49 protein-coding genes, 1 pseudogene, 1 riboswitch and 1 other annotated feature (2 of these 52 running past the window's edge) are annotated in these 57,671 nt (G+C 30.5%); of the genes and pseudogenes, 14 read left to right on the top strand and 36 right to left on the bottom strand.

Features of this window, described 5'->3' with window-relative positions; translation table 11 throughout:
* Positions 1-529, bottom strand: the 5' end (the start) of a protein-coding gene (locus ACFWTK_RS09710; RefSeq protein WP_415875816.1) for an ATP-binding protein. The gene continues 2,276 nt to the left of window position 1, outside the view; only the first 529 of its 2,805 coding nucleotides appear in the window; its start codon is at positions 527-529; the stop codon falls past the left edge of the window.
* Positions 530-531: 2 nt separating this feature from the next.
* Entirely contained in the window at positions 532-1,890 is a 1,359-nt protein-coding gene (locus ACFWTK_RS09715; protein WP_415875817.1) for a metallophosphoesterase family protein, read from the bottom strand.
* A gap of 136 nt (positions 1,891-2,026) precedes the next feature.
* Here ACFWTK_RS09715 and ACFWTK_RS09720 point away from each other — a divergent pair, with 136 nt between their 5' ends.
* Positions 2,027-2,668, top strand: coding sequence for a DUF4397 domain-containing protein (locus ACFWTK_RS09720; RefSeq protein ID WP_415875819.1), 642 nt, complete (start codon positions 2,027-2,029; stop codon positions 2,666-2,668).
* Positions 2,669-2,747: 79 nt separating this feature from the next.
* Here the strand turns inward: ACFWTK_RS09720 and ACFWTK_RS09725 are convergent, their stop codons facing one another.
* The 5 genes from ACFWTK_RS09725 to ACFWTK_RS09745 all read right to left on the bottom strand — a co-directional run bounded on the left by ACFWTK_RS09725 (position 2,748) and on the right by ACFWTK_RS09745 (position 9,451).
* Positions 2,748-3,935, bottom strand: a complete 1,188-nt coding sequence (locus ACFWTK_RS09725) for a YgeY family selenium metabolism-linked hydrolase (protein WP_415875820.1) — start codon at positions 3,933-3,935, stop codon at positions 2,748-2,750.
* A gap of 193 nt (positions 3,936-4,128) precedes the next feature.
* Entirely contained in the window at positions 4,129-4,689 is a 561-nt protein-coding gene (locus tag ACFWTK_RS09730; RefSeq protein WP_415875821.1) for a hypothetical protein, read from the bottom strand.
* A 123-nt stretch (positions 4,690-4,812) separates the two neighbouring features.
* The gene (locus ACFWTK_RS09735) at positions 4,813-5,499 is read right to left on the bottom strand and encodes a phosphatase PAP2 family protein (protein ID WP_415875822.1); all 687 of its coding nucleotides are present in this window, start codon (positions 5,497-5,499) and stop codon (positions 4,813-4,815) included.
* A gap of 52 nt (positions 5,500-5,551) precedes the next feature.
* Positions 5,552-7,798: a poly(ethylene terephthalate) hydrolase family protein gene (locus ACFWTK_RS09740; protein ID WP_415875823.1), complete on the bottom strand. Its 2,247-nt coding sequence runs from the start codon at positions 7,796-7,798 to the stop codon at positions 5,552-5,554.
* A gap of 369 nt (positions 7,799-8,167) precedes the next feature.
* Positions 8,168-9,451, bottom strand: a complete 1,284-nt coding sequence (locus ACFWTK_RS09745; RefSeq protein WP_415875824.1) for a M48 family metallopeptidase — start codon at positions 9,449-9,451, stop codon at positions 8,168-8,170.
* Positions 9,452-9,715: 264 nt separating this feature from the next.
* Here ACFWTK_RS09745 and ACFWTK_RS09750 point away from each other — a divergent pair, with 264 nt between their 5' ends.
* From ACFWTK_RS09750 to gltX, 5 genes are all read left to right on the top strand, one after another.
* On the top strand, positions 9,716-10,090 hold the full coding sequence (locus ACFWTK_RS09750; RefSeq protein WP_415875825.1) for a GntR family transcriptional regulator: 375 nt from the start codon (positions 9,716-9,718) through the stop codon (positions 10,088-10,090).
* An 11-nt stretch (positions 10,091-10,101) separates the two neighbouring features.
* Positions 10,102-10,962 carry an ABC transporter ATP-binding protein gene (locus tag ACFWTK_RS09755; protein ID WP_415875826.1) on the top strand — a complete coding sequence of 287 codons (861 nt, stop codon included), beginning with the start codon at positions 10,102-10,104 and terminating at the stop codon, positions 10,960-10,962.
* A 4-nt stretch (positions 10,963-10,966) separates the two neighbouring features.
* Complete coding sequence (locus ACFWTK_RS09760) at positions 10,967-11,617, top strand: ABC-2 transporter permease (protein WP_415875827.1); 651 nt, start codon at positions 10,967-10,969, stop codon at positions 11,615-11,617.
* A 14-nt stretch (positions 11,618-11,631) separates the two neighbouring features.
* Complete coding sequence (locus ACFWTK_RS09765; RefSeq protein ID WP_273092977.1) at positions 11,632-12,291, top strand: ABC-2 transporter permease; 660 nt, start codon at positions 11,632-11,634, stop codon at positions 12,289-12,291.
* A 117-nt stretch (positions 12,292-12,408) separates the two neighbouring features.
* Positions 12,409-13,881, top strand: coding sequence for a glutamate--tRNA ligase (gltX, locus tag ACFWTK_RS09770; RefSeq protein WP_415875828.1), 1,473 nt, complete (start codon positions 12,409-12,411; stop codon positions 13,879-13,881).
* Positions 13,882-13,891: 10 nt separating this feature from the next.
* Here gltX and ACFWTK_RS09775 read toward each other — a convergent pair whose 3' ends face one another.
* The 13 genes and pseudogenes from ACFWTK_RS09775 to ACFWTK_RS09835 form a co-directional block, all read right to left on the bottom strand.
* A complete protein-coding gene (locus ACFWTK_RS09775) occupies positions 13,892-15,763 on the bottom strand; it encodes an O-antigen ligase family protein (RefSeq protein WP_415875829.1) in 1,872 nt (623 codons plus the stop codon).
* Positions 15,764-15,877: 114 nt separating this feature from the next.
* A complete protein-coding gene (locus ACFWTK_RS09780) occupies positions 15,878-18,478 on the bottom strand; it encodes an Ig-like domain-containing protein (RefSeq protein ID WP_415875830.1) in 2,601 nt (866 codons plus the stop codon).
* A gap of 99 nt (positions 18,479-18,577) precedes the next feature.
* Positions 18,578-19,324: a nickel pincer cofactor biosynthesis protein LarB gene (gene larB, locus ACFWTK_RS09785; RefSeq protein ID WP_415875831.1), complete on the bottom strand. Its 747-nt coding sequence runs from the start codon at positions 19,322-19,324 to the stop codon at positions 18,578-18,580.
* 1 nt (position 19,325) lies between these two features.
* A complete protein-coding gene (gene larE / locus ACFWTK_RS09790) occupies positions 19,326-20,138 on the bottom strand; it encodes an ATP-dependent sacrificial sulfur transferase LarE (RefSeq protein ID WP_415875832.1) in 813 nt (270 codons plus the stop codon).
* Positions 20,131-21,476, bottom strand: a pseudogene (gene larC / locus ACFWTK_RS09795) (nickel pincer cofactor biosynthesis protein LarC). Before larC ends, larE begins: the two are co-directional and overlap by 8 nt.
* Positions 21,477-21,837: 361 nt before the next feature.
* On the bottom strand, positions 21,838-23,238 hold the full coding sequence (locus ACFWTK_RS09800; protein WP_415875833.1) for an FAD-binding oxidoreductase: 1,401 nt from the start codon (positions 23,236-23,238) through the stop codon (positions 21,838-21,840).
* A gap of 111 nt (positions 23,239-23,349) precedes the next feature.
* A complete protein-coding gene (locus tag ACFWTK_RS09805) occupies positions 23,350-24,570 on the bottom strand; it encodes an electron transfer flavoprotein subunit alpha/FixB family protein (protein ID WP_415875834.1) in 1,221 nt (406 codons plus the stop codon).
* A gap of 45 nt (positions 24,571-24,615) precedes the next feature.
* Positions 24,616-25,404 (bottom strand): electron transfer flavoprotein subunit beta/FixA family protein, encoded by a 789-nt coding sequence (locus ACFWTK_RS09810; RefSeq protein ID WP_415875835.1) that lies wholly within the window; start codon positions 25,402-25,404, stop codon positions 24,616-24,618.
* Between the two features lie 641 nt (positions 25,405-26,045).
* A complete protein-coding gene (locus tag ACFWTK_RS09815; protein ID WP_415875836.1) occupies positions 26,046-26,744 on the bottom strand; it encodes a FadR/GntR family transcriptional regulator in 699 nt (232 codons plus the stop codon).
* 212 nt (positions 26,745-26,956) lie between these two features.
* Complete coding sequence (locus ACFWTK_RS09820) at positions 26,957-27,712, bottom strand: prepilin peptidase (RefSeq protein ID WP_415875837.1); 756 nt, start codon at positions 27,710-27,712, stop codon at positions 26,957-26,959.
* A 58-nt stretch (positions 27,713-27,770) separates the two neighbouring features.
* Positions 27,771-28,109 (bottom strand): hypothetical protein, encoded by a 339-nt coding sequence (locus ACFWTK_RS09825; RefSeq protein ID WP_415875838.1) that lies wholly within the window; start codon positions 28,107-28,109, stop codon positions 27,771-27,773.
* A 77-nt stretch (positions 28,110-28,186) separates the two neighbouring features.
* Positions 28,187-28,972, bottom strand: a complete 786-nt coding sequence (locus ACFWTK_RS09830; RefSeq protein WP_415875839.1) for a GspE/PulE family protein — start codon at positions 28,970-28,972, stop codon at positions 28,187-28,189.
* A gap of 355 nt (positions 28,973-29,327) precedes the next feature.
* Complete coding sequence (locus tag ACFWTK_RS09835) at positions 29,328-29,996, bottom strand: ribonuclease H-like domain-containing protein (RefSeq protein ID WP_415875840.1); 669 nt, start codon at positions 29,994-29,996, stop codon at positions 29,328-29,330.
* Positions 29,997-30,224: 228 nt separating this feature from the next.
* Between ACFWTK_RS09835 and ACFWTK_RS09840 the strand changes: the two genes are divergently transcribed.
* From ACFWTK_RS09840 to ACFWTK_RS09850, 3 genes are read left to right on the top strand one after another with little or no spacing between them, the layout of a single operon-like run.
* Positions 30,225-30,449 carry a FeoA family protein gene (locus ACFWTK_RS09840; protein ID WP_415875841.1) on the top strand — a complete coding sequence of 75 codons (225 nt, stop codon included), beginning with the start codon at positions 30,225-30,227 and terminating at the stop codon, positions 30,447-30,449.
* A 1-nt stretch (position 30,450) separates the two neighbouring features.
* Positions 30,451-32,226 (top strand): ferrous iron transport protein B, encoded by a 1,776-nt coding sequence (feoB, locus tag ACFWTK_RS09845; RefSeq protein ID WP_415875842.1) that lies wholly within the window; start codon positions 30,451-30,453, stop codon positions 32,224-32,226.
* 47 nt (positions 32,227-32,273) lie between these two features.
* On the top strand, positions 32,274-32,426 hold the full coding sequence (locus ACFWTK_RS09850; RefSeq protein WP_415875843.1) for a FeoB-associated Cys-rich membrane protein: 153 nt from the start codon (positions 32,274-32,276) through the stop codon (positions 32,424-32,426).
* Positions 32,427-32,438: 12 nt separating this feature from the next.
* On the opposite strand, the gene ACFWTK_RS09855 is transcribed toward ACFWTK_RS09850, so the two are convergent.
* The 6 genes from ACFWTK_RS09855 to ACFWTK_RS09880 all read right to left on the bottom strand — a co-directional run bounded on the left by ACFWTK_RS09855 (position 32,439) and on the right by ACFWTK_RS09880 (position 39,912).
* On the bottom strand, positions 32,439-32,825 hold the full coding sequence (locus ACFWTK_RS09855; RefSeq protein WP_415875844.1) for a CBS domain-containing protein: 387 nt from the start codon (positions 32,823-32,825) through the stop codon (positions 32,439-32,441).
* A gap of 113 nt (positions 32,826-32,938) precedes the next feature.
* Positions 32,939-34,630 carry an arginine--tRNA ligase gene (gene argS / locus ACFWTK_RS09860; RefSeq protein ID WP_415875845.1) on the bottom strand — a complete coding sequence of 564 codons (1,692 nt, stop codon included), beginning with the start codon at positions 34,628-34,630 and terminating at the stop codon, positions 32,939-32,941.
* 146 nt (positions 34,631-34,776) lie between these two features.
* Positions 34,777-34,992 (bottom strand) — a binding site (T-box leader).
* Between the two features lie 206 nt (positions 34,993-35,198).
* Entirely contained in the window at positions 35,199-36,542 is a 1,344-nt protein-coding gene (locus tag ACFWTK_RS09865; protein ID WP_415875846.1) for a glycosyltransferase family 2 protein, read from the bottom strand.
* A 382-nt stretch (positions 36,543-36,924) separates the two neighbouring features.
* Positions 36,925-37,806, bottom strand: coding sequence for a metallophosphoesterase family protein (locus tag ACFWTK_RS09870; protein WP_415875847.1), 882 nt, complete (start codon positions 37,804-37,806; stop codon positions 36,925-36,927).
* A 115-nt stretch (positions 37,807-37,921) separates the two neighbouring features.
* Complete coding sequence (locus ACFWTK_RS09875) at positions 37,922-39,358, bottom strand: spore germination protein (protein WP_415875848.1); 1,437 nt, start codon at positions 39,356-39,358, stop codon at positions 37,922-37,924.
* Positions 39,359-39,558: 200 nt separating this feature from the next.
* The gene (locus ACFWTK_RS09880; RefSeq protein ID WP_415875849.1) at positions 39,559-39,912 is read right to left on the bottom strand and encodes a DUF2512 family protein; all 354 of its coding nucleotides are present in this window, start codon (positions 39,910-39,912) and stop codon (positions 39,559-39,561) included.
* Positions 39,913-40,183: 271 nt separating this feature from the next.
* Positions 40,184-40,310, top strand: a riboswitch (cyclic di-AMP (ydaO/yuaA leader).
* A 4-nt stretch (positions 40,311-40,314) separates the two neighbouring features.
* Here ACFWTK_RS09880 and ACFWTK_RS09885 point away from each other — a divergent pair.
* Positions 40,315-41,160 (top strand): hypothetical protein, encoded by an 846-nt coding sequence (locus ACFWTK_RS09885; RefSeq protein ID WP_415875850.1) that lies wholly within the window; start codon positions 40,315-40,317, stop codon positions 41,158-41,160.
* 177 nt (positions 41,161-41,337) lie between these two features.
* Here the strand turns inward: ACFWTK_RS09885 and ACFWTK_RS09890 are convergent, their stop codons facing one another.
* The 7 genes from ACFWTK_RS09890 to rsxC all read right to left on the bottom strand — a co-directional run bounded on the left by ACFWTK_RS09890 (position 41,338) and on the right by rsxC (position 49,460).
* Positions 41,338-44,181, bottom strand: a complete 2,844-nt coding sequence (locus ACFWTK_RS09890; RefSeq protein ID WP_415875851.1) for a bifunctional diguanylate cyclase/phosphodiesterase — start codon at positions 44,179-44,181, stop codon at positions 41,338-41,340.
* Positions 44,182-44,525: 344 nt separating this feature from the next.
* Complete coding sequence (gene rnfB, locus ACFWTK_RS09895; protein ID WP_415875852.1) at positions 44,526-45,362, bottom strand: RnfABCDGE type electron transport complex subunit B; 837 nt, start codon at positions 45,360-45,362, stop codon at positions 44,526-44,528.
* A 13-nt stretch (positions 45,363-45,375) separates the two neighbouring features.
* A complete protein-coding gene (locus tag ACFWTK_RS09900; protein WP_061857262.1) occupies positions 45,376-45,951 on the bottom strand; it encodes an electron transport complex protein RnfA in 576 nt (191 codons plus the stop codon).
* Positions 45,952-45,975: 24 nt separating this feature from the next.
* Complete coding sequence (locus ACFWTK_RS09905; protein ID WP_415875853.1) at positions 45,976-46,581, bottom strand: RnfABCDGE type electron transport complex subunit E; 606 nt, start codon at positions 46,579-46,581, stop codon at positions 45,976-45,978.
* Positions 46,581-47,171 (bottom strand): RnfABCDGE type electron transport complex subunit G, encoded by a 591-nt coding sequence (locus tag ACFWTK_RS09910; RefSeq protein WP_415875854.1) that lies wholly within the window; start codon positions 47,169-47,171, stop codon positions 46,581-46,583. Before ACFWTK_RS09910 ends, ACFWTK_RS09905 begins: the two co-directional genes overlap by 1 nt.
* Positions 47,172-48,116: an RnfABCDGE type electron transport complex subunit D gene (locus ACFWTK_RS09915; RefSeq protein ID WP_415875855.1), complete on the bottom strand. Its 945-nt coding sequence runs from the start codon at positions 48,114-48,116 to the stop codon at positions 47,172-47,174. It lies immediately after the preceding gene.
* Between the two features lie 24 nt (positions 48,117-48,140).
* Entirely contained in the window at positions 48,141-49,460 is a 1,320-nt protein-coding gene (rsxC, locus tag ACFWTK_RS09920) for an electron transport complex subunit RsxC (protein ID WP_415875856.1), read from the bottom strand.
* 1,109 nt (positions 49,461-50,569) lie between these two features.
* On the opposite strand from rsxC, the gene ACFWTK_RS09925 reads away from it, so the two are divergent.
* Positions 50,570-51,418 (top strand): YitT family protein, encoded by an 849-nt coding sequence (locus tag ACFWTK_RS09925; RefSeq protein ID WP_415875857.1) that lies wholly within the window; start codon positions 50,570-50,572, stop codon positions 51,416-51,418.
* A 183-nt stretch (positions 51,419-51,601) separates the two neighbouring features.
* Here ACFWTK_RS09925 and ACFWTK_RS09930 read toward each other — a convergent pair whose 3' ends face one another.
* Complete coding sequence (locus tag ACFWTK_RS09930; RefSeq protein ID WP_415875858.1) at positions 51,602-52,372, bottom strand: YdcF family protein; 771 nt, start codon at positions 52,370-52,372, stop codon at positions 51,602-51,604.
* Between the two features lie 88 nt (positions 52,373-52,460).
* Here ACFWTK_RS09930 and ACFWTK_RS09935 point away from each other — a divergent pair, with 88 nt between their 5' ends.
* Positions 52,461-53,393 carry a transposase gene (locus ACFWTK_RS09935; protein WP_415875859.1) on the top strand — a complete coding sequence of 311 codons (933 nt, stop codon included), beginning with the start codon at positions 52,461-52,463 and terminating at the stop codon, positions 53,391-53,393.
* A gap of 293 nt (positions 53,394-53,686) precedes the next feature.
* Here the strand turns inward: ACFWTK_RS09935 and ACFWTK_RS09940 are convergent, their stop codons facing one another.
* The gene (locus ACFWTK_RS09940) at positions 53,687-55,123 is read right to left on the bottom strand and encodes a tetratricopeptide repeat protein (RefSeq protein ID WP_415875860.1); all 1,437 of its coding nucleotides are present in this window, start codon (positions 55,121-55,123) and stop codon (positions 53,687-53,689) included.
* Positions 55,124-55,125: 2 nt separating this feature from the next.
* Positions 55,126-55,377, bottom strand: coding sequence for a hypothetical protein (locus ACFWTK_RS09945; RefSeq protein WP_415875861.1), 252 nt, complete (start codon positions 55,375-55,377; stop codon positions 55,126-55,128).
* Positions 55,378-55,584: 207 nt separating this feature from the next.
* On the opposite strand from ACFWTK_RS09945, the gene ACFWTK_RS09950 reads away from it, so the two are divergent.
* Together ACFWTK_RS09950 and ACFWTK_RS09955 are read left to right on the top strand one after the other, a co-directional pair.
* The gene (locus ACFWTK_RS09950; RefSeq protein ID WP_415875862.1) at positions 55,585-56,832 is read left to right on the top strand and encodes a CapA family protein; all 1,248 of its coding nucleotides are present in this window, start codon (positions 55,585-55,587) and stop codon (positions 56,830-56,832) included.
* A 332-nt stretch (positions 56,833-57,164) separates the two neighbouring features.
* Positions 57,165-57,671 carry the start of a MurT ligase domain-containing protein gene (locus ACFWTK_RS09955; protein ID WP_415875863.1) on the top strand. The gene runs 798 nt beyond the window's last position, so the window shows 507 of its 1,305 coding nt (coding positions 1-507); its start codon is at positions 57,165-57,167; the stop codon falls past the right edge of the window.

Here is a 57,671-nt window from a genome sequence, read left to right on the forward strand (position 1 = left end):
TAGATGGATTTCCTCTAACTCCACCTATTTTTTGAGCCTCATTCTGAATTTCTTTAATAAATTTGGGAATATGGATTATTTCTTTAAAACCGGCTCCTAGTAATATGCTTTGCATATTGCTTACTTCTTTGGAATCCTCAAGAGAAGTGTTTTGAAGCTCGTCTAGAGTTATAGTAAAAAGCTGCTTATATGTAAAATAATCAACATTTCCATACAACTCTTCAATGGATATGTTATTTTCTATGTTAATTCCTTTTACTGATGGAAGTCTATTTCCTATTATCTCTACATTGAACAGTTCACCATCATTACATTCAACATCATAATTTACACCATACTCTACATTAGGCTTTGGAAGATCTTTAGTATTTTGTCCAAATCCAAACCCTAAATGCCTAAATAATTTCATAAAAGTGGTTTTACCTGCTCTATTATGGCCGCCTATAACTATTATATCCCCATTAAGATCCTCCAATTTTTCATCTCTAAATATACCAAAATCCTTTATATATATTCTCTTTATTCTCAAGCTTACTCACCTTTTTCTAAGAATTTTTCTATAATGAGTTCTTTGGCAGAATTTATTATTTCCTCCACTAAATTATTATTGAGCTGTATTTTTTCTTCATCCATATCTTCTGCACTGCTTTTCTTCTCAAAAACATTTCCAAAGGTATTTATTATTTCTTTTTTTATAAACTCATCTTCTAAACACAATCTTGATATATCATCTATCTCTTTTATTATCTTATTGTTTTTAATTAAATAATCCATATCTGGTATTTCTTTAGATGTATTTATTGATACAGCATTAGTATATAAAAATAACCCTTCATTTAAAAAATGTCTATTCATCCTTTCTGCAAGATATTTTTCTATATTTTCTTCATCTTCTCTTAAGAGCCCGTCTATTTGTCCTCTTCCCTCTATACTCCAATGAACTATATATCCCTTTAACACCTTTTCTATTGGATAAACACTTTCTAAATTCTCTGGCATCTCTACATACGCATTTAATATTTCATCTCCCTTTTCTATTAAAAGCTCCTCTAAATCATTTAATCCCATAAGTTCTTTATTTAAATTATTTATATTTAATACAGCTCTCTTCCATATTACAGATGATGTTGGTATAAATTTAATTTGTTGAGATAAGTCCTCCATAACTTCTACAAGCAGACATCCACCTATTCCTTCTTCCCCTATATCTCTTCCTTGAAGAATCCCCGAATAAGCTATAACAGGCTTGCTGTATAATATTCTGCACTTGTGTATATGGCCTAATGCCCAATAATGTATATTTTCTTTTTTCTTCAAATCCTCTATACTGCAAGGGGCGTAGTTGCTGCTCATAGGCTCTAAAGACGTATGAAGGACTCCTATATTATATACAGAAGAATCCTGAGCTTCATAAGAGGAAACCATTCTCCTTCTTTCCCACCTGCTTTTATAGGATTGTCCCACAACCTTAGCTATAATTTTCCCATTTTTACTTACATCAAAGCTTTGTGGATTGTCACAATCGAATATATGTACATTACTAGGCAGAGTAAATAGCTCCCTTTCCTCTCCTCCTAGAGGATCATGATTGCCTCTAATTAAATATATGTGTATATTTTCTTCTTCCAATCTTATGCTTTCATCGTACAAAACTCTGCTTCCTTTAACAGTACTAAGTTCTCTGTCATAGATGTCCCCAGATAAAATTATAAAATCCGCATTAAATTCTACAGCCGAACTGCAAATCCTTCTAAAACTATTGTATACAGCTTCTTTTAACATCTCATCTATTTTATGATTTTCCTTAACACTTGCATGAACAATACTCCCTAGATGTATATCTGAAGCATGAATAAATCTAAACTTAATCCTTGATTGACCATCCACCATTTTACACGCCTCCGAAAAATGCTTTGCATTTTCATTTTATATCCTCTTCCATTTACTAGCAAGGTAATATTTATAAATTTTATGCACATATATTGATGCAGCTGCATATCCTATTATGTAGAAATAATTTTGAAAGGTGACTAATAGTATGTATTTTGATCCTTACTTTAGAAGGCCAGCTAAATCTTTTGTAAGACTATTTCATGCCTCTCCTGATGCACCAGCCGTAGATATATACTTAGGCAATCAATTAGTTGCTAGAAATTTAAATTTTAAAGACTTTACTCGATATCTTACAGTAGCTCCCGGTCCTTATAACATAAGAGTTTTTCCTGCTGGAAAGACTACTGATCCTATTATAAATTCTAATTACACATTTAAACCAAATGCTATATTAACAATAGCTGCTGCAGGAATGCTTAAAAATATTAAGCTTCTTCCTTTTGAAGAGCCAAAAATGCCTTCAATTCCTGGAAAATCTTATATTAGATTCATTCATTTATCTCCTAACACTCCTGCTGTAGATATAACTCTACCTAATGGAAATGTTTTATTTAAAAATATAAGCTTTGAAAAATCCTCCGATTACATTTCAATTTCTCAAGGAACATACACTCTCCAAGCTAGACCTACAGGTACAAACAAGATAATATTAAATGTCCCCAATGTAAGAATAAGACCTAATAGAATTTTATCAGTTTACGCTGTTGGACTATTAGATGGAAAACCTCCTCTACAGGTTGTCATACCACTTGATGGAAGCTCATACATTGGTTAACATATAAGAAAATTGTGATGCAATTTTATTGAACGGAAAGTGGAGAAGTGGAGGCGCTTTGGTGCCTCCACTTCTCCACTTAATTGAGTTTTGCTGGCAGCATGGCATAAAATTTGCACGCTTCCACTAACTGACCGATTTCTATCTGTTCTCTGGGTCCATGAGCAAAAATTTCATTTCCTGGGCCAAAGCCAATAGTTGGAATATTAAAAACTCCTGCAGTAACATTACCATTTGTACTTATGGTCCATTTGCCAAGCTTAGGTTCTTTGTTAAACATATCTCTATAAACATTTTTTGCTGCTTTTAAAAGTTCATGATCCTCATTTAGTGACCAAGCTGGAGTACAAGCTTTGCATGGATAAGTTACTCCCGTATAGCTCGGCTTATCAAACATTATTGGTTCAACTTTAGCATTTTGAGCTCCATTTAATTTCCTTATCTCTTCTAAGACACTGCTCATATCTTCCTCTATGCCTATCCTTCTATCTATATGAACAATGCATTCATCTGGAATTGAGCCAGAAGATGGAGTTTTAAAAAACAATTGAGTCACAGCTATAGAAGCTTGACCCAAGAAACCATTATTCTTATATTTTTTATTTAACTTTCTTAGTTCATCAATGATTGGTATAGCTTCATATATTGCATTCATCCCCCTTTGAGGAGCACTAGCATCACAAGGCAAGCCTTTTACTGTTACCTTAAGCTCAGCTTTTCCCCTGCTGCCTCTATATATGTTCAAGTTTGTAGGTTCTGTTACGATTACCAAATCTGGTCTTATATTATCTTCTTTTATTATGTATCGCCATGCTACTCCTTCTCCTTCTTCCTTCATAACTGTTCCTATGAAATAAATAGTATATTCATTGCAAAGTCCAATCTCTTTTATAATCCTTCCTGCATAAATCATAGAAGCTATGCCACCCTTTTGGTCTGCTGCTCCTCTTCCATAGATTACATTATCAATGATGATTCCTTCAAAGGGATTTATCCTCCATAACTCCTCATCTCCAACTTTTACAGTATCCATATGAGCATCTATAGCTATAATTTTGTTTCCATTTCCTATTCTTCCTATTACATTTCCTAGATTGTCTACAGTAACTTCATCAAATTCCAATTTCATCATCTCATTTTTGATTGTTAAAGCTAATTTTTTTTCTTCTCCGCTAAAGCTTGGTATTCTTATCATTTCTATTAAGAAACTAATCATATCTTCCTTATATTTTTCTGACAGCTTAATTATTCTGCTCTTTATGTCCATTATTTCTGCCCCTTTTTAAAATATTATTCTATATATGTTATTTTTATCTTTCTTTATTTATAACTGCCTTAAACAAATTATAAATTAGATTTATCTCTTATCTTTAAAATCAGCTATAAACCTAGACAAAGTATTTTTAATTCATCAAATTTTGCTGAGTACTTTAAATAATAGATCAAAGGGGCATTATATTTTAGTTACAATTCATTTTTCTTGTTCTTAATATCCCAAAAATTGCTCCTGCTCCACCCCAAATCAGAAGCACAGGTACAAAAGAAGGTATTAACCCATCAATAAAAGAACATACCAAATTAACTGGTACATAAATGAAAGATATTATAGGAAGAAATATATTTCCAATTAGATAGGGTGATATTATGGTGAATATAAAGCTTATTAAAATTCCCATGGGTGATTTTATAGCTATTACTAGAATAAAGCTCAATATTATAAAGCTAATAATCATATACTTGATTAAATAATCACTGCCCTGCAGTACTGTTGAGAAAGCGTATTTAAAATTCCCCCATATCTCATCATAGCTTATACTTGAAAAAGAATACTTTTTTGTATAGAACTCTAAAAAATTTAGATTTTCATTAGAAATAATAAATACTGGGAGTATAAAAATTATTCTCAAAACAAGAAATACAATAGAAAATCTAACTCCCTCAATTATGTAATTATATTTATGCTTATTTATGTTTGGTTTTACATTAGATAAATCGTCTATTATTAATAACTTATCAGACACTTGACTCATCTCCTTTTACCATATTTTTACATAAATATATATTACCATATTTTTCCTCAATTTGCATTAGCTTAATTCTCAAAAAATAAAAAAGCCCTGCCGCAAATACAGAGCTTTTTCTAATTATCTTATATATTTAGTTATATTTTTCATACTTCTTCTTCTGAATATAGATAAAGCTATGAACACCCATGCAGAAGCTAATGCCCAACCTCCAATAACATCACTTATATAGTGAACACCTACATATACTCTACTTAATCCAATTAATGAAGCATATATAAAAATTACAATGCTTATTATAAATGCAAGAATTCTATTATTTAAGGCGCTTAATATGAAATAAATTAGTATTAAGGCACCTGCCATTGAAATTATAGCGTGGCCACTTGGAAAACTATATCCTCCAATATCAACTAGCCAATCTCCTTCAGGTCTTTCTCTTCCACATAAAAATTTCACGCTTTGACTTACAATAGCAATACCCAAAATATTCACTGCGTAAAACACTGCTTCTCTTTGTTTATTTCTCATGTAAAGATATAGTATTATAAGAATAGTAAATATTATTGCAACTATTGTATCTCCACTTTTACTTATAAAAACCATAATGCTGCTTAAACTATCGTTTCTAATGGTTTTAATATAATTAATTACTAGCTTATCAATTTTTCCTCCGCCTGCATTAAAACTGTCTCTAAGCTTTATTATAAAAAAGGCAATCCATCCCACAGCCATTACAGCAAGCAGGCATAAATAATATCCTAAACTAGGCTTCTTATCTTCTCTAGAGTTCATTATATACATCATAAGTTTCTCCTTTTTACATGAAATCTTTATTACTGAATTCCTAAATAGTATACTAAATTTCCATACCTATGTCATCTATTAATACATCTCCTTTAGAGCCTTTATTAAAGATAAATTCTATATTTTTCAATTTACTTGGCTGAAGCTTAGGATTTACTTCTAGAAAATCCCTCATAGATATTTGAAAAGTTTGAAGTACAGGTTCAAAATTTTCTCCATAGTTTATCTTATTATAGTAGTTCCATTTTGAAAGCTTAACTCCTATTGGTGGATGAAGCCTTCCTATATTGCTCAAAGATATGGATGCTTCTTCTCCGCTATTATCAATCAATTTTATAGTGAAGTCTGTTAACTCTAATTTATTTTTTTTTAGCTTTTCCTTTTGAACATCTGCAGCAGAAAATACCAACTTTGATTTAGAATTAATGTTCCAATTATTTGCCGTGCTTTTAGGAAGCTCTATAACATATCTTCCCCCACTCTTGGTCCATTTTAATTCTACAGCATTGTTATTTCCTGAAAAATCACTTCTAAACTCTAACTTTTTTTCCTTCCAGGTGTATACACCTTCTCCCCTTTGAATTCCTCCTGATAAAGTTGAGGTCTCAAGGTCTGCATCTTCCTCATAATTGCTTATAAGTTTAAAGTTAGAATCCTCAAATCTGCTTATATACACGGTTTTAGGAAGAAAATTTTCACCTTCTTCATAGTTTTTAAATAAGGATATATACTCCATCTCATTTTTAAGAGTAGTTTTTAAAAATGCAGATATATAGGTTTTTGCTATATTCCTTTGATCTTCCCCACTTAAGAGAGGCTTTATGTTTAATGCCCATCCTAAAGGTTTTCGTATATCTCTTCTTCCCCACAAGGTATTGAATTGCCCATGATTTGCTCCATATATATATAAGGATGACTTAAAATGATACATATCATCATCAAATTTTATTCTATTATATTGATTGCTTCCCATAAACATAGACACATCTCCATCATTAGCTCCTTGGAGAAGAAGGTAGTTTATGTTTTTTATTTCTGTGGGCTTACCTGCAGGCTTATATTGTTCGTCTGTAGGCGCTATTGCTGCTATAGACTTAATATTGTAGTTAAAATTAAATTTTATAGAAGCATTGGTTGGATAATACTTAAGCTTGTTAAAGACTGCTGCAGTAGCTACAGCTTCTCCCCCTCTTGAATGTCCAATTAATGCAATATTATCAAAGTCAACTTTGTTATAAAACGGATTTTTCTTATCTCCATTAAACTTTTTCCAAGCATCTAAATGCTTTAATAAAATCCAAGCCCTTGCATCATTTTCTCCTCCCAAATCTCCAAACCAAGAACCATTTAGAAAGTTTTCATCTACAGAAACTGTAATAAAGCCTTGACTTGCTAAAAGTCTTCCCAAATACTCATACCCATTCTCAGACCTTTCTTTCATATCATGATTTCCATGAACTATTAATACTAAAGGGAATTTTCCTTCTCCTTCTGGATAATAAACTTGTCCGTTTATAGGCATGGATTTATCGTCAAAGCCCCAATACATGGTTCTTAGCTTTCCTTTTAAGCCTGTATAATTTTCAAGGAAAGGATATGCATATACATTATCCGTCTTAATATCTACTTCTTCACCATACTCTACTCTATTTTTATCTCTTCCACTGCCGTAAGATAAGGTTTTAACTTTGTATTTTCCTTCTTCACTTTGGCTTAATATATCTTCTTTATTATCTGAACTTTTCATAGATAATATATAATTTTTTAATTCATAATTCACATTACCTAAATTTCTTATCTGAGCTATTGCAGCTATGTTTAAAGTCAATGTTATACCAACTAATGCAAAAGCTAACATTCTTTTTCCTTTGTTTTTAAAAGCAAGTCTAAGCCCTATTCCTAAAAAACTTTCTACGGCTATTATTAAGATTGCCCATAAAAACGCTAAATAAACAGGAAAGCCTAAAGCAAAACTAATTCCTGCTGTAAGGGCTGCTATTCCAAGAATTAATATGGCTAAAAACTCCAGCGGAAAATCCATAAATATTCTAAGCATAATTTTTATTAAAGTTTTTCCTATAAACACAAAAATCATTCCAAGCAAAACGCAAAGTGATATATCTATAACCTTTCCAAGCCCTGTATCCAAGTAAAATCCAATAACTGCTGAAAGTATCACCATAAATCCTATTACAGCGAACCTCCCACCTATCCACGCTTCGCCGAATACTCCTTTTATCATTTTTATAAATTTTGTGTACATATTTTTAAACCAAATTACTATGCTTTTTACTTTCATATCTCCCCAATCCTTTATTATATTTATACAATTCTATTATACACGACAACGCAATAGAAATATTAGACATATCTTGCGTAGCGAAGCTTTCCTAAATGCCTCTCTAATTGTATTTACTCACCTCATATAAAAGTGCAAGTACATTGATTAGATATTTGAACATCACCCATGGGATTTGCATTGTAGAAAGCGTTGAACAAGCTTTAGAATCTCTTTTATTTCTGGATTTTAAGCACCGTAAGAACCTTCTATTGTCTGAGCGACAGTGAGTTTAGAAGGTTTAGGGGCTTTAAATCCAGAAATATTAGAGCTTCTTTGCGAAGTGAAGCTTTCCTAAATGCAAATCCCATGGGTGATGTTAATATAAAATCATTTTATATATTTCTCATATCTGAGCTTTTTTCCTTCTTCCCAAGGTTTATATTTCTTAAAGAATTCCAATCTTTCATTTATTGGAGGATGGTCATATTTCCACATCTTATATAGAGGATCTGGATTTGGAATTGTAATCCCCTCATGGGAGAGTTTTTCAAAAGATGTTATAGCAGCAGTATTATCTCTTGTAAGTTCTATAGCAAAAGCGTCTGCTTCACGTTCTATATAGCAAGAATAAGCGTTGGACGCTGGAGTTATAAATATCATGCATAGACTTAATATAAATATAATTATGGGAAAAGAAGCTACATCGCTGAGGTCACTAAATTTAAACCTTATCTTAAATTTATTTATTATGGCCGGTGCTAAAACATGAATTATGTATAGAACTATAAAAGTAATTATTGTTTGTATTATAAAGAGTTTTTGAATATGTGATAATACATAATGACCTATTTCATGGGCAGTAACAAACCTTAATTCCCTTAAATTTAGCTTATTTAAAGCAGTGTCCCACAATACTATTCTTCTAGACTTTCCTATTCCAGTCATATATGCATTTATCATAGATGTTTCTTTGCTTTTGTCTACTTTTAAAATAGTACAGTTTTCTATGTTTGCCTTTTGCGTGAGTTCAATTAAACTTTTTTCTGTGGTCTTATCTTCTATAGTTTTAAAGTCGTTAAACAATGGATCTATTATAACTGGTTGTACATAAAAAAGCGCAAGGCTTATAGGTATTGATATAATTCCAGTATATATCCACCATCTTTTAGGGCTTCTTTTAATTATGGCATAAAATATTAGAATAGCAAAAAATATTTCTACAGATCCTATAGCGAAATTTAGAAAATAATCTTTTAACCACATATGCAGCGGTTGATATGACAATCCAAATTTATGACTTTGAATATAACTGCCATAAAAAGTTAATGGAAAGTTTAAAGCACTATCTAATATATTATATAGCAATCCATAAATCCCCACAGCTATAAAAGTTTTTTTCCCTATTCCCTTTGATACATTTCTAAACTTTGCAGAGCATCCTGTTGACAATATTATTATAGGTACACCTAGACTGAACACAATCTTAAGCCCTTGTACTATTCTATCACTTTTATAAAACCTCTCTCCTTTTTCTTCTCTACTTTCTATCCTTATATTTTTTTCTTTAGAAGTATCCTCTTTCCCTAAAGCCAAATTATTAGTCTTTATAAATATTACACTTATAAAAACAAATATTATAACAACTAACTTAAGCACTTTAAATTTTTTCATACCTTACATTACAGCTCCTTATAATCTCACTCTATAAAACCTTCTCTACTAATTATACTATTATAATTTTAAAAAATTCTAAAAATCCATTGACAAAAATCAAAAGCAATGTATATACTGTATATATACGATATATACAGTATATACAAGCATACATATAAAATCTTTTTCTTTACAAACTCTATTTTTTAAGCTTGGTAAAATCTTATTATGTATTTGATTTTATACTGTATTCTATTAAATATTATATAAGGAGATATTTAGATGAAAATAATAGTATCTAACTCTTCTGGAGAGCCCATTTATGAACAGATAGCAAATCAAATAAAAGCCCTAATAATACAGGGTGAGCTGCAAGAGGGAGATTCACTGCCTTCTATAAGAAGCCTTGCAAAGGAGCTGCAAATAAGCGTTATTACAACCAAAAGGGCCTATGAAGAGCTTGAAAGAGAAGGCTTTATAGAAACTGTTGCAGGAAAAGGTTCTTTTGTAGCGGCTCAAAATAAGGAGCTGCTGCGTGAGAGAAAGCTAAAGTTTATAGAAGAAAAACTTTTAGAAGTAGTTGAAGAAAGTAAGATGCTTAATTTAAGTTTTGAAGATATTTTAGAAATGTTAAAAATTCTTTTTGAAGAAAATTAGGGGGTTTTTATATGAATAATAATAATATCTTAGAAGTCAACAATCTTAGAAAAAAATATAAAGATTTCACTCTCAATAATATAAGTTTTACTTTAGAAAAAGGCTATATTATGGGATTTATAGGACCTAATGGAGCTGGAAAAAGCACAACTATAAAATTAATTATGAATCTACTCCGCAGGGATAGTGGTTATATTAAAATTTTCGGTCTTGATAACTTAAAGCATGAGAAAGAAGTCAAAAACAGAATAGGCTTTGTTTATGATGAAAATTATTACTACGAAGATTTAACTATGGAAAGCATGAAAAAAATAATAGCTCCCTTCTATAGCAAATGGGATGATTCTTCCTTTGATAGATATATGAAAGATTTTAATCTAGACCCTAAGAAAAAGATAAAAACTTTGTCTAAAGGTATGAAAATGAAATTTTCCTTAGCCATTGCCCTATCTCATAATGCTGAACTCATAATAATGGATGAACCAACCTCTGGACTTGACCCTGTTTTTAGAAGAGAAATATTAGATATTCTCTATTCTATTATTCAAGATGAAAATAAAAGTGTATTTTTCTCTACTCACATAACTACTGATTTAGAGAAAATAGCAGATTATATAACTTTCATAAACAATGGAAACATAGTGTTCTCAAAGCCTAAAGATGATATATTAGAAAGCTATGGCATAGTTAAAGGAGGCCTTGAACTTTTAAATAGCCATACTAAAAAAGAATTTTTAGGTATTAGTGAAAACCGATTTGGCTTTGAAGCCCTTACTGATAATGTAGAAAATATAAAAAAAGTCTTTAAGAATGAAGTTATAATAGAAAAACCAACTCTTGAAGATATAATGGTCTACATGGTAAGGAGGTAAAAATATGATTAATCTCATTAAAAAAGACTTTGCTATAACTTTTAGTAAGAAAAATGCTGCTATATTTTTAGCTTATTGTCTATTTATAATTACAGTAATGGACACTTTTTCTTCTGATAATATATACATTCTCATAATCAACACTATAGCTTATTTCTTAGTCAGTGAAAGCTTCATATATGATGAAAGAACTAAAGGGGAATATATAATAAATTCTCTTCCTGTAAAAAGAGAAGAAATTGTCCTATCAAGATATTTGAGCTTAATATTTTATATTTTTGCCGCTACAGTATTTGCTGCTGCCTTAGGATCACTAACTGCCTTAATGAATATAGGAAACATTGGATTTATAAATATGAATGTAATTAAAAAGGTATTTGTTTCTAGTATTTTAATGATTTCCTTAGTTATACCTTTGTTCTACAAATTCGGTTATAGAACTATAAAGATACTTTATTTGTTGATTTATATGTCCTTCTTTTCATTTATAACTGCTATTCAAGATATTGTAACTTTAGATTTTGTAAAAAAAATTATGGTCTTTATGGAAACTAATAAAGGGCTTATAGATATATTATCTACAATTATACTGATATGCCTAGTAATTATATCAGCCATAATTTCATTACAAGTTTATAGAAAAAAAGATATATGAGAGGGTGAGTATTAATGTTAAATCTAGTTTTAAAGGATTTTAAGCTTGGCAAAAGGTATAATATATTCCTTTTAGTATATAGTCTCATGATATCCGCATTTGGTCTTAAGATGGATCACCTTCCTGGAATGCTTTATGTTTTATCTATAGTAATGCTATCTTATATATCTATCCTATATTCTAATGGTTATGATGAAAAATATAAAATCAATATAGCATTAAACAGCATGCCCATTAATAAAAAAGATATAGTACGTGCAAAGTATTTATCCCTTATTCTACGCGTTTTAATAGTATCATGTGTTATAATCATATTTACTCTTATTTTAAATAGACTTGGAGTAAAAGCAACTGTTCGAACTGCAACCTTTTGGGATTTCATTTTATCCTTTAACTTGCTTGGTATATTTTATTCAGTATACTATCCTCTTTATTATAAATTTGAATATAATAAATTTAGAATAATCAATATGATATTATATATAATTTTATTAGTCATCCCCGGCTATATTACAAAATTTCTTAAATCTAATATAGGATTAAAATTCTACAATTGGATTATGGATTTTAGACATTTAAATCAGTTTCAACTTTTTACATCAATTTTAGTTTTAATAGTTTTGATTATATCAATGACAATATCCTCAAAAATCTACTGCAACAAAGAATTTTAGCCGCCTAATATTGACATAAAATATGCCTTGGTATATGATTAAAAGAGGACTTTTCATGCCTTTCATCAGAGAGCAAATGGTGAAAGGCATTTAAATATATATATAGGAGTGAAGAAAATGTCAGCAAAGGAAGTTAGAACGAGATTTGCACCTAGTCCAACTGGCTATATGCATGTGGGCAATCTTAGAACAGCCCTTTACACTTATTTAATAGCAAAACATGAAGGCGGAAAGTTTATATTAAGAATTGAGGATACAGACCAAGAAAGGTACGTTGAAGGAGCTGTTGATGTAATATTTAAGACTCTAAAAATGACTGGTCTAATTCATGATGAAGGTCCAGATATAGGCGGTCCTGTAGGTCCTTACGTTCAAAGCGAAAGACGTGGAATTTACCTTGAATATGCTAAAAAGTTAATTGAAAAAGGAGAAGCTTACTACTGTTTCTGCGATAAAGAAAGACTTGATTCTATAAAAGGAGATTCTGATGATCCTAATCAAAAGGTATTTAAATACGATGGGCACTGTAGAAATCTTTCAAAAGAAGAAGTGGAAAAAAAATTAGCTTCCGGAATGCCTTATGTTATAAGGCAAAAAAATCCTACTGAAGGGGTTACAACTTTCGTAGATGAAATTTATGGAGAAATCTCTGTAGATAACTCTGAACTTGAAGATATGATTCTTATAAAATCTGACGGACTTCCAACATACAATTTTGCTAATGTTATTGATGACCACTTAATGGGAATCACTCATGTAGTCCGCGGAAATGAATACCTATCTTCTGCACCAAAATACAACAGATTATATAATGCTTTTGGATGGGACATTCCAACTTACATACACTGCCCTCCAATAATGAAGGATGCTCATAACAAGCTAAGTAAGAGAAATGGAGATGCTTCTTTTGAAGATTTACTTGCAAAAGGATATCTTAAAGATGCAGTATTAAACTTTATCGCTCTTCTTGGATGGAATCCAGGAACAGATCAAGAAATCTTTACTTTAGAAGAACTTGTAAAGCAGTTTGATTATAGAAATATTAATAAGTCACCTGCTATATTTGATACAGTTAAACTAAGATGGATGAATGGAGAATACATTAAAAAGCTTCCTCTTGAAGAGTTCCATAAACTTGCAATGCCATATTACAAAGAAGTTTTCCAAGATGAAGACATGGCAAAACTAGATATGATGAAGATAAGCGAACTTCTTCAAACAAGAACTGAAGTTTTAACTGACATTCCAGAAAAACTTCCATTCTTTAAGGAATTACCTGATTATGATATAGACTTATATACTCATAAAAAGATGAAAACTAATGCTGAAAATTCTCTTGTTACTCTAGAAAGAGTACTTCCAGTGCTTGAAGGCTTAGAGAATTGGACTTTTGAATCTCTTCATGATGCAGTATTTAAATTAATTGCTGAAATGGAAGTTAAAAATGGAGTGGTTCTATGGCCTATAAGAACTGCACTATCAGGTTTACCAGCATCACCAGGTGGAGCTTTCGAACTTGCAGAAATCCTTGGAAAAGAAGAATCTCTAAGAAGAATTAGAATTGGTATAGAAAAACTTAAAAATAGATAAAAAATTGGGGCTAATTTTTAAGCCCTAATTTTTTATCTATTTTTAATTGATTTTTCATAAATCTAGCTTTAGGATTTAGTTCTTTATAATTTTTTTCATACAATTGCTTTAGACTTTCTATTTTAGTCTTATACATATCATTATCCATTACTTTATATTGTGAAATTAAAAAATTATAATACACCTCATACATGTCTGGATAAAACCTCTGTATGGTTAAAAATTCTTCATAATATTTTACAGCATTCTTATTGTCTTTTAACTTTTCATAACTAAAAGCAAGGTTCCCTTTTATTCTTGGATCATAGGGGTTAATCTTCTCACCTTCTTTTAAGCAATCAATGCATTTTTTCAAATAACTCTTTTCTCCATATTCCATATATATTTCATTATATACTTGAGATAAAGCTAAGTAAGGTCTTGGAGTTTTTATAGTTATTTTTCTTTCTAAGTCATAAGCCCTAATTGCCATATTATAATCTTTATTGACATCATATCTACTGCCAATAAAGTCTATAGAGTTGATTAGAATTAAATAAAATGAAAATATAATTATAAAAACATATGTCACCCTAGGCGCCAATCCAGCTTTTGAGGCTGATGCATTACCTTTAAGTTTTCCTTTAAACTTCTTTTCATCTCTGCCTTTTGTCATATCATATTTTAAATTTTCTTCTCCAAAGCTAAAGATCATTACCACAAAAATAAATATTGCTGGGTATTCAAAATCGAAATCTAAAAGACTATGAAAAAATATACTTAAGTGGAGGGGCAAATAATACTTTTTATCCTTATTCTCACTCTTAAATAATACATAAGTACCATATATTCCTATAGCTATAAATATTATCATGCCTAATATACCAATATCATATCCTCTTTGAAGCACAGAATTATGAATATATCTTACATCATAAAAGGCTGATTGTTCCGTATATTGTCTATATTCAAAAGAATTTATGCCATGTCCTAGAGGATTTTTTAGTATGCTCTTTATACCATCCTCAAAGTAAACCAGCCTCTCCTGAAGTACTGGAGTGTAAAAAGATATATTCTTTAATCTAGTTATATAATTATTTTTTACACCAAGTATTAATGCAATAGAAATAATTCCTATAATCAAGACTCCATAGTTTTTCACTTTGAATTTTTTGCTTTTAAACACATAATAAACTATATATATAAAAATTGGTATTAAAAATAAAGCTCCTATTCCTAACTTAGACAGACATATATATATGAGAAGTGACATAAAAACAGATATAAGAGTAGTAAAACCATATTGTTTAAAGTTATAAAAAACATGTAAAAACAAGTAAATTATCAAGTAAAGCATAGAATTTCTTGAACCTGTGTAAATTATTCCAAGAATTAGTATACTTTCAATTGCCCAAGAAATACTTTTATTATCTAAAATAGAATTAAAATATAGTCCTATAATTAAACTTAACCCATAGGTATTAGGATAATTAAAGTTTCCTCCTACTCTTTTATTGAGAATAATACCTTCATAAATTATAAAAACTACAGCAGAAATACATATTAAATAAACTATATCTCTTATTATCTCTTTCTCTTCTTCTTTTTTATCTCTAAAAATCTTATAAAACAGTACAGCACTTATGTATATACTAAGTCCCTCTAAAGAAGATAGAATATCTTTACTAAATACCATTGAGAATACTGCCGTTAGTAATAAACCAATTAACAAGTATACATACTTTTTATTTACATTATGTGCTTTATTTTTATTATGGTCTAGAATTAAAAACATCCCTCCAGCCAAAACAATAACTAGCCCTCCAAAACCTTCTCCTACAAAATTATATGGCATAAGAACTAGTACAGCTGCTAAAAGATAGTTACTTGTTTTTCTTTTCATTTCTTAGACACTCCCTAAAGCTTTTACACTACCTATACTAATAATGAATTTTTTAATAATTTAAAATAAACATGCTAGAATTCTAACATGTTTATTTTAAATTTCGTTTCAATTCTATTTTGTTATACTCCATACACCATTTACTTTTTTACAATTTAAGCTTATATCTTGAGTTTCTTTTACCTTGTTTCCATCCTTTTCAACTACTGTTTCTGCACTAAATGATGTAAAACCAGTATCAGAGGATAAGTTTACTTTTCCTACTGTAACTTTTCCAACTTCACCTTTAAAATCATCTTTCCATTTGTTTATAATATCGTCCATGAAACTTTTCTGTCTACCGTCTAGATTGCTTGGAGATAGGATTTCAAATTTAACATTTAAATCATCTTGTTTATCTTCATTTACTTTAAACTGTGCTACTAAAGCTTTAGGTAATTTTTTGCCTGAAGAAGATTTTACATTATCCTTTACTATAATATAGTAAGACTCTCCATCTTCATAAGGCTGATTAGGAGTCAATTTTACTGAAGAATTATCTTCTCCTAAAGAAACCTTTACAGATTGAGTTCTGCCCATACTATCAACCACAGTAATATTGTCCTCTGTAATAGTATTTTCATCTAATTTCATGTTAAATTTTATATTCCATTCCTTATTTTTTGAAACTAAATCTTTACCTTCTAAAGATTTAGTTGTGTAATCTGAAGGGAGTATATCATTTATACCTATTCCATAGGAAAGCACTCCACTTTCATAAGTTCCTATATAAACCTTGCCATCATTACCACTAACCATACTAGTTATATTATCATTTGCTTCTATATCATAAAGACCAATAAACTTATCTGAATTCTTTTCCTTTGCATAAAGCATATTATATCCTATCCATAATATTAACTTTCCGTCTCCTGTCTCTTCTAGTTTTCTTATTTCAGGATAGTTTTCCGTAAGACTTGAACCTTGACCACTGAATCTTAAATCCTCTTGAGGTGTAAGATTTTCATCTAGTCTATAAACCTTATACCCAGATAAATTATCTCCACACACAAATTCAAGCTCATCATTTTCATTTAAGAATATGTTAATAGGCTCATCTCCATTTTGAGATCTATAATTTATTGCTCTATACTGACTTCCATTTAATTTATTCAACTTTACTCCATTAAGAGCTTTAGTAATCAAATAAACATCATCATTTTTGTCCTTTATTAACTTATTATAAATTACATCATCATAAGAATGAAGCTTTGATAATTCTATTTCTTCTACCTTCTTATCCTTGTCCACTACATAAAGCTTTTCTTCGCCTACAGCGTATAAGTATCCATTATCATCAAAAGTTATAGAAGAAGTATAGTTCATATAACCTTCTTCATTATTTAATTTCACATACTCCTCAATAGAGTTATCTTTTAACTTATAAACTATGTCATCACATACAAAATATACTTCATCGTTATAAATTACTGCACTAATGTAACTTTTAAATTTAGATCCAGTATTGTTTTCTATATTGAACTTATTATTCTTTAAAGTTACTTCTAAAAGCACATCATCACTGTTTTTATAATCTTCATCATAATTATAATTATCACTTATTATTCTAACATCTGAAATCTTATCTTTTAAAACTACTGCTGAATTTGAGACATAACTACCTACAATAGTATCTTCCATTTCTCCTTTACTTATAAGAGTAAAGCCTCTAGTATTTCTTACAGCAATATTATTTTCATCTTCTATACTGAATTCTTTACTATCCTTTGATACTGTATATTTTTCTTTGATTTCATCATAAACTATTTCTTCAATTTTATCTCCATCTAAAACCCATACATTTCCTTTAACATCTTTTTCTATATCCTTTAAATTAGTTCCCTTAAACTCCTTTAAAACCTTTCCCGATTCAGCCACGTGTACAATCTTATCTTTATGAATGACCCATACACTGTCATCATTACCTATGACATAGTTCACAATATCATCGTCAAAGGTATAGGTTTTATCTGTATCATCTTTATATATTCTAGTAAGCATATACTTTTTAGTTTTGGAATCATTTTCTGTAACCTTAAACCAAATTCCTTCATTTGAATCTGATTTTAAATCCGTAAAAGCATCATCATAATTAAAACTTTTACTTACTTTAAGAGTACGAACGCTTTTCTCAGCAACACCTTCAGTATTTTCTACTTTTAAGAGATTATATATTCCCTCAGCGGAATTGTACACTGAAAACCACTTGTTTTTGCTGCTGTCTATTATTACTTCTTGGAGTTTATTGTTAGTTGTATCATTAAATGAAATATACTCATTTACAAAATTAGATTCTCCTGTGAACTTTTCGCTGTCTATGGTCAATAATTTATACATAGAGTTTGTTCTATATGGAGTTAAATATATGTACTTTCCACTTCTTTCAATATTTGTACTAGGAAAAATATCTATCTTGCCTAAATTGTATTTCTTAGCTTTTCCATCCTGTATAAAATAAAGAGAATCTCCAGTAAGAGCTAATGTATAGTCCTCATATTGCTTTAGTTTAAGTATTTTCCCTTCAATATTATATTTATTGGCTATTTTAGTAGAACTGCTATCATATTTTTTATAATCCTCTATAGCTTGTACTTCTTTACTTAAAAATCCCATCGGTAAAAGCGTGAGTATAAAAAAATACACCAATACAAGACCAATAATCCTTTTATTTTTCATATTATTTCCTCCAATATTATAATATTCATTGTATTCATTATACTACAACTTATGTAAAACTTTAAGAAAAACTAGTATTACTAAACCAACTTTATAACTTTAAAGTTGGTTTATCATACTAGCTAGGTATCCAGCTCCAAATCCGTTATCTATATTTACAACACTTGTACCACTTGCACAGCTGTTTAGCATAGATAAAAGAGCTGATAACCCACCAAAGTTAGCTCCATATCCAACACTAGTTGGTACTGCAATAACAGGTTTATCAACTAAACCTCCTATAACGCTGGCAAGAGCACCTTCCATACCAGCTACAGCAACTACAACCTTTGCTCCTCTAATTATATCTAATTTACTGAATAACCTGTGTATTCCTGCAACTCCCACATCATTGATTCTTTCAACTCTATTTCCAAAAATTTCAGCTGTAATTGCTGCTTCTTCTGCTACAGGTAAATCTGAAGTACCTGCTGTAACTACAGCAATATAAGTGTCTGTTTTAGAAACATCCTTTTTCTTTACAGTAATAGTTCTTGCAAGCTCATTATACTCTGCTTCTTTACATATTTCCTTTACCGCTTCATACATTTCTTTTGTAGCTCTAGTTCCTAGGATATTATTATCTTTTGTATTCATAAATTCTACAATACCTTTTACCTGCTCAACTGTCTTTCCTGCACAATATATAACCTCAGGATATCCTACTCTTATTTCTCTATGATTATCAATCTTGGCGTAGCCTAACTCCTTATAAGGTAAATCTTGAAGCTTACTTGCAGCATCATTTATTGAAACGCTGCCACTTTTTACTCCTTCTAAAAGTGCTCTTATATCCTCAGAATTCATTCTAATTCTCCTTTTCTTCTATATTAAGGTTAAGGCTTCCTGTCCTATATCCTTGCATATCTAATGATACATACTTAAACCCAAACTCTTTTAGCTTTGAAGAAATTTCATCCATTAAGTTAATATCAAATAGTCTAGGTATATCTTCTCTTGGAACTTCAATTCTAGCTAAATCTCCGTGGCATCTTACACGAACTGCTCTAAAACCTTTATCCATTAGATACTTTTCTGACCTTTCTATTTTCTCAAATTCTTCTACCTTAAGCTCGGTTCCATAAGGAATTCTTGATAAAAGGCAGGCATAAGGAGGTTTATTCCATGTTGGCAAGTTAAGTTCCTTTGATAACTCTCTTATTTCATTTTTGCTTAATTTATTTTCAAGAAGTGGGCTTTTAATTTCAAGCTCCTTTAATGCTCTTAATCCTGGTCTATAGTCATTTATATCATCAGCATTTGTTCCATCCACTACATAATTGTATCCATTTTTATTTGCAAATTTCTTTACCATAGTAAACACAGCTGTTTTGCATAGATAGCATCTGTCTTCTGGATTAAACTTAATTTCATCTATTATAACAGGAACCTCTAAAAACTCATGTCTTATTCCTATTTCCTTTACTAACTCTTTTGCTTCTTCTATCTCCCATTTAGGTATATAAGGAGACACTACTGTAAGCGCCGCAGCTTTATCTCCTAAAGCTTCCTTTGCAGCTTTGAGTAAGAATGTGCTATCCACTCCTCCTGAAAAAGCTACTACTACGCTTCCTAAATCCTTTAAATAATTAATAAGATTTAAATACTTTTGATTATTCATTTATTACGCCTCCCATATTCTTCAATACTTCGTCATATATGTTTTTAATAGGCTCACCATTATCTTCTGCAAGCTTTCTACAATCCTCATATTCTGGCTTTGATTTTATTAGCTCGCCTTTATAATAAGCCTTTTTAACAGATACCTTTCCATAAATGGTGTCCACAGTTTGGAATTCTCTTTTTAGCTTCGTTCTACTGATTTTATATTCTCTAATTCCTAAAGTAGTTGTTTCTTTAAAAATTATCTCCTTTATATCTTCTTTATTCTCTTTTCTACAAAGCACACTTAGTATAACACCTAATCTTTCCTTTTTCATAAGAATAGGAATTCTATATACATCTAAAGCCCCTTTATTAAAAAGTCTTTCTATAATATATTCGTATATTTCTGGATTCATATCATCAATGTTGCACTCTAAAACATAGGCTTCATCTTTATCCTCCGTATCTATATGTAATTCATCAGTTTTTTTTTACCTAAATATACTCTTAATACATTTGGAATTTCTGTATCCCTGCCTCCTACTCCGTATCCTATCTTTTCAATAGTGAAATCTTTCATATCTGAAAATTCATCCACAGAGGAAGCTAAAATTGCAGCTCCTGTTGGAGTTGTTGTTTCAAAAGGTACTATTCCTGTTTTTACTGGTATTCCTTTAAGTATTTCTACTGTAGCAGGTGCTGGAACTGGAATAAGTCCATGAGCGCATTTTACAAATCCTCCACCAAGCTCTACTGAAGATGCCATAACCTTATCCACTTTTAAGTAATCTAAACATACAGCAGCTCCTACTATATCTACTATAGAATCTACAGCTCCTACCTCATGAAAGTGTACTTCATAAAGCGGTTTCCCATGAACTTTTGCTTCTGCTTCAGCTACTTTTCTAAACATATTTAAGCTTATTTTTTTTACATTATCATTAAGTTCACTTGAATTTATTATTTCTTCAATATGATGTAGATTTCTATGAACATGGTCGTGACTATGACAATGACTATGTTCATCATGGTGATCATGTGAATGATTATGAATATGATCTTGTGAGTGCTCATGAGTATGTCCCTCTTCATGGGTATGTTCATGATGAGTTTTAGTTTGTCCATGCTCTTCGTCACAACATATTTCATCATTATGTCTTAGAATTACATCTACCTTTGTGCCTTCAATTCCTTTTCTACTCTCTTTTCCAACCTTTATTTCAAACTCACTGTCTATCTTTAATTTAGAAAGCTCCTTTATCAAAAAATCCTTGTCTACACCAAGGTCTATCATAGCTCCTAAATTCATATCTCCACTTATTCCTGCAAAACAGTCATAATAAAGTACTTTCATATTTCCCTCTCCCATCCTATGCTATAATTACCATTTTAATATTGTGTTTCATAAAAAGCTTTACATATCTTATTATTTCATATTGTTCATATCTTATTATTGCATGTTAAACATATTATACCTTATTTAGCACTTTCTATGCCAATAAAAAAACATACTATTTATCTAGTTTTACAGATAAATATCTATTAATTCTATCTCATTATGAGAAAAAGTTTTCTCATAATGAGATAGACAAATAACATATTCTCATTCTGATACTATATAAATAACAAATGAGGCCAGACTACATTTTATTAAACATTGTAGTCTGACCCCTCTAATTTAAACTTAAAATTTGTGTTATGACCCTTTTAATTCTCTATTGGCAAACCTTTCCTGGGTTTAGAATATTCTTAGGGTCGAAGGCTTGTTTTATGCCTTTCATTATATTCATATAGCTTTCTCCATATTGATGGAACATATATTCTTTTTTAGCATATCCTATTCCGTGCTCTCCTGATACAAGTCCTCTTAATTCTTCTGATTTCTTGTACATGCACTCGAATACTTCTTTTAATTTCTTTTCCCATTCTTCATCGCTTAAATCATCTTTGCAGATGTAAACGTGTAGGTTTCCATCTCCAGCGTGTCCAAAGCTTGGAATTCTAACGTTGAATTGTTTTTCTAATTCCTTAGTATATTTAATAAAGTTTGCAACTTCATTTCTTGGAACAACAACGTCACACTCATCCATATCGCTTGTTGATGCTTTAATTGCTTCAAGGAAAGCTCCTCTAGCTGACCATACAGATTCTTTTCTTTCATCTGTATCAACTATGAATACATCAAGTGCACCTTCAGCTAAGCAAAGGTCTGCAACTGTTTCATAATCAGCTTCTACTTGAGCTGTGCTGTTTCCATCAAATGTTAATAGAAGATATGCATCTGATGAATTATCTGGGAATTTCTTTCCTAAGAACTCTTCAGCACTAAGTATAACTTCTCTTTGCATGAATTCTATAGCAGTTGGAACTGCTTTTGATTTTATTATCTTAGGAACCATTTCAATAGCAGTATCTATATCCTTAAATGGTATAAGTAAGCTTATAGATTTTTTAGGAAGTGGTAATAATCTCAATACAGCCTTTGTTATTATTCCTAAAGTTCCTTCTGAACCTACGATTAAATCTTTTAAACTGTAGCCTGAACTATTTTTAACAACCTTTCCACCAAGTTCAAGAACATCACCATTTGGAAGAACTACTTCAAGACCACGTACGTAATCTCTTGTAACTCCGTATTTAACAGCTCTCATACCACCTGCATTTGTACTGATGTTTCCACCAATTGTAGCACTCTTTTCACCTGGATCTGGTGGGTAGAAAAGATCAAATTCCTCTACGTATTTACCAATCTCCATTAAAAGAACGCCTGGCTCTAAAGTTAATGTTAAGTTTTCTTCATCTATTTCTAAAATGTTGTTCATTTCTGTTGTTTCTAGCATTATTCCACCATGTAGAGGAACTGATGCTCCAACAAGACCTGTACCTGAACCTCTAACAACTACAGGAATTGTATTTTCGTAAGCATATTTCATTATTTTTGAAATTTCTTCTGTTTTGTGAACCCTAACCAATGCTTCAGGATAATTGCTTATTCCCCCTAATTCATCATGGCTGTAATCCTCACTAATTTCATCTCCATATAAAACCTTATCTTCACCAACAACTGACTTTAAAAATTCTACATCTTTATTATCTACCTTTTTATATTGACTCATAATTAAAAACCCCCCGAACCTTTTTTAGTACCTAACACTTTGTTCCTAATGCTCCTAGCCTATAATTTTAACTTACTATATTTTTAAACTTTACGCTTTAAACTTATCTTATTATTTTGTTGCTGCTACTTCTGATAGATCTTCACCGTCTTTGATTTTTTCAATAAGTTTTGGAACTATTTCATAAATGTCACCAACTATTCCATAGTGAGCAACATTGAATATGGAAGCATCTGGATCATTATTTATTGCCACGATAGTTTCTGAATTATTCATACCAGCTACAAATTGTACTGAGCCTTGGATTCCAAGGGTGATTATAAGTTTTGGCTTTACTGTTCTTCCACTAAGACCTATTTGTCTTTTTGCGTCTATCCAACCTGCTTCAACAAGTGGTCTTGTTCCAGCAACTTGTGCTCCTAATGCATCTGCTAAGTCATAAACAAGCTGCATATCTTTTTCTGATTTTACTCCTCTACCTGCTGCTACAATTACTTCTGCATCTGATATACTTACTTCTTTTTCCTTCTTTGTTACCTTAAGAACTTCTATTCCTGATTTGAACTTATCTTTTGGCATCTCACATAGTGTAACCTTACCCTTAGTTGCCTCACTTCTTTCTGGAGCTGAGAAAATTTTATATCTTACAGTAGCGAATTGAGGTCTATTGTTACTTGTTATAATTTGTGCCATTATATTACCGCCAAAAGCTGGTCTTATTTGAACTAAGTCTGTGTTCTCCTTCATATCAAGGATTGTACAATCTGCTGTAAGTCCAGTCTTAAATCTTGCTGCAACTCTTGGTGCAAGAGATCTACCTACTGTTGTAGCTCCAACTAATATTGATGAAGGCTTAACTTTGTTTATAAAATCTTCAAAAGCTGCTGTATATGGTTCGATTCTAAAATCTTTAAGCTCTTCATAATCGTATACAAATACTTCATCAACACCGTAATGCAATAATTTTTCAGCCTTGTCTTTAATGTTATGTCCAATAAATAAAGCATAAACTGGATGATTTATCTTAGCTGCAAGCTCTCTTCCTTTTCCTATAAGCTCAAGAGTTACAGGGTGAATTTCTCCTTCTACGTGGTCAACATATACTGTGATTCCATTCCATAAGCTCTTGTCTACCTTAGGACCTTCCTCTTCTTCCACGTACTCCATTACTCCTGCAGGTCCTTTTTTTACACAAAGTCTACACATTTTACATGCTGCTGTTATTTCTAATTTACCATTGCTTTCTGTTAATGCACCAAATGGACATACTTTCACTAATTCTTCTATAACTTCTTTGTTTAATTTATCTTCATGAACCAATAACTTTCCCATTTAAATCCCCCCAACTTTTTAGTAACCAACTTTTTCTAGGCTCTACTATGCGAATTTAAGTTCCTTTAATTTAGCAAAAAGTCTCTCAGTAAGTTCTTCGCCGTTCCCTTCCCACATTTCCTTATCAGTGTTTGATTCTGGTGGAAATATTCTCTCAACCTGAGTTGCTGAACCATTTAATCCATAATTCTTTTCGTTCTTATCTTTTAAGTCAGCTAAGCTAAATACTTTTATTTCTCTATCCTTAGTATCTAATTTTTTCTTATAGGATGGAAGTCTTGGAGTATAGATATCCTTTTCAACTGTTATAAGACAAGGATATTTAATTTCCTGGATTTCTACTGTCTCGGCCATATCCATTTCAACAGTTATTGAATCGTCTTTAACTTCTATAATTTCTCTTACATTAGCTACATGTGGAATTCCTAAATATTCTGCTATTTCTGGTCCAACTTGAGCTGTATCTCCATCTGTTGTTTGTTTTCCACAGATGATAAGATCAGGATTTCCTGTCATTCTTACTCCTTGTGATAATGTATAAGCTGTAGCTAATACATCTGCGCCACCAAATTTTCTGTCTGAAAGTAATGCTCCTTCATCTGCTCCCATCATGAATGCTTCTCTTATAATATCCATTGCTTGAGGTGGTCCCATGCTTATTACATTAACTTTTCCACCTTTTTCTTCTCTAATTCTAAATGCGCTTTCTAAAGCATAAAGATCATATGGATTCATCTTAGAATCTATACCATCTCTTTTTAAAACTCCTGTAACTGGATCAACTTCAACCTTTGTTGTTCCTGGAACTTGTTTAATACAAACCAATATTTCCATGTCTTAATCCCCCATTCTATATTTTATAAATAAACTGGTTTATGGTAAGTCGTCATACCAATATATTTTTTAATAAACAGAAAATTAATTCTGCTTATTATTTTCAAACTTTATAATATAAATAAGGATGAGCTAAAGTATGTCATATGTACTGGTATAACTGCTGTGCTGTGCTTTCATAGGAACAAGTTCTATAAAAACGAAGCATGCATAATTATTTTCCCCCCACTAAACTAAGTCTTCCGAATTGGTATGACCATCTTTCCTTTGATTTTATAGTATCATAATTATCAGATTATTTCTACAATAGTTATTTTATTAACAAATCCATCCAAAGTTTTTTTTGAAATCGTTGTCATAATTCTACACCTTACGTCATGTTTTCTCAAAAATTTTTTTTTCATTTTTTTGCTTTTTCAATCACATTTTTGAAAATATAGTTATTTTTTTAACAATACTATAAAATCAAGTTAGAAAAACTATATTAGTTAGTATGTTCAACTAATAAAAATATTAAAAATTTAGTAACATCAGTTCCTACTTCTAAATTAAAAAAAAGAGCTTTTGCTTAAGCAAAAACTCTAAATTAACATTGTGACTTACTAAATTATAACTTGTCCTTTCTCTAACTCATCCTATTTCTATCTAAGCTGTTTAATTAAGTTTTCATTTATTAGCTCCATATGTTTTCTCATAGCTTCTGTAGCTTCTTCTGGATCTCCATTTTTTAGAGCCTGTAATATACTCTCATGTTGTTCATCTATAACATCTTTATGCTGATTATTTATAATATTTTTTCTTGCATCCTTTATAAAAGAATCCATAAGACTAGCAACAGCATTTAATATGCTTACTATTAAAAAGTTTCTAGAAGCCTGAGCGATTTTGTAATGGAACTTCATATCAATTTTTACTCTTTCATCCTCATCATCACAAGTTCTCATTGATTGTAATAGTTCTTCCATATGTTGCAATTCTTCTTCAGTTACTTCCTTTGATGCAAGTGCTACAGTTTCTACTTCTATTATTTTCCTAAGATCAAATATCTCCTGTACTTTGCATTCATTTAGCATAAACATTATAGAAAGAGGTTCGAATAAAGTGTCCTGAAAAGCACTTGCTATAAAATTTCCCTCTCCTTGCTTACACTCTACTAAACCAATCATTTCTAAAGCCCTTAAGGCTTCTCTTATAGATGCTCTGCTAACACCTAACTGTTCTACTAATTCTCTTTCTGATGGAAGCTTATCTCCTCTTTTAAGAGTTCCGTCCTTTATCATTGACTTTATTTGAATTATAACCTGTTCATATACCTTTGTATTTTTTATAGGAGTAAACATACCCTTTTTCTCATCTCCATTTTTTGTGTATTAAAACTTAAGCAAACATTGCTATTATACAATTATTTATACTAATTAGTCAATAATATAAGCTTCATTAATCCAGATAATTTTACATTACAATACAAAGGTCATCTTCATGACCTAAAATCACATAAGTTTTAGCAAAACAATTATAAAAAATATATTTTTATTATATATTATTATGTCATTTACTTAAATAGTAAAATATTGAAATACCATTCTAATGCTCTTTCCCCCAAAAACATTACGATCATTACTGCACTTACTATAAATGGTCCAAAAGGTATATAGTCTTTACGACTTTTCTTTTTTAACAGTATAAGTATTCCTCCCACAACTCCTCCTATTATTACAGATAAAAACAAGGTTAAAATAGTAAGTTTAATGCCTAAATATAATCCGCAAACAGCGCAAATTTCAGCATCCCCCCATCCCATGCCTCCTGATAAAAGAATTATTATAGAGATAAAACCTCCTCCAATTAGTGCTCCTAATAAATAAGTTTTTATAGGAAGCTTTAAATAAATATCTATCACTAAAAATATAACACCAAATACTCCTCCCCATATTATAGTGCTGTTATATATATCTGTAGTATCATAATCTATAATTCCTATAACAATTAAAAAGCAAGATAGTACAGCAAATTTTACGAATTCTATACTTAAACCATACTTTGTATATATGCCAATAAATATAATTCCAGTGAACAGCTCTATTAAAGGATATCTTATAGAAATCTTCTCATTACAGTATCTGCATTTCCCTTTTAATAATACATAACTTATAACTGGAATTAAGTCATAAGGCTTTATTCTGTTTTTACAATTTGTACAATGTGAAGGCGGATAGGAGATTGATTCTTCACGCGGTATTCGATATATACACACATTTAAAAAACTACCTAGGAGAAGTCCGAAAATAAAAATAATTATACTGTTCATTTTTTCACCTCGAAAATTTTATCTAAAAGGAGCTTGAGTTACCAAGCTCCTTAGCAATTTAATTTAATTTTGGCAGTGGAACAACTTTTATAAATTGTTTAACACTATCATCATCCTTTATCATGTTGTCTACTACATTTTTAGCATAACTCAAAGCCTCTGCATCGGTGGTATTTTGAACCCCATTATAGATTATATATGTGTCCCCATTATAAGTATATAAGATAGAGCTTGCAGCATCATGATTTATACTGCTATTAATTGTTGTTCCAAAATAATCATCTAAATATTCATAGTATCTTTTTTTACCATTTTTATCTCTGCTATAAGCAGTAGGCACTCCATCTGTCATAAGAATTATATACTTTTCTTTTACTGAAGTACGCTTATCCAGCATAGCTTTTGCTGTTCTGATGCCATCTCCAATATTGGTAGCCCCTCCTATTTCAAGACTATCAACCTTATTCTTTAAGGTTAATTTTCATTTATTTTAGTAATTATTCTTCCATCCTGTGGAATCCTTTTTTCTGCTATATCAAGGCTTGCCATAATTTTTATACGAGCAGACAGTGATGCCGATGTTTCCTTTGGCGCCCTTAAAACCTCCTGAAGCATCCCATCTATTCTATATCTTATCTTTACATAATTTTCGAAGGGCTCTATATGTATATCACTCGCTTTAGCCTTAACCGCATTTTTTATCACAGAGTCTATAAGCTTTACAACCGGCGCATTTTTTACATCATCCAGCTCTTCTATTTCCTCTTTCACTTCTTCTTTTATGCTGGATTTTGTCAATTCTTCTGCCGCCTTTTCAACGTATTCGCTGGAATAGTATCTATCTATAGCCTTTTCAATGTTTGTTTTAGAGGCTATATAAGGTATAACACTCTTCCCTGTAGCTATATAAACATCATCTACAGCAAAAACATTTAAAGGATCTGACATAGCAACTTTAATTTTATTTTCTTCAAATCCAATAGCTATTAATTTATATTTTAAAGCTAAAGATTCAGGTATAGCTCTCACAGCATTTTTATCCAGCTGTATCATATCCAAATACACTCTCTGTATTCCCAGCTGGAATTCTAGTACATCTAATATGTCCTCTTCGCTTACAAGCTTGTCCTTAATTAAGAGTTCTCCAAGTTTAATTCCAGTAACTCTTTGCTTTTCCAGCTCAGCCTTAAGCTGTTCTTTAGTTATTTTTCCTCCTTCAACTAATAAATCTCCTAATCTTTTTTTATTAACTGTGTTCATATTAATTACTCCCAGTTTTCATTAGTATCAAGTTAAGAATACTTAATCGATTTAATTATACAACAATTATACTATAATTATCCTAACTTTCCAATTGATATACAGATTTTTTTGTATATTTTTGATTTAATTTTATATTTTACCATACTTTAATTTCATTTTAAATTTAATTAAATTTTCACAGTTATTGTTTACGTATTTTTAAATAGATAAATATATTTCCGACATTATAGTACATTTCTCTAATAGTAAATTTCACCCTAGTCTTATTGTTAATATCCTATATAAAAAATTCTTATATATCCTTATAAAAAAAACGGCACTCTTTATGAGTAACCGCTTATGTTATACTTATCTAATTTTCATTTTTTATTTCCTTTTTCAAAAACTTTTTCCAATCTACATATATTCTAAAAAGACTTGCTACATCCTGCTCATTATATAATAGTATTCTTTGTCTCTTTTCTTCTGGCATTCTATTCATGTAGTCAAAATCCTTCATAACCTTGCAGAAGGTTTTTGACAAATTAGAACCGCTTATAAGCTCACTTTCTCTTTGTATATCAAATACCTTTTCTAAATTTTTAAGTCCTATATTGGATCCCATCAATTTTTCGTACTCTCTTTGAAGATCTATCTTTATAAAGTAATCATCTAAATTAAAATCTATATTATTTTTCTTGTATAAATATTCAATAACTGTAAAATCATTATTGCCAGAAAATGTAATTATATATCTTTTATTGTATTTACCATACATTTCTTTAAAATAATCTACAGAAAGATTTAATATTTTCAAAGCATCCTTTTTATTTTCAATCATGTACTGAGTAACCTTAAGTTCATTGCTCTTTTCATCATAATAACAGCATCCAAAAACTCCTATGCATATTGGCTTCTTATATAAATAATGCTCTAAGTCAAAAAATATAGCATCCTTATATATATCTATTTTACCATCAATGTCTAAGTTATTTTCCTTTGAATGTTCTTCCACCTTTATAGTATTCTCTCTTTTAATCAATTTACCACTTCTTTCTAGTCAAACAAATCTTATTATATATTATTTACCCAGTTTTATCTTTTTATTATCTCACAATTTTCGTAGTTTGTGAACTCCCAATAACTTACTTTATTTTAGGAATAGCCACAGCTTATTGAAACAAGTCTTCCTTAGGTATTGACATTTCTTCTCATTGGTGTTATATTTTAATTGAGAATGATTTTCAGAATTACATAGGGGGGAGACATAATGAGTATAGTTGATTTAAGACCAGGACAAGATGGTTTTATTAAAAATATAATGGGAGATGAAAAACTTTCAAAACGTTTGTTAGCTTTAGGATGTATCGAAGGAACTAAAGTAACTTTAAAAAATAAGGCACCTTTGGGAGATCCTATTATCATAAATGTTAGAGGTTTTGATCTAGCAATAAGAAAAAAGGATGCTGCTAACATTAAGATAAGGGAGGATTAAGATGAGGACAATAGCATTAGTTGGAAACCCAAATGTAGGTAAAACCACTTTATTTAATGCTTTAACAGGATCTAATCAATATGTTGGAAACTGGGCTGGAGTTACTGTAGAGAAAAAGGAAGGTTTTTTAGATAAATCTATAAAAATAGTTGATCTTCCTGGAATTTATGCTATGGATACCTATTCTAATGAAGAAAAGGTAGCTAAAAACTTTTTATTAAGTGATGAAGCAGATTTAATAGTAAACATAGTAGATGCTTCTAATTTAGACAGAAATCTATACCTTACTACTCAGTTAAAACAATTTAATAAACCAATTATAATGATCCTTAATATGATTGACGTAGCTGAGGATAAAGGCATAAATATAGATTTTAATAAACTCTCAAAGGAACTTGGAATTAAACTTATTCCTATTTCAGCTTCAAAGGGGAAAGGTTTAGATAAGGTTAGAGATTTGCTTTTGAATATAGATGTTTCAGAGTTGGCTATTGATAATGATTTTAAATATCAAAATTTTAAGGATGAAAAAGAAACCTATTCATATATTGAAAAATTGCTAAGTAAATGTATAACTCATTCTTCAAAGAATGGAATAAGTACTAAAGATAAAATAGATAATATACTTTTGAATAAATTCGCTGCTTATCCAATATTTTTAGGAATCATGTATTTAATATTTAAATTTACTTTTAGTTGGGTTGGACAGCCTTTAGCTGATCTTTTAGATTTAGGATTAAACGAACAACTAATGCCAAAATTAGATGCTTTGCTAGCAAATAGCAGTCCTTGGTTTAGGTCTCTTATTGTTGATGGGATAGTTGGAGGGGTTGGCTCCATTATAGTTTTCCTTCCTATAATTTTAGCACTATTCCTTGGAATATCTTTTCTTGAAGACAGCGGATATATGGCACGAGCTGCCCTTTTAATGGATAAACTTATGAGAAAAATGGGTCTTTCAGGTAAAGCATTCATACCAATGGTAGTTGGATTTGGTTGTTCTGTACCTGCTATAATGTCAGCTAGAACTCTTGAAAGTGAAAAAGATAGAAAGCTTGCTGCACTACTTGTACCGCTTATGTCATGCAATGCAAGACTTCCCGTTTACGCTTTATTTGCACCTATCTTTTTCCCTGGAAAAGAAACACTAGTAGTATTTTCTCTTTACGTTCTAGGTGTAGTTATTGCATTTTTAATAGGTCTTTTATTTAAAAATACAATATTTAAAAAAGATGAAGAGCCTTTCATAATTGAGCTTCCTGAATATAAACTTCCTGAGTGGAAAAGCCTTGCTATACACACCTGGGATAAAGGTAAAGGCTTTTTAAAGAAAGCAGGAACTATTATTTTATCAATATCAGTTGTAGTTTGGTTCTTATCTAACTTCAACTTTACTGGAATGGTGGAGATTAACGACAGCTTGTTTGCATCAATTGGTAAAGCAATAGCACCAATATTTAAGCCACTTGGCTTTGGATCTTGGGAAACTTCCATGTCACTTCTAACTGGATTTATGGCTAAAGAAGTTGTTGTAAGTACTATGGGAGTTATATTCGGAAATGATCTTCAAACTATACTTCTTCAACACTTTAATCCTATATCAGCTTATGCTTTCTTAGTATTTGTACTTTTATATACTCCTTGCATAACAGCTGTGGCTACAATGAAGAAGGAATACGGAAGCAAGATGATGTCCTTCTCTATAATATATCAATTAGTACTGGCTTGGATAGCTTCATTTATAGTTTATAATTTAGGTTCATTGATTATAGGGTAATCCATAGTTTTAAAAATTGTGGTTTCCGTATATTAAGGAGTGATTATATGTTAGAAATAATAATAACAGCAGCCATTGCAGGTTTTGCAATTTATATTCTCGTTAAAAATATAAAAAAGAAAGCCTCTGGTGGAGGATGTGACTGCGGCAGCTGTTCTTCTCACTGCCCATTATATAAAGATAAAGATAAAAGAAGGTAGATAATAAAATATCTACCTTCTTTTATTTAGTTCTATAAAGTGTTCAATTATATTTTCCATAGATACCAAGCCTACAACTTTTTTATCTTCTAAAATTGGTATTGCTACAATATCATTTTCTATAATCTTTTGAGCTACGTCTACTATATCTTCATCAATATCAGCAGTTACAACATCTTTTGTCATTATATTAGAAATAGGATAAGTGTCATAGTGTCCTTCTTCAATCAAGAATCTATATATATCTGCCTTTACCACAATTCCTTGTAATTTTCTATATTTATCTACAACTGGTGCCCCGTTTATTTTATTCTCATTCATCACATGCAAAGCCTTTTTTACTGTATCCTCAGGATTTAACATTATAACTTGGTGATGCATTATATCTCTTATTTTCATATGAAGTACACCTCCTTAAAATAATTATATCATCTTATACTTACCTGTAAAATATTTCTACGAATAATATTTTAAACTTTTCTATAAGGAGGGCGAACTTCGAAAATGAACTATTACATCTTTTCCACTACCTCAATTCCAATAAGGTTAAGTCCATTTTTAATTACTTGGCATGCTGCTTCTACCATTTTTAGTCTTGCATTCTTAACAGCTTTATCTTCTGTAGCCATAATGTTGTGAGCGTTATAGAATTTATTAAACGCTTTAGCAACATCAATTATATATCTTGTAAGCATTGAAGGCTCTAACTTAGCTATAGCACCTAACACTGCTTCTTGTAATCCAGAAAGTGCTTTTACAAGCTCAAACTCTTCTGGAGAGTTTAAAGCTGCATAATTAATATCTCCCTCAACTTCTCCTGCACGTCTTAATATGCTCTTTCCTCTTGCATAAGTATATTGAACATATGGACCAGTCTCTCCTTCAAAGTTAAGCATTTCATCCCAACTAAATATTATATCCTTTTCTCTTCTATTTTTTAGATAAGTGAATATAACAGCACCTATCCCAACTTTTTTAGCAACCTCTTCCTTGTTTTCAAGGTCTGGATTCTTTTCATTTATAATTTCTAGAGTTTTAGATACAGCTTCGTTTAGCAAGTCCTCAAGGAAAATGACTTCTCCCTTTCTTGTTGATAACTTCCTATCTGCAAACTTCACAAGACCAAAACCTACGTGCTCGCAATCTTTAGCCCATTCATATCCCATTTTTTCTAGAGTTTTGAATACTTGTTTAAAGTGTAGTGCTTGAGGTGAACCAACTACATATATATTTTTGTAGAAATCATAGGTTTTTTTTCTGTATATTGCTGCAGCTAAATCACGAGTAGCATATATTGTAGCTCCATCTGCCTTTAAAATGATACATGGCGGCATATTTTCTTCTTCAAGCATTACAACCTTAGCTCCATTGCTCTCCACAAGAAGATTTTTCTCTTCTAATTCCTTTACTACAGCATCCATTTTATCATTGTAGAAGCTCTCCCCTGCATAGGAATCAAATTTAACCCCAAGAGCTTCATATACCTTTTCAAATTCTTTTAAGCTTTGTGTCTTAAACTTTTTCCAAAGAGCTACTTCTTCCTCACACCCATCTTCTAAATTTTTAAAGTGCATTCTTCCTTCATCTTCAATAGATGGATCTTTCTCAGCTTCCTCATGAAACTTAACATAGATTCTTAAAAGCTCTTTTATAGGCTCTTTTTCTAATGCTTCTTCGTCTGCCCATCTTTTATAAGCTGATATTAGCTTTCCAAATTGAGTTCCCCAGTCTCCAAGATGATTTATTGCAATAGAATTATATCCTTCAAAGCTTAACATTCTATACAAGGCATTTCCTATAGCTGTACTAAATAAATGTCCCACATGAAATGGCTTAGCTATATTAGGTGAAGAATAATCTATTGTTACATTTTTTCCTTCTCCATAATTTGAAGAACCATACTTATCTTTTTCTTCTAATATTCTGTTCAAGGCAGCTTCTGCAAAAGCGCCTTTATCCATAAAGAAGTTTAGATATGGTCCTAAGGCTTCAACCTTTTCAAAACCTTCCTTATTTATCTTTTCGCTTAATTCTGCTGCTATCATATTTGGAGCCTTTCTGAAAGTCTTTGCTAACTGAAAACATGGGAAAGCATAATCACCCATTTCAGGCTTTGGAGGTATTTCAATAAGTCCCTCTATAGTATTTAATTCTAAATCAACATTTTCTTTTATTCTCTCTGCAACTATTTTTTTGTAATTCAATGTTTCTTCCTCCCACTTATTTATATATAATTTCTTTATTTTTTAATTTACTTCTTTTTAGCCGCCGAAGCACGGCAAAGCATTTTAATGAAAAATGCACAGCATTTTTCATTATATTGTGCAAAAAAGCCCGTCTCTATTATAAAAACAGAGACGGGCATATCCGCGGTACCACTCTAGTTGACTATTAAGTCCACTTGAAACTTTAACGCAGTTAACGGCTTACCTCATTATATTATAATTAATATAACTTAGCAGCTTCTCCAAGGCTCTTTTCTCCAATTAAACTTCTACGGGGCTTCCACCACTTCCCGCTCGCTAAAAGCTTTTTAAAAGGATACTCTTCTTTTCACCGAAATTGCTTTATAAGATTGTTTTTGAAATTATATTAAAATTAAATCTCTAATTTTTTAAAATATAATCATTGTTATTTACATCATATTATATTATTACATTTTTTTATTTGTCAAGTAAAAGTTCATTTATAATTGATCTTTTAAAAAGTTGGGGACGGTTCTCAAATTTTCATAGGTTATTGTATGAAAATTTGAGAACCGTCCCCGATTTATTATTCCCATACCCTTTTCAATTTAAAGAATTCTTGCAAATATCCTAATACTGAAATTGGAGACATAATCATTTGATAAAATAATATGAATATAAAAAATCCCAAATAATTCTTTCTAATCTTTAGATTTAAGCTTTTAAATACATGTTTTTGGTATATATACAGTAATGTATAGCTTAATAGAGTTAGTGGAAGAACAAGCAATGTCATTGGACCTACTATCCAATATATACCGAATAAAGCTAGGACTAATCCTGGTATCCAACAGAAAGTATATGCAAAATCAATATATGGCATTATGAAGTTTATACCTGTTAGATATTTAGTATACGCATATGGTTGATGCCATGGCTTTATTAATTTTAAAGCTTCAATCATTCCTCTTGCCCACCTAGAACGCTGTCTTGAGAATGCATATAAGTCAGTTGGAACATCAGTGAAAGCAACTGCTAAAGGTTCAAAATATATTTTCCAGCCCTTGCTTAACATAGTCCATGTTAAAACAATATCCTCACCTATTGCATCTGGCCATCCTCCTATCTCTTTAATATTTTTGGTTTTATATATACTATAAGCACCTTGTGCAACAAGAGTTCCTTGATATAATCCTTGCAATCTTTTAATAGATGCAATTGCAAGAAAGTAATCCCATTCCTGAACTTTTGTAATTAAACTATCTCTACTATTACGCACAAGAACAGAACCTGCTACTGCAGAAATGTCATTAGGAGCACTTTTAATTCGCGCTACCAGATATCTCAATGCAGATTTATGCAAAAGCGTATCTGCGTCTAAAGTAATAATATACTCTGTATCAACATGTTTAATACCAGTATTTAGAGCTATAAACTTACCTGGATTGTCCTCTCTAATAACTGATACATAAACATTAAATCTTTCTCCTGCTTCTATAGCAATAGATGCAGTAGCATCTGTAGAACCATTATCAATTACAATAACCTTATATTGACCAGTGTAATCTTGTTTAGCAATATACTTAATAGTATTCTCTATTTTATCTGCCTCATTTCTTGCTGCAATAAGAATAGTAATCTCGTCTGTGGGATATAAGTTTTTAAAAGCTGGCTGTCTATCCAGCAGCAAACTTATAACTAAAAAGGCATTGATATAACCAGGTATGTATGCTATTCCTGCAATAATTATAATAGCAGCATGTAATGGCACTATTTGTGAGAAATCTTTAACCCAATCTATAGAAATATATATAGAGAAGCTTGTCCAAATAAATGAAAAAATGTGGCTTATTAAGAACTTTGTTGGTACAGCTATATATAGCTTTTTTTTATGCTTTAAATTTTTCTTTAGATTCGTATTTATATACATATCATATATTTCCCTTCTTTTAAAATAGTAAAGTATATTAATTAGATCAGTGATTCCATATATTTTATATCAACGAATGCGGCTATATTGATAAATACATTATCTTCATAAGGAAATTTGCATTATTTAGCACATCTACTATTTCATTTCATAATTTCAAATATATTAGCTTATTCATAACCATACCTCATATAATATGTATGTCTGTGTCATTAATTATTTTAAAACAATTTATATTCACCAGTAAACAAGATAATATTTCATCATTTTCACTATTCTGACAGAGTTCGCATTAGTTATCTTATTAATTTTCTATTGTAGTAGTATGAATACATCTCTTTTTCCATAAAAATATCGGGGACGGTTCTCAAATTTTCATAGGCTATTGTATGAAAATTTGAGAACCGTCCCCGATGCCAACACTAAAATCATCAAATACTTTTTTCCCTAGTGAAACAGTCCTGACTCTTATATTATCTTCTTCTATATCTAATATTACATAGTGATAAATGGGTTTTGGTGTTACTATAACATCTTTTTTATCTTTATAACTATTTCTAAGCTTTTCTCCTGCTCCTCCAGTAATAATTTGCATGGCTTTTTTATCATTAGAACCTATGAGACGCCTTGAATAATTATGTTCATGTCCACAAAATACTAGGCTAACATTGTTTTCCTCAAGAGCCTTGAGAAAAATATCTCTATCTTCTATATAAGCATCCATACAAGTTGCTAAATGAGCTCCTGTTGGATAAATTGGTAAATGAACAAATACTATTTTAAAAGGTATTGGATCTTTCGCAATCTTTCTGAACCATTCTAATTGCTTTCCTGTTATTCTATATAGTTCACCATAGTGAAAGGAGTTTAAAAAAATACACCTTACATTATCAAAATCTTTACAATAAACAGTTTTATGATAACCTTCCAAAAAATTATCAGCATCTATATTAGAATAACACTCTTCAAATGCTTCTTCTCCTTGGAGATTTTTAGGTTTATTATTTACTTCATGATTTCCCAGTACTGGTAAAATTCTATTTACCGGGTAATACTGTCCTATTAATCTATGAAGCTCCTTTATTTGATATTTTAAAATCCTTGTATCGCTGCTTCCTGCTACACTGTCTCCAAGATGTATTATATATTCAGGCTGTATTTTCAGTTCTTTTATTTGGTTAAATATTTTGCTTAATACTTTTTTATTTATTCCATCATCTTTTCCCTTAGAATCTCCAAGAATAATAATTCTTTTACTTTTCAACTCTTTTACACCTATTTTTTATTGTTATACTGTAAATTATGAATTATTTATCTTTGCTGTTACAAAGTTAATGCTCTTTTAGTATTAGAAAAATTTGAGAACCGTCCCTAATAACCTAATGATTCTCTTTGGCATCCTGTCCTAACTTAGGTATTGGAGTTCTAAATAGAATATGAGAGAGAGCTTTCCAATTAAAAGGAATCAATGGCCAAGTATATCTTTTGCTGTTTTTAAAAGATTTAGTATTGAAAGTTATTACAAACACTACTAATATTCCAACGGCAAAACCAATATTTTTAAATAAACCTGTCAAAATCAAAATAAACAATCTAAATATTCTAATTGCCATGGCAAACTCTATACTTGGAGTTGCAAAGGTACCTATTCCAGCCAAAGCCATATATACTACGGCTTCCGGTACAAATAAACCTATCTTTACAGCAAATTCACTCAATATTAAACCGCCTATAATACCTAGTGAAGTTGATAAGGTATTTGGAGTGTGTATAGATGAGACTCTAAGTAAGTCTAAACCAAATTCTAAAAGTATAAATTGAATAAATAAAGGTATATTTCCCATTTCCCTCGGTCCTAAGAACTGAAGTGATTGAGGTAAAGCTTCTTTATTGTATACTAATAGCAGCCATAATGGTAACAAAAGAAAGGCAGAAAACATTCCTAAAAATCTAATCCATCGTATATAAGTTCCTGTTATAGGAGTCTGATAATAATCTTCAGCGTGTTGTGTAAAGTGAAATAAGGTAGCGGGAAGAATCATCACACTAGGGGACGTATCTACAATTATTGCTATATGTCCTTCCATGAGATGAGCTGCTACTACATCCGGTCTTTCTGTAAACCTTGCAAGAGGAAGAGGATTATACCACTTTTTCTTTATTAAAAGTTCTTCAAGGGTCTTTTCTGCCATAACTAAGGCTCCCACATCAATTTCTCTTATTCTGTCCTTTATTTCTTGTACAAGTTTTTCATCTGCTAAATCCTCTATATATCCTATTACCACATCTGTTTTAGATCTCTTTCCTACAGTATTTAGCTCAAATACCAGCTTAGGATCTCTAATTCTTCTTCTAATTAAAGCTGTATTAAAAATGACTGTTTCAACTAGTCCATCTCTAGATCCTCTTGTTACCTTCTCTAAATCTGGTTCTTCTGGTCCTCTTATTGGATATTCTCTGGCATCAAGTATAATTCCTTCGTCTTCACCATCTATTATAAGTCCTATAGCTCCAGACAAAACCATTTGCTCCATCTTTTCAATATCCTTAAAGGTATCTACCTCTATATAAGCTATTTTCTCCTTCAAAAGCTTAGATATTATATTCATTGACATTTCAGAGGGAGTTATAGCCTGAAGTCTTTCAATTATCCAGAGCATTATATCATCTTTTGCAAAGCCATCCAGCATAACAAAAAAAGCCTCTCTATCTCCTATCTTTATTTCTCTTCCTATCATGTCAAAACTTTTATCTATGGGGAGACGACTTTTTAGGACTTTTTTATTTTCATCGAGTTTATTTGAAATATAAGTCATTTTTTCACTCCTTATCTTATGTTTTTCTCAAAGTAGAGCTTCTCTCTACAGAAAGAGTGTAAGTCAGACATTAAGTTACTAAATTAGATGCTAGAAAATAGGCAAAGTTTAGCTATATTGGGTATAATAGCTAAACTGAATAATAGCTAAACTGACCTCCAATCTTCTAATCTTCAATCCAAAAACTGTTGTAAATGCTTTTATGGTGCTACTTCATCCGATTTTATTAAATATCTGTGGAAGAAGTACTCCACTACAGCTACCAATACTGCAAGAATAATTAATGTACCAAATCTTGTAGCAAAATTTTCACTTAGTACATCAAGTACATATGCAACTACTGCTGCCATAATTCCATCTACAATAGATGCAGTTATGTTTCCATAACTAGGCAGTATATAAAGATCCCCAAGTAAATAATTTAATATAGTTCCTATAACTGCAAAAGTAAGAATCCATCCAATTGTATTTCCATCCATGAAACCTAAAGTTATCCATCCTGCTATGATAGTCAATAGTAATTTAACTAAAATTGCTGTAGTCGTTTTACTCATATAAAATACCTCCATTTATTTATTTTAAGTTAACATATTTCTATTTTGTCATAAACCTCGTAATGTTATTCAACAAATAATAAAAAAATATGCATGATTTTCCACACGAAACCTGTAATTCCTAATGCTCTATAGCCATTTTTGAGCAAAAATTTAATAATAAGGTAATATATAAAATTCAATAAAGCTATATTGAAGTTCATGGAATAATGTAAAACTATTTCCACTATTAATTCCAAAGATACTTAGTTATAATATAGAGATGTAAAAAGTAAAAAAATTGCCCAATGTATAAAATACAGCGGAGAATTAATCTATGGGGCGAATCCAAATTTTCGGTAGGGATTTTTCTCTTCCCGAGCCCGTCAACTAACTTCGCAGGCATTAAGAGAGGTGTAATAAGTGAAAAAATCTATAATTTTAGGCTTTGCTATAATATGTGTCTTAGCACTGTCTTCTTATCCTCTTTTGATAAAAAAAGATAGTACCCAAATGATTTCTCCAGGAAATGTTGTAGAAATGAACCCTATTAGCAAAGTAGATCCTACTTCAATTAGTAATTCACTAAATAATAATGAAGATGAATTTAAAAATGAAAGTATTGATACACCAAACTCAACAGAAATAAAGATTGTAAAAAAGGCTTCATCTAATAATGCAGCTCTTAATGAAAACAACTTATCAAATAGAAAAACTCCAGTTTCAAGAGGAGGTACTATACCTAAGATTACAGATAAATCTAAAACTGCTAAATCAACATCCTCCTCAAATAAAAATACATATTCTTCAAAGATTGAAATATTGGACTGGAAAATTGCAAAAAATGTTTTTTCAATAAATTCTGTTGCAGAAGTTACTGATGTTTACACAAAAAACACATTTAAAGTAAAAAGAACCATGGGCACAAATCACGCGGATACAGAAGCCTTAACAAAAGAAGATACAGAAATAATAAAGAGCATTTGGGGTGGCTTTTCTTGGGAAAGACGTCCTATTATTTTAAATATTAATGGAAGAAGAATTGCAGCTTCTATGAGTGCTATGCCTCATGCTGGTATTGATGCCGCACCTGCATACAAGATTATAAATAATCGTTCTAACGGTTATGGAAGAGGTCAAAATTTAGATGTGATAAAGGGAAATGGAATGGATGGTCACTTTGATATTCATTTTCTAAACAGTACAAGACACAAAGACGGAAAAAAGGACCCTCAACATCAAGCAGCAGTTTTAAAAGCAGCAGAATAATTCATATTAGAAAATGCAAGTTATAATACTAAGACTATAATTAGAAGTTAGTTTAAAATGCACAGTATAAAGTTTAAAATTAACATACGTAGATATTCTCTACTTTAAACTTTAAACTTTGCACTTACATTTCTAACTTCTAATTTTTTAACTTGTGTTTACTAATCTGTTTTTATATTACTTTCTGAATTGTTTTCTAGCGTATTTTTCAAATTCATCAGGTGGAAGTGGCTTGCTAAACAAATATCCTTGTATCTCATCACATCTCTTACTTTTCAAAAAATTTAACTGTTCTCTTGTTTCCACTCCTTCAGCTGTAACATTGAGATTTAAACTTTTAGCAAGATTTATTATTGAACTTACTATAGCAGTGTTTTTAATATCTTCATTTATATCTTTAACAAAGGAGGAATCTATTTTTAAAATATCAATTTTAAAGTTTTTTAAATAATTAAGAGAGGAAAATCCAGTTCCAAAATCATCTAAGGATATTCTAATTCCCATTTCCTTTAATTTTTTTAGCATATATATAGTAAATTTAATGTCCTTAATAGCAGTTCCTTCAGTTATTTCTACTTCTAAGCATTGTGGTTTTAATTTTGTTTTATTTAAATTTTCCTCTATGATCTCCACCAAATTTTCTTGGCTAAATTGCAGAGCAGACAAATTCACAGAAACCCTCATATCATTCAGTCCCATATCCTGCCATAATTTATTTTGATAACATGCTTCTCTAATTATCCATTCTCCAATAGGAACTATAAGACCTGTTTCTTCTGCTATAGAAATAAATTTATTAGGAGGCACCATTCCTAATTCTGGACTATTCCACCTTATCAAAGCCTCCATACCAACTATCTTTTCTGTAGAAATTTCTATCCTAGGTTGATAATATAAAATAAACTCACCATTTTCTAAAGCCTTTCTGAGGTTGTTCTCTATTATAAGCTTCTCTAGTGACATTTTGTTCATTTCTACACTATAAAATTGATAATTGTTTTTTCCCTTTTCTTTTGCTCTATACATTGCTATGTCCGCATTAGTTAAGAGTATCTCTCCTTCTTCTCCATCCTGTGGAAAAATTGAAATACCTATACTGGTTGTTATGTTCAGTTCTTGTCCACATATCACGTATGATTCTTGAAATACTTTTAAAACCTTAGATGCAATTTTATTTATTTCTTCGATTTCAACTACATCCAATGCCAGTAAAACGAACTCATCTCCTCCGATTCGAAATACTTTCTCATTTTCTTTTAAAACTCTGGAAAGTCGCCCTGATACCTCCTTTAAAAGTCTATCTCCAATATTATGACCTAATGTATCGTTAATAATTTTAAATCTATCCAAGTCTAAAAACATTAATGCTATTTTAGAATTATTTAATTTAGCAATATTTAATGCCTTATTTAGCTCTGTTCTTAATAATGCCCTATTTGGTAATTTAGTAAGTGGGTCATGATTAGCTATATATCTCAATTCCGAATTTGCATCTTGAATATCCTTAAAATTTTTCTCTAAAATTTTAGATGTAGATTTAAAATTGCTAATAAGAGAATCTATCTCTAAAACCACGCTTTTAGGCCAGTGTATTATCTGTTCTTTAAATATTTTCTCTGGCAAATCGGTTGTAACCTTTGCCAATTGAAAAATAGGATAAGTTAATATTCTATCCAAAATTCCAACAATTAAAAAAGAGACCATTATAATTAAAAAGGTTACAGCAAAACTATTTATATAATGCAGCTGTAGTTCTTCTTTATATTTTTCCAAAGGTACTTGGACAACAATCTTCCAAGGTAATTGATTTCTTATATTATATCTCTGAAAATATATAGAATCCTGAATATACTTTCCAGAAGAAAGCTTGCTTATTATCTCAGTACTTAAATCATCTACATTATCCATGACAATAGAATTATCTAGAGACAATTTACTCATAATATCTATGTTTATGTCCGTACTAGAAATTACATTATTATTCTCATTCACGATTGTAACATTCATATCCTTATAGCCTTTATCTTTTCTAATACTTATAGGTACATAATTTAGATTCATTATTCCTATTACCGAACCTTTTTTCTCATTGTTTTCACTTATAGGCACTTGCATAGCTACAGCAGGGAGAAAATAATTATTGCTTACTGAAAATATATCGGATATTGTGATTGTTTCACTATTCTCCCAATTATTGAAATATGGTATAGATGATATACGGGCTCCAATATTTGAAATTCCCCGCTCATTAGCAGCAGGAAATGCACCAACTACTTTTTTGTCTGAATCTACAATATATATTGCATATAAACCTGGAAGTGAACTTTGAATTGTTGATATATATTGTTGAAATTCCTTTGAGTATTTTACATCTCCATAATAAACTCTTTGACTTAATATACTAAGAGCATTTAAATATTCAGCATACCATGAATTAATATTATAAGTAGTTATACTAATCATGGATTCAGTTTGTTCTTTAATATTATTCTTTGTCTTACTCAAATAAGCCTTGCTATTAACCACATCAGTAATCATACTGTATATTATTACAGAACCTACTATTATAACAAAAATAATCCTACTGATGGGTATGCTTCTTTCTGTTTTTCTCTTAAACACTGCTTCCCCTATAGGAGTATAAAATATAATTATACTTGCAAAAAAGGTATTGACAATTCCATTCACACTATTTTTAAGTATTATAAGTAATATATAGAAAGGGGCATAATGTAAACCAAAATAATATATAAGAGCGCTGATAGGTGCTCCAATTATTATCCAGTATAAACTGTCCCAAAGTATTATGTTATCTCCTTTACGATTTATCATAATGCCAATAAACAATATTTCTAAAGCAAAAATAATTACTGCATATGGATGATTCCATAACTTATAAGTATATACATTTATTAAAATAGATGAGATTAGTCCATATTTAATTCCATAAAAATAAAGTATTATAATTGTAAATATGCTTCCAAAAATATAGTCAACTCCTATATGAATTGGTATTGTCAAATAATTTCCTAATACCCCCAGAATAATAAGTATCATTAAAATTAAATATTTTCTTATATGGTTTAATAAACTATGTTTTCCCTCACTAACCATAGATGACTCCTCGCAATAATTCAATTTAATTTACTATTGGCAAAATGCTAAAATATGCCCTATTAATTATATATTACTATAATTATCAACATGTTTATACCATAATGGATTAATCTCTCAGGAAATAATTGTGTTAAACATCTTGAATTTCAATATAACCTCCTTCAATAATCCCTTAAAAATAGCCATTTGAAAAAGGCATAAACTCCATTTGAAGTTTATGCCTTTTTATCGTACAATATATTAATTTATTATTTTGCAGCAGCTACTTCATCCTTTGATGTTTTAACTGGCTGACGTAAGTTTAATATTGCCTTTGTTGGACATTTCTTTTCACATAGACCACAGTTTACACATTTGCTGTAGTCTATTACAGAAAGATTGTCTACCATTGTGATAGCTTCTTTTGGACATGCTTTTACGCATAAAGTACATGCAATACATCCAACTGAACAAGAATTCTTAACATCTAATCCCTTATCCTTTGAGTTACATGTTACGAATACTTTTTGTTTTTGAGGAACTAATTCTATAATGCCCTTTGGACACGCTGTTACACAAGCTCCACAAGCAACACAGTTATCTTTGTTAACTTTAGCAACTCCATCAACTATATCAATAGCATCGAATTGACAAGCCTTAACACAGCTTCCATATCCTAAACATCCATATGAACAAGATTTTGCTCCTGATCCTGGAACGTTCATTGCTTGTTGACAATCTTCTAATCCATAATATTTATAGCTATCCTTAGCTTTTTCACAAGTACCTTGACATTTAACATAAGCCATTTTTGGCTCAGAAGCTTCTACTTTAATTCCCATTACTTCACCGATTTTAGCTGCTACTGGTGCTCCACCTATTGGACAGCAGTTTGGTGCAGCATTTCCACTTGCTACAGCCTCAGCATAAGCATCACATCCAGCAAATCCACAACCACCACAGTTTGCACCTGGAAGACATTCTCTAATTAAAGGAACTCTCTCATCAACTGGTACTGCGAATTTTTTAGATGCAAATCCTAAAAGCGCTCCGAATAAAAGTCCAAGACCACCTATGCTAAGTACAGGATATAAAATCTCAGTCATTTAAATTCCCTCCTTATACTAAGCCTGAGAAGCCAAGGAATGCTATAGACATTAATCCCGCAGTGATTAATGAAGCTGGCAAACCTTTGATTGCCTCTGGCATTTTATCGTTTGCTTCCATTCTTTCCCTAAGTCCTGCAAGTATAATAATTGAAAGCATCCATCCAAGACCTGAAGCAACACCAGATATTAAAGCTTGGAATAAGTTATAATTTTCATTCATATTAATAATAACTACACCAAGTATAGCACAGTTAGTTGTAATAAGCGGTAAGTATATTCCTAATGCTTTATAAAGATCCGGCATTGTCTTCTTAAGAAACATTTCAATAAATTGAACTAGGGCTGCAATAACTAGTATGAAAGCTATTGTATACATATACTCAAGATTAAGTGGTTTTAATATAAAATTATATACTACATATGATATAAGTGACGCTACACCCATAACGAAAGTAACAGCTGCACCCATTCCTTTAGCAGTTTCTATTTTCTTAGAAACTCCAAGAAAGGCACAAATGCCGAGGAACTTAGACAATACCATGTTGTTTACCAACAAGGAACCAATTATTAATGTAAATATTCCCACTATTCATTCACCCTTCTTTCTCTTCTATTTTACCTTCTTTTTACTAATTTTTCTTTGATTTAATAAAGCCATCATTATTCCAAGAGTAATGAAAGCTCCTGGTGCAAGAACAAATACTAGAGCCGGATCGACTGCCTCTGGCATGATTTGGAATCCAAACAATTTACCAGTTCCTAGCAGCTCTCTTACCATACCAATAATAGCTAAAGAAAGAGTAAATCCAAGTCCTATTCCAAGACCATCAAAAATAGCAGGTACTGGTTTATTTTTTGAAGCATATGCCTCTGCACGTCCTAATATAACACAGTTAACAACTATAAGTGGTATAAATATACCTAATGATTTATTCAATGCTGGTACAAAACCTTGTAACAAGAATTGAAGTAATGTAACGAAACCTGCAATAACAACTATAAAGCCTGGAATACGAATCTTATCTGGAATAACATTTCTTAATAGGGATATAACGAAGTTAGCTCCCATTAGAACTACTGTTGATGCAAGTCCCATTCCTATACCGTTTATAGCACTTGAAGTTACAGCTAGGGTAGGACACATTGCAAGAACCTGTACAAATATTGTATTTTCTGTGAATATGCCGTTTTTTAATCTTTCAATTAAAACACCCATTAATTTTGGCCTCCCTTCAATTCTTTATTGTAGAAGTCTATTGCATCATTAACTCCCTTTGTAACAGCATTAGATGTGATAGTTGCTCCTGTTATTGCTTTTATTTGATTATCTCCTGATGGATCTGTTTTTACTACTTGTAAAGGCTGTTCTATTGGTTTTCCTTTATATTGTCCAGAGAATTCTTGGTTTGGTGCATTAGCTCCAAGACCTGGAGTTTCACTGTGAGAAAGAATTTTTATTCCTTCTACCTTACCTTCATTAGAAATACCAACCATCATATCAATAAGTCCACCATATCCTTTAGGTGAAACCTTTATAGCATAACCTGCAACATCGCTGCCTTTTGTACCTTCATTGACTTCTTTAATTATACTTCCATCTGGTAATGTTACTTCTTTTAAATTAAATGCCTCTGCAGCAGGCAAAACTTCCTGCATAGCTGAATCATTTTCTATCTTTTGTTGCTTTGCAATAGGCTCTAGTGTAACTTTATGAGCAAGCCCTAAAATAAGTCCTGCTATAGCAGTAATCATTAAAAGCCTTAATCCTAGACTAAATATTTCTTTGTTTCCAGTTTGGTTTCCCATCTATTTCGCCTCCCCAGTTCCAAATACTCTTGGCCTAAACTTTCTGTCTATTAGAGGAACTATTAAGTTCATAATAAGAATTGAATAAGAAACGCCTTCTGGATATCCACCAAATTGACGGATAATTGATGTTAAAATTCCACATCCTAAAGCGAATACTACTTGTCCTTTTGTTGTCATAGGAGAAGTTGTGTAATCTGTTGCCATGAAGATTGCACCAAGCATTAATCCTCCAGCCATGATTTCATATAATCCACCAAGTGGACTTCTTCCCATTATCATTCCAAGTACAAATACTGTTCCAATATAAACTACTGGTATATGCCAAGTTATAACTCTTCTATATAGAAGATAAGCAAATCCTATTAGTAATGCTAGAGCTGAAGTTTCACCTATACATCCTCCAATTTGACCCATGAAAGCTTGACCAATACTTGGAAGGGCTGCTCCTGTTGCCTCTGCTCCTTTTAATATAGCAAGAGGTGTAGCTCCTGTAACTCCATCTACTGGATTTGTCCATGTTGTCATAGCAACTGGATAAGATGCAAGCAAGAAAGCTCTTCCTGCAAGTGCAGGGTTAACTATATTTTGTCCAATTCCTCCAAATAGTGCTTTAACAACTATCATTGTAAATACTGATCCTACAACAATCATCCATAATGGTAATGTTGGTGGAACGTTAAATGCAAGTAGCATACCTGTTACAACTGCACTTAAATCCTTTGTTGTGTTTGGTGATTTAGTAACTTTACACCATACAAATTCTGAAGCCACACAAGCTATAACTGATGTAAGAACAACTAAAAATGCACTAAGCTTAAAGTAATAAATTCCTGCTGCTGTAGCTGGTAATAATGCAATAATAACATCTCTCATAATTGACTGCACTGAGTTATTGTCACGAATATGAGGAGATGAAGACACTGTATACATTCTTTCAGCCATATTATTCACTCCTATTCACTTTATTTATTTTTTTCTTTTATTTGCAAGTACTGTTCTCTTTGAAGTACGGATTGATTGAATTAAATGACGTTTTGCTGGACACACAAATGTACATGATCCACATTCAATACAGTCTAATCCATGTTCTTCTTCAAAAGCATCGTACTCTTTTCTTCTTCCAAGTGAATCAAGTGTTGATGGTATTAAGAACATTGGGCATGCCTGAACACATTTTCCACATCTGATACAGCTTGATTCTTCTGGTAAAACTGCTTGCTTTTCTGTTAAACAAAGTATTCCTGATGATCCTTTTGTAGTTGGTATATCTAAAGTAGATACAGCCATACCCATCATTGGTCCACCTGAAATTATCTTAACTGGATCTTCTTTGAATCCACCACAAGCTTCTACTAGTTCTCTATAAGACATACCTAATCTTATTCTTAGGTTCTTAGGCTCTTTAACAGCTTCTCCTGTTACAGTAACAACTCTTGATATAGTAGGTCTTCCATTAACAACAGCATTATATACTTCTCTTACTGTGTTAACGTTTTGAACTATGCATCCTGCATCTGCTGGAAGTTTTCCTGAAGGGACTTCTCTCTTAGTTATAGCATAGATTAATTGTTTCTCTGCACCTTGAGGATACTTAGTTTTTAACGCCTTAACCTCTATATTGGGAATATCTTTTGTAGCTTCTCTCATAGCTTCGATAGCATTTTTCTTATTGTCCTCTATTCCAATGTAACCTTTTGCTTCTGGGAACATGTGAAGTATTATTTTAAGTCCCTCAACTATCATGTTTGTGTCTTCAAGCATTAATCTGTGGTCACAAGTTAAATAAGGCTCGCACTCTGCTCCATTTAATATTATTGTATCAATTTTTTTATCTGGTGGTGGAGCAAGCTTTACATTTGTTGGGAAAGTAGCTCCTCCCATACCAACTACTCCAGCTTCTTTAATAAGTGCTACAATTTCTTCCTTTGTCATATCTTTATAGTTTTTTGGCTTTGGCATATCTATTTCTTCATAAAGGCCATCATTTTCTACTATTACAGCAAGTGATTTTGTTCCTCCTGCTGTAAGTACAGGTTTAACATCTTTAACTGTACCTGATACGCTGCTGTGAATATTGGCAGATATAAATCCATTAGCTTGACCTATTTTTTGTCCTACTAGTACTCTGTCGCCCTTTTTTACCAAGCACTCTGCTGGTGCTCCTATATGCTGAGACATAGGAAACACTAAAAGTTCTTTTGGTTCTAAGTCTTCTATGGGCTTATTTTCAGTAAGATACTTACCATGAGGTGGGTGCACACCCCTTCTGAAAGTTAAAAGTTCCATATTAATCCTCCCTTTGCCTAAAAGTACATGCTGAATTTTCAGCAATGCATAAATTTGTATAGGAATTTAATTTATATTTATTTATATTAAAAATTTAAATTTATAAATTTAAATTTTTATAATATACTAATATTTTATATTTTAATGAAAGTTAAAATATTCAGCTATTTATTTTTAGATAGACTTGTTATTAATTTGTCAATTCTACTTTCTAATTATCGTAACTTAAACCATATGCTTTATTGCAATTTGCAGCTTACACGATTCTACAAATATCGCGCTTATTGATACAGCTTTAAAATAAATAGGAATAGCGTAATTTATCGGCTAAACCTTTGAGCTTAATGTATACAATTACATAAAGATTATTACATAAAAATTATGTCGTAACCTATAACGACACATATATAATACCATAATATATTGTACTTGTGCTATATCAATTAATGATTTTCATACTTTTTTTGAAACCTTTTTTTACAAATTTTTTATTAATTATATAAGTTTATATATACTACATAAAAAAGTTTTACTGAATGCTTTTTTATATAATATAATACCATATCAATCCTACTTTTTTCAAGTTGCCGCAAAATTAAAATAAATCAGACTTTATATAAGGGACGGTTCTCAAATTTTATTTATTAACTAAGCTCTGGGAACTTTGGGACAGTTCTCAAATTTTTTAAATTTTCTCGAATTTTCACACATAAAATTTGAGAAAATTTGAGAACTGTCCCTTATATGCCTCACCTAACAAGTTTCATAAAATCAAAACAAGTTCCATAAAATCAATAATAGCTTATACCATAATTTGAATAAAAATAAATGTATCTTATATGAATTTATGTGAATTTATATGAATTTGAATTTTGTCCATCATTAAATTTCATGCATGCATAAATTCTAAGCATTCTCTATAAATACTTTCAAATTTTGCATTAAATCTTTGGTTTTAAGGGTATAGACTCAAAATATCTTTAAACTTAAAAAAATACTATTTGTGGCTTATATTTATTTATGCTACTATTAAGGCAAAATATAAGGCTTAATAAATGATTTATAGCTTAATCAAAATGTTAATTTAAGTAATAAAGAGGAGAATTTTTATGAATAAATTATGTAAAGAAATAGGTTTATCGATTGTAGGATGCTTACTATATTCAGCTTATGTTTCCATATTTTTAGTGCCTAATAAAATAGGTACAGGAGGTATAACAGGAATTTCACTTGGATTAAATGAACTATTTAATCTACCTATAGGTTTTACCACACTTCTCCTCAACATACCTCTCTTTATATTCGGTTATAATTTATTGGGGAAGAACTTTGCCTTTAAAAGTGGGATCATAGTTATAAGTTCTTCTTTTCTAATAGACTTTGCAAATACACACCTTGGTTTTGATCCCATTGGTGATACTTTAACTGCCACCATCTTTGCCGGCGTTATCTCTGGCATTGCAATGGCACTACTATTTATGGCTGGTGCTTCAACTGGCGGCCTTGATATATCTGGCAAAATTATTAAAAATAAATTTCCTGACTTTCAACTTCCTAAAATTTTATTAATGCAAGATATTATAGTATATGTATTTATTGCTTTAACACTTGGAACTCGTTCTGTAATGTACGCTATAATAATGAGTTTCATTAGGTCAAAAACTATGGATGCAGTTCAGGAGGGAATAGCTTCTTCAAGACAGTGTATTATAATCTGTGAAAACCCTAATGCGATTATAGATGCTATTACCAAAGAACTTGGACGAGGCGTAACACTTTTAAATGCACAAGGCTGTTATTCTAATACTGACAAAAAATTTATATATGTAGTTATTCAGAAAATACAGTTAAATACTTTAAAACACATAGTAAATACAATAGATCCAAATGCTTTTGTAACTGTATCTTCTGTGAATGATATTCAGGGAAACTTTAAGCAAAAATCCTTATCAATATGAATTGAATTGGGGACGGTTCTCAAATTTTATAATTTCCTTTCATATTTATGAGTCCGTAGTTATGTAATCTACTATAGTAAGAATCTGCAATTCTTATTTGACAAACTCTGATAGAGCATTAAAAGCTTTCATTATCCAAATAAATAAGATTATGAAAACTTAGCTGTATTAGAGCTTATTTTTTTACCTATCAAAAATAAACGATTTAATTACAGCAAAATACTCTCTTACATAGTAATTAGGAATTAATATTGGATGAAGTTCTGATGGCACTGAACAAATATTCTCGAATCCTGCTCGTTCAGCCAAAAATCTAGCCCTAAACATATGAAAATTTGTTGTAACAATAGCTATTTTTATTTCTTTTCTATTATCTATTTTGTCTAAAACTTCCTTTGAATACCTGAAATTCTCTGAAGTACTCCTAGATTTTTCTTCTTTTATAATTTGATTTTTACTTATTCCCCGGCTCAGTAAAAACATTTTCATAGCCTCAGCCTCTGTTATATCTTCTCCCATTCCTTTCCCACCTGATACAATTATCTTGGTTTTTGGATACCTATCTAGATATTCTATGCTTTTATCCATTCTCTGACTTAAAGTAAGAGACATTTTCTCCCCATGTAGTCCAGCCCCTAATATAAGAAGATAGTCACTTTTATTCATTTGCTCATTAAGGCTAAAATAAATTATAAGTGACTCTATTATAATAAACAAAGTAAGCCCTATTATAAAACAAATTAGTATAAGCATTCTAAGTTTTTTATTTATATATAATTTATTGCTTTTTTCCAATTCTTCAACTATTCCAATTCCTATAAAAACAACACTCAATATAATCCAAAATTGAGAGAAACTTATTTTCCAAGCAAAAAAACTCAAAGCTATATAATACAGCATGCTTAGTATGCCTAATATAAAAAATTTATTTTTGACTGTGATAATATCAATCACAAGAATCCTCCTCTTTAAATTGTTAAGTGATTAATTTATATTTTTTTGTCAATAATCTTAATAAAAAATTATGAAGGAAGTGCTTAAATTGCCAAGAACACCTAGAATTAAAAGTGATACTGCTATTTATCACATTATGGCTAGAAGTATAAGTGAAGTTAGATTATTTAGAAGTAATGATGACAAGAATAAGTTTTTATCATATCTAAAAAAATATAAAGATATGTTTTCTTTTCATGTTTATGGTTTCTGTCTTATGGATAATCATTTGCATTTACTAATTAACTCAAATGGAGCAGATATAAGCAAGTTTATGCATAATATTAATCAATGCTATGCCCAATACTATAACAGAAAATACAACAGGACAGGACACGTTTTTGGAGATAGGTTTAAGAGCAGAATTGCTGATACTGATTTATCTGTAATGCTTATATCTGCTTATATTCATAACAATCCTAAAGATATTAAAGGATTTAAACAACATGTGGAAAACTACAAATATTCTAGTTTAGGAATCTATCTTGGAAAATGGCAGGATGAATTCAAAATTATAGATAAAGATTTTATTCTCCAATACTTTAACCAAGATCCTATATTAGCAATAGTTCGTTATTTTGAATTTGTTAAGTCGAGAACCAAAACTGATATAGACGATAATATTATTGATGATCTTGAGCTTGTAAACACTTGTACTGTTTATAAATCTTATTCAAAGCCTCTTATTAGAAACATTAATCCTCAGCAGATTATAGAATTTGTATCGAGTTCTTATAACTTTAATAAGTCTGATATAAATATAAAATACAATCATTCAGCATCAGAATTTAGATCTATTTGCATTTTTTTAATGAGAAATTTATGTAATTTATATTATGCGGAAATATGTGATATAATAGGCAACATCACATTGTCATCTATATCTTACCTTTGCAATAAGGGATATAATATTGTACATAATACGTCAAAGTACCATAATATAATCAATGAATTTTTAGAAAAATCCTCGGTTTGTTTTTAAACTATGATAAATTAGCCAAAACAAACTTAAAATAATTTTTTGAAAAAATCAATACTAAAATTTAAATTTTCTAAAATCTCAGTGGACAAGCTGTATTACAAACATTAAAAATCGAAAATTTTGTTACCATATCATTTTTAGTATATTTTTTAGTATGTTTTGAATTTGTTCTTCCATTTATAAATGTATAAATACTTGAGAATATTGTTACATAATCCTAGTCCAATTTTTAAGTACTTTTATAAACTTTTGTGAACCGTCCCGTTATATTCTATTCTATTTTATCAATTTGATTAGTATAGAAGCCTTAAATCTGGAATTTTTATTGAATCATTTGGTTTGCCTTTTTCTATCTTATCTATCACTAGCTTTATTTCATTATAATTTTTCTTTATAACACTTTTAGTATATTCATCTGTATTAGAAGTAATCCCATCAGCAGCCTTTTGTAAATTATAGTAAGCTCTGAGTAAATCATTTGTATAAATAGCATAATAACACCCAGCATTATTCAAAGTTAGAATATCATTTTCATTAAGCTTAAAGGCAGTTCTTACTTCCTTTATTCCCTCATCATGTCTTCCATTAGTTAAATAGACAACCCCCAAGGTTCTATGATATTTTATAACATTATCCTTAAGCTTTATGCATTCCTTTAAAATCTTTATAGCATCTTCGTCTCTTCCTTCATTAAAATGTAACAAAGCAATATTATATTTTATCTCTGGTTCCACAGGATTTATATTATTTGCCATATTATAATACTCTAAAGCTTTATCTGAATTTTTCTCCACATCCCAATAAAACTTACCTACGCTTTCCAAAACATTATAATTATATAATTCTTTCTCCATGGCAGTTATAAAATATGTTTTTCCTAAAGAAGCCTTATCCATATTCTTGAGGATTTGTGGCATCAAAAATGCATAATTATCTGGATAATCTTTATTTTGTTCAATGGACTTTTTGCAATATTCCATAGCTTTTTCTGAATCATGTCTCCTTAAATAGAACCATGCTACCGTATGAAGCACTCCATAGTCATCTTTATTGTTTTGTATAACTTCATTAATTAGCTTGTCCACTTCTTTATTTTTATTCATGTTTTGAAGGATTGATGCCTCTATTAGCTTAATTTCAATATTTCCTACATCTTTCCCCTTTAGCTGCTCCACAATTTGAATTCCTTCCTTAGATTTATCTTCCTTTAGTGAATAAATCTTAGCAAGCCACATTTTATATACAAGTTCATTTGAATTGCTTTTTTCAAGCTCCTTTATGTATCCAATTATTTTATCTGAATTATACAATGACTCCTGGGCTAAAACATCATATATTTTGTATTCATCCTTATCAATATTCCAAGCTTCCTTAAGCTTTGTAAACGCCCCTTTAATATCCCCCAATATCATAAGCATTCTAGAATATTCTGCTAAGTCATAAGCTGAGTTCTTGTCTACATCATAAAGTTGTACTATTTCCTTAGCTTTGTCCAATTCTTTGTTAACCATATATATAGCCATCATGCTTTTTATCAAGCTTTTATTTTTAGGCTCAGTCTTTAAAGCCTTTTCTCCATCTTGCAAAGCTTGAGAACCGTCCCCATTAATGAATTCATAAAAAACTATTTTATTTACTATTTCATCATCTTTGATGCCTACATTTTTCGCTAGCTGAATATATTTTTTACTATTTTTAATATCTCCTTTCAAAAAATATGCTCTTGCCATATCTATATTTTTAATGCTAATATACTATTATCTTTAATCTTATTAGCGTCTATCTTATTATATTCTTCAAGTGCCTTTTCGTATTCTCCTAAATATATATACTCCTCTGCTTTGCGATCTGCAGAAACACTCTCCTGTTCCAATTTACTACCTTTAGATATTATGAAAGATATAATTATTATAAAAAACATTACTACCGCAGTTCCAATGAATATAATACTTTTTTTATTAAAAGTCCATTTATTAAATTTCATACAATTCTCTCCTCGCAGTATTTAATTAATATTTTATCAAATCTCTTATAAAAAATCTATAAAATTCCATTAACAATTAATTTCTTCAAATATCTTTAAGCTTTTGTATATTTGTTAACTTTTTGTCTATAAATTGTATATTAAATTTAAAAAATAGACATTAAGTTTACAATAATATAAAATATTGCTTAATAGGAGGTTTTATTTATGAAAAAAAGAAAATATAAAAGATTAAGCCAAAAACAATACAGAAAAATATCTCTCGTTCTTTGCATCATAGCTTTGGGTATGCTGGGGACGGTTCTCAAATTAACCTTATTTTCTTCAGCAGATACTTCAAACAAAAAAACAATGACAAAAATAGTCTCTAAGGATGCTAGCAATAATAATTCTTCAAATAATATCCAATCCAAAACTAGTAATACTGAAGATAAAACTTCAAATTCTAGAGAACCGTCCCAGCTTGACCAGCCTGGCCAAGAGGTTAGCCAACTACATCAGAATGATTCAGTTGAAGTGGTTTTGACTGCTGTGGGAGATTGTACACTTGGTCGTGATGACAAATTTTCTTTTGAAGGGTCTCTTCCTTACGTTTTGAAGAAAAATAATTATGATTATTCTTATATCTTTAAAAATGTATCTCATATTTTTAAAAATGATGATATAACCATAGCTAATTTAGAAGGTCCTTTTACTAACTCTAAATCTAAAGCTGAAAAACAGTTTGCCTTCAAAGCTCCTCCTGAATATGCAAAGATTTTAACTGCCGGAAACATAGAAGGGGTTAATCTTTCTAATAATCATATTAAAGATTATCTTGATGAGGGATTTAAAGATACAATAGCTGCATTAGATTCAGAAGGTATTAATTACTTTGGGGAAGGTAACACTTGGATTAAAGAGATTAAAGGAATTAAATTTGGATTTTTAGGTTATAAAGGCTTCTATGATAGCAAGGAATTACTTGAAAAAGTTAAAAATGATATAAAAACATTGAAAACTCAAAATTGCGTAGTAGTAATTAATTTTCATTGGGGAGAGGAAGGCAATTATGAACACAATTCTGTTCAAAAACGTATTGCTCATTACGCCATTGATAATGGAGCTGATTTAATAATTGGCCATCATCCTCATGTTATTCAAGGAATAGAACAGTACAAAAATAAATTGATATTCTATAGCTTAGGTAATTTCGCTTTCGGAGGAAATAAAAACCCGAAGGATAAAAACACTATAATACCTCAAATAAAGTTTAAATTTAGAAACAACTTACTAGAATCCTATGATTTAAAAGTGATTCCTGCTAAAATTTCATCTGTTGACTATATAAATGACTATTGTCCAACCCCTGCAAAAGGTGATAGTAAAGCTTCTATTCTAAACAATTTAAATAAGCTTTCCCCTAATTTAGGTTTTGAGCTTAATGAAAACTTTCACAGTGTTAACTTAAAATAAAGAACTCAATTTAAATTTCTTATTCATTTGCTTCGTAATTTATTCAAAAAACTTAATGTCATATATTTTTATAAAAAGCCAAATTTCTCCTGTATTTTCTTGAGAACATATGGCTTTTTTGTTTTTTAGCACTAAAATACCGTGAAAAATCTATTTTTAAAAAGAAATCCAATTTTCAGTAAAATATTTCCATTTAATTTCATACGTGATAAAATTTTATTAATGGTCATTAGTATAATTTTTATATACTGGTACATAATTCTTTAATAGGATGGAGGTGCTGACAAATTAATATCAGAACATTTTTAGGAATTGTTTTTTCAAAAGCTGTTATGAATCTTTCTCAAATATTATATAAAGGTGGAACAAATTTTCCTGGAAAAGTAGCTTTAAAATTTGATAAAGACATCTTGGGGAAAATATCCAAGAATTTTAAGGTTATTTTAATTACCGGAACAAACGGTAAAACTACTACTACAAATATGATTTATTCTATTATAAAAAATAGTGGTAAAGACGCTATAACTAACGAAACTGGTGCAAATATGTATACAGGCATAATATCATGTTTTTTGAAAAATTATAAATTCACTAATAGAAATAAACAAAGGTACGCAGTTATAGAAGTTGATGAAGCTAATGTTAAATATGTTACAGATTATATTCATCCAGAAATAATAATAATTACTAATCTTTTTAGAGATCAATTAGATAGGTATGGTGAAGTTTATTCTACTTTAGATAAAATTTTAGAAGGAATTAGAAAATCGCCTGACTCTATTTTGGTACTAAATGGTGATGAATCCTTACTTGGTGCTTTAAATTTACCCAATAAAATT

This window comes from Clostridium sp., from assembly GCF_047777555.1.
Classification (GTDB): Bacteria; Bacillota; Clostridia; order Clostridiales; family Clostridiaceae; genus Clostridium_H.

Excerpts from the sequence above, each read along its gene's own strand:
- ACFWTK_RS09715 (WP_415875817.1), bottom strand. The coding sequence starts at position 1,890 with ATGGTGGATGGTCAATCAAGGATTAAGTTTAGATTTATTCATGCTTCA.
- larB (WP_415875831.1), bottom strand. The coding sequence starts at position 19,324 with ATGAATTCTGAGGATATAAGAGCACTTTTAGAAGGAGTAAAAAGTGGC.
- ACFWTK_RS09830 (WP_415875839.1), bottom strand. The coding sequence starts at position 28,972 with ATGAACACAGTTAATAAAAAAAGATTAGGAGATTTATTAGTTGAAGGA.
- ACFWTK_RS09910 (WP_415875854.1), bottom strand. The coding sequence starts at position 47,171 with ATGGGAAACCAAACTGGAAACAAAGAAATATTTAGTCTAGGATTAAGG.
- ACFWTK_RS09875 (WP_415875848.1), bottom strand. The coding sequence starts at position 39,358 with ATGACTTATATTTCAAATAAACTCGATGAAAATAAAAAAGTCCTAAAA.
- ACFWTK_RS09740 (WP_415875823.1), bottom strand. The coding sequence starts at position 7,798 with ATGAAAGTAAAAAGCATAGTAATTTGGTTTAAAAATATGTACACAAAA.
- feoB (WP_415875842.1), top strand. The coding sequence starts at position 30,451 with ATGAGGACAATAGCATTAGTTGGAAACCCAAATGTAGGTAAAACCACT.
- ACFWTK_RS09820 (WP_415875837.1), bottom strand. The coding sequence starts at position 27,712 with ATGAACAGTATAATTATTTTTATTTTCGGACTTCTCCTAGGTAGTTTT.
- ACFWTK_RS09865 (WP_415875846.1), bottom strand. The coding sequence starts at position 36,542 with ATGTATATAAATACGAATCTAAAGAAAAATTTAAAGCATAAAAAAAAG.
- ACFWTK_RS09775 (WP_415875829.1), bottom strand. The coding sequence starts at position 15,763 with ATGAAAAGAAAAACAAGTAACTATCTTTTAGCAGCTGTACTAGTTCTT.
- ACFWTK_RS09780 (WP_415875830.1), bottom strand. The coding sequence starts at position 18,478 with ATGAAAAATAAAAGGATTATTGGTCTTGTATTGGTGTATTTTTTTATA.
- ACFWTK_RS09800 (WP_415875833.1), bottom strand. The coding sequence starts at position 23,238 with ATGAGTCAATATAAAAAGGTAGATAATAAAGATGTAGAATTTTTAAAG.
- ACFWTK_RS09750 (WP_415875825.1), top strand. The coding sequence starts at position 9,716 with ATGAAAATAATAGTATCTAACTCTTCTGGAGAGCCCATTTATGAACAG.
- ACFWTK_RS09825 (WP_415875838.1), bottom strand. The coding sequence starts at position 28,109 with ATGCTGGATAAGCGTACTTCAGTAAAAGAAAAGTATATAATTCTTATG.
- ACFWTK_RS09765 (WP_273092977.1), top strand. The coding sequence starts at position 11,632 with ATGTTAAATCTAGTTTTAAAGGATTTTAAGCTTGGCAAAAGGTATAAT.
- ACFWTK_RS09735 (WP_415875822.1), bottom strand. The coding sequence starts at position 5,499 with ATGATGTATATAATGAACTCTAGAGAAGATAAGAAGCCTAGTTTAGGA.
- gltX (WP_415875828.1), top strand. The coding sequence starts at position 12,409 with ATGTCAGCAAAGGAAGTTAGAACGAGATTTGCACCTAGTCCAACTGGC.
- rsxC (WP_415875856.1), bottom strand. The coding sequence starts at position 49,460 with ATGGAACTTTTAACTTTCAGAAGGGGTGTGCACCCACCTCATGGTAAG.
- ACFWTK_RS09925 (WP_415875857.1), top strand. The coding sequence starts at position 50,570 with ATGAATAAATTATGTAAAGAAATAGGTTTATCGATTGTAGGATGCTTA.
- ACFWTK_RS09745 (WP_415875824.1), bottom strand. The coding sequence starts at position 9,451 with ATGAAAAAATTTAAAGTGCTTAAGTTAGTTGTTATAATATTTGTTTTT.
- ACFWTK_RS09850 (WP_415875843.1), top strand. The coding sequence starts at position 32,274 with ATGTTAGAAATAATAATAACAGCAGCCATTGCAGGTTTTGCAATTTAT.
- ACFWTK_RS09880 (WP_415875849.1), bottom strand. The coding sequence starts at position 39,912 with ATGAGTAAAACGACTACAGCAATTTTAGTTAAATTACTATTGACTATC.
- ACFWTK_RS09950 (WP_415875862.1), top strand. The coding sequence starts at position 55,585 with ATGAAAAAAAGAAAATATAAAAGATTAAGCCAAAAACAATACAGAAAA.
- ACFWTK_RS09760 (WP_415875827.1), top strand. The coding sequence starts at position 10,967 with ATGATTAATCTCATTAAAAAAGACTTTGCTATAACTTTTAGTAAGAAA.
- ACFWTK_RS09855 (WP_415875844.1), bottom strand. The coding sequence starts at position 32,825 with ATGAAAATAAGAGATATAATGCATCACCAAGTTATAATGTTAAATCCT.
- ACFWTK_RS09725 (WP_415875820.1), bottom strand. The coding sequence starts at position 3,935 with ATGGACATAAAGAGCAGAATAATTAAGCTGTCAGAAAAATATAAGGAA.
- larE (WP_415875832.1), bottom strand. The coding sequence starts at position 20,138 with ATGAATAATCAAAAGTATTTAAATCTTATTAATTATTTAAAGGATTTA.
- ACFWTK_RS09905 (WP_415875853.1), bottom strand. The coding sequence starts at position 46,581 with ATGGGTGTTTTAATTGAAAGATTAAAAAACGGCATATTCACAGAAAAT.
- ACFWTK_RS09940 (WP_415875860.1), bottom strand. The coding sequence starts at position 55,123 with ATGGCAAGAGCATATTTTTTGAAAGGAGATATTAAAAATAGTAAAAAA.
- ACFWTK_RS09915 (WP_415875855.1), bottom strand. The coding sequence starts at position 48,116 with ATGGCTGAAAGAATGTATACAGTGTCTTCATCTCCTCATATTCGTGAC.
- ACFWTK_RS09945 (WP_415875861.1), bottom strand. The coding sequence starts at position 55,377 with ATGAAATTTAATAAATGGACTTTTAATAAAAAAAGTATTATATTCATT.
- ACFWTK_RS09755 (WP_415875826.1), top strand. The coding sequence starts at position 10,102 with ATGAATAATAATAATATCTTAGAAGTCAACAATCTTAGAAAAAAATAT.
- ACFWTK_RS09840 (WP_415875841.1), top strand. The coding sequence starts at position 30,225 with ATGAGTATAGTTGATTTAAGACCAGGACAAGATGGTTTTATTAAAAAT.
- rnfB (WP_415875852.1), bottom strand. The coding sequence starts at position 45,362 with ATGACTGAGATTTTATATCCTGTACTTAGCATAGGTGGTCTTGGACTT.
- ACFWTK_RS09805 (WP_415875834.1), bottom strand. The coding sequence starts at position 24,570 with ATGGGAAAGTTATTGGTTCATGAAGATAAATTAAACAAAGAAGTTATA.
- ACFWTK_RS09810 (WP_415875835.1), bottom strand. The coding sequence starts at position 25,404 with ATGGAAATATTGGTTTGTATTAAACAAGTTCCAGGAACAACAAAGGTT.
- ACFWTK_RS09815 (WP_415875836.1), bottom strand. The coding sequence starts at position 26,744 with ATGTTTACTCCTATAAAAAATACAAAGGTATATGAACAGGTTATAATT.